The organism is Mesorhizobium sp. M0166 (genome assembly GCF_040322255.1).
Taxonomy (GTDB): Bacteria; Pseudomonadota; Alphaproteobacteria; order Rhizobiales; family Rhizobiaceae; genus Mesorhizobium.
Genome location: NZ_JAMYTD010000033.1, coordinates 1 through 53575, shown reverse-complemented (window position 1 = coordinate 53575; position 53575 = coordinate 1). Strand labels below are relative to the sequence as shown.

General features: G+C 61.0%; 59 protein-coding genes and 3 pseudogenes (1 of these 62 cut by a window edge). 24 read left to right on the top strand and 38 right to left on the bottom strand.

All coding sequences use genetic code 11. The annotated features are described in order from the left end of the window. The 9 genes from trbE to NKJ46_RS26545 form a co-directional block, all read left to right on the top strand. A protein-coding gene (gene trbE / locus NKJ46_RS26585; protein WP_352668809.1) for a conjugal transfer protein TrbE crosses the window boundary here: on the top strand, window positions 1–2366 show its 3' portion. It extends 142 nt beyond the left edge of the window; the window shows 2366 of its 2508 coding nt (coding positions 143–2508); its start codon lies beyond the left edge, outside the window; it ends in the stop codon at window positions 2364–2366. Further along, window positions 2363–3112 carry a P-type conjugative transfer protein TrbJ gene (gene trbJ / locus NKJ46_RS26580; protein WP_352668806.1) on the top strand — a complete coding sequence of 250 codons (750 nt, stop codon included), beginning with the start codon at window positions 2363–2365 and terminating at the stop codon, window positions 3110–3112. Before trbE ends, trbJ begins: the two co-directional genes overlap by 4 nt. Before the next feature lie 11 nt (window positions 3113–3123). Beyond that, entirely contained in the window at window positions 3124–3492 is a 369-nt protein-coding gene (gene trbK-alt, locus NKJ46_RS26575; RefSeq protein ID WP_352668804.1) for a putative entry exclusion protein TrbK-alt, read from the top strand. After that, entirely contained in the window at window positions 3489–4859 is a 1371-nt protein-coding gene (gene trbL, locus NKJ46_RS26570) for a P-type conjugative transfer protein TrbL (RefSeq protein ID WP_352668802.1), read from the top strand. The genes trbK-alt and trbL overlap by 4 nt, the downstream gene beginning before the upstream one ends. After that, window positions 4856–5542 (top strand): conjugal transfer protein TrbF, encoded by a 687-nt coding sequence (trbF, locus tag NKJ46_RS26565; RefSeq protein WP_352668800.1) that lies wholly within the window; start codon window positions 4856–4858, stop codon window positions 5540–5542. The genes trbL and trbF overlap by 4 nt, the downstream gene beginning before the upstream one ends. Continuing rightward, window positions 5539–6603 carry a P-type conjugative transfer protein TrbG gene (trbG, locus tag NKJ46_RS26560; protein ID WP_352668797.1) on the top strand — a complete coding sequence of 355 codons (1065 nt, stop codon included), beginning with the start codon at window positions 5539–5541 and terminating at the stop codon, window positions 6601–6603. Before trbF ends, trbG begins: the two co-directional genes overlap by 4 nt. After that, on the top strand, window positions 6600–7811 hold the full coding sequence (locus NKJ46_RS26555) for a TraB/TrbI/VirB10 family type IV secretion system protein (RefSeq protein ID WP_352668795.1): 1212 nt from the start codon (window positions 6600–6602) through the stop codon (window positions 7809–7811). The genes trbG and NKJ46_RS26555 overlap by 4 nt, the downstream gene beginning before the upstream one ends. Continuing rightward, a complete protein-coding gene (locus NKJ46_RS26550) occupies window positions 7808–8035 on the top strand; it encodes a DUF2274 domain-containing protein (protein ID WP_352668793.1) in 228 nt (75 codons plus the stop codon). The genes NKJ46_RS26555 and NKJ46_RS26550 overlap by 4 nt, the downstream gene beginning before the upstream one ends. Window positions 8036–8432: 397 nt before the next feature. After that, window positions 8433–8951 carry an SMC-Scp complex subunit ScpB gene (locus tag NKJ46_RS26545; protein WP_352668791.1) on the top strand — a complete coding sequence of 173 codons (519 nt, stop codon included), beginning with the start codon at window positions 8433–8435 and terminating at the stop codon, window positions 8949–8951. Window positions 8952–9179: 228 nt separating this feature from the next. Here NKJ46_RS26545 and NKJ46_RS26540 read toward each other — a convergent pair whose 3' ends face one another. Further along, on the bottom strand, window positions 9180–9704 hold the full coding sequence (locus tag NKJ46_RS26540; protein ID WP_352668789.1) for an RES family NAD+ phosphorylase: 525 nt from the start codon (window positions 9702–9704) through the stop codon (window positions 9180–9182). Continuing rightward, window positions 9701–10087 carry a hypothetical protein gene (locus tag NKJ46_RS26535; protein WP_352668787.1) on the bottom strand — a complete coding sequence of 129 codons (387 nt, stop codon included), beginning with the start codon at window positions 10085–10087 and terminating at the stop codon, window positions 9701–9703. The genes NKJ46_RS26540 and NKJ46_RS26535 overlap by 4 nt, the downstream gene beginning before the upstream one ends. A gap of 701 nt (window positions 10088–10788) precedes the next feature. On the opposite strand from NKJ46_RS26535, the pseudogene NKJ46_RS26530 reads away from it, so the two are divergent. Next, a pseudogene (locus tag NKJ46_RS26530) lies at window positions 10789–14177 on the top strand (acyl-[ACP]--phospholipid O-acyltransferase). 749 nt (window positions 14178–14926) lie between these two features. Here NKJ46_RS26530 and NKJ46_RS26525 read toward each other — a convergent pair. Further along, window positions 14927–15844: a hypothetical protein gene (locus tag NKJ46_RS26525; protein ID WP_352668785.1), complete on the bottom strand. Its 918-nt coding sequence runs from the start codon at window positions 15842–15844 to the stop codon at window positions 14927–14929. Between the two features lie 239 nt (window positions 15845–16083). Beyond that, window positions 16084–16293 (bottom strand): annotated as a pseudogene (locus tag NKJ46_RS26520) (hypothetical protein); the annotation flags it as partial. 492 nt (window positions 16294–16785) lie between these two features. On the opposite strand from NKJ46_RS26520, the gene NKJ46_RS26510 reads away from it, so the two are divergent. Then, window positions 16786–17430 carry a hypothetical protein gene (locus tag NKJ46_RS26510; protein ID WP_352668783.1) on the top strand — a complete coding sequence of 215 codons (645 nt, stop codon included), beginning with the start codon at window positions 16786–16788 and terminating at the stop codon, window positions 17428–17430. A 439-nt stretch (window positions 17431–17869) separates the two neighbouring features. Here NKJ46_RS26510 and NKJ46_RS26505 read toward each other — a convergent pair whose 3' ends face one another. Both NKJ46_RS26505 and NKJ46_RS26500 read right to left on the bottom strand, forming a co-directional pair. After that, window positions 17870–18757, bottom strand: a complete 888-nt coding sequence (locus NKJ46_RS26505) for a LysR family transcriptional regulator (protein ID WP_352668780.1) — start codon at window positions 18755–18757, stop codon at window positions 17870–17872. A 245-nt stretch (window positions 18758–19002) separates the two neighbouring features. Next, window positions 19003–19431 (bottom strand): hypothetical protein, encoded by a 429-nt coding sequence (locus NKJ46_RS26500; protein ID WP_352668778.1) that lies wholly within the window; start codon window positions 19429–19431, stop codon window positions 19003–19005. Between NKJ46_RS26500 and NKJ46_RS26495 the strand changes: the two genes are divergently transcribed. Next, window positions 19409–19930 (top strand): helix-turn-helix domain-containing protein, encoded by a 522-nt coding sequence (locus tag NKJ46_RS26495; protein WP_352668776.1) that lies wholly within the window; start codon window positions 19409–19411, stop codon window positions 19928–19930. The two genes, NKJ46_RS26500 and NKJ46_RS26495, sit on opposite strands and share 23 nt — an antisense overlap. A gap of 104 nt (window positions 19931–20034) precedes the next feature. Here the strand turns inward: NKJ46_RS26495 and NKJ46_RS26490 are convergent, their stop codons facing one another. The 3 genes and pseudogenes from NKJ46_RS26490 to NKJ46_RS26480 all read right to left on the bottom strand — a co-directional run. Beyond that, window positions 20035–20982: an IS1595 family transposase gene (locus NKJ46_RS26490; RefSeq protein ID WP_352668826.1), complete on the bottom strand. Its 948-nt coding sequence runs from the start codon at window positions 20980–20982 to the stop codon at window positions 20035–20037. Beyond that, window positions 20885–21163, bottom strand: coding sequence for a hypothetical protein (locus NKJ46_RS26485; protein WP_352668833.1), 279 nt, complete (start codon window positions 21161–21163; stop codon window positions 20885–20887). Before NKJ46_RS26485 ends, NKJ46_RS26490 begins: the two co-directional genes overlap by 98 nt. Before the next feature lie 17 nt (window positions 21164–21180). Then, window positions 21181–21234, bottom strand: a pseudogene (locus tag NKJ46_RS26480) (hypothetical protein); the annotation flags it as partial. A gap of 285 nt (window positions 21235–21519) precedes the next feature. Between NKJ46_RS26480 and NKJ46_RS26475 the strand changes: the two are divergent. Continuing rightward, complete coding sequence (locus tag NKJ46_RS26475) at window positions 21520–22491, top strand: GHMP family kinase ATP-binding protein (protein WP_352668825.1); 972 nt, start codon at window positions 21520–21522, stop codon at window positions 22489–22491. After that, window positions 22488–23534 (top strand): pyridoxal-phosphate dependent enzyme, encoded by a 1047-nt coding sequence (locus NKJ46_RS26470; RefSeq protein WP_352668773.1) that lies wholly within the window; start codon window positions 22488–22490, stop codon window positions 23532–23534. Before NKJ46_RS26475 ends, NKJ46_RS26470 begins: the two co-directional genes overlap by 4 nt. A gap of 46 nt (window positions 23535–23580) precedes the next feature. Here the strand turns inward: NKJ46_RS26470 and NKJ46_RS26465 are convergent, their stop codons facing one another. From NKJ46_RS26465 to NKJ46_RS26440, 6 genes are all read right to left on the bottom strand, one after another. Further along, entirely contained in the window at window positions 23581–24312 is a 732-nt protein-coding gene (locus NKJ46_RS26465) for an amino acid ABC transporter ATP-binding protein (RefSeq protein WP_352668772.1), read from the bottom strand. Continuing rightward, the gene (locus NKJ46_RS26460) at window positions 24309–24965 is read right to left on the bottom strand and encodes an amino acid ABC transporter permease (RefSeq protein ID WP_352668770.1); all 657 of its coding nucleotides are present in this window, start codon (window positions 24963–24965) and stop codon (window positions 24309–24311) included. Before NKJ46_RS26460 ends, NKJ46_RS26465 begins: the two co-directional genes overlap by 4 nt. A gap of 104 nt (window positions 24966–25069) precedes the next feature. Beyond that, the gene (locus NKJ46_RS26455; RefSeq protein WP_352668769.1) at window positions 25070–25816 is read right to left on the bottom strand and encodes a substrate-binding periplasmic protein; all 747 of its coding nucleotides are present in this window, start codon (window positions 25814–25816) and stop codon (window positions 25070–25072) included. 160 nt (window positions 25817–25976) lie between these two features. Beyond that, a complete protein-coding gene (locus NKJ46_RS26450; RefSeq protein WP_352668766.1) occupies window positions 25977–27269 on the bottom strand; it encodes a threonine synthase in 1293 nt (430 codons plus the stop codon). Next, window positions 27266–28459, bottom strand: coding sequence for a M24 family metallopeptidase (locus NKJ46_RS26445; protein ID WP_352668823.1), 1194 nt, complete (start codon window positions 28457–28459; stop codon window positions 27266–27268). Before NKJ46_RS26445 ends, NKJ46_RS26450 begins: the two co-directional genes overlap by 4 nt. After that, window positions 28449–29222: an IclR family transcriptional regulator gene (locus NKJ46_RS26440; RefSeq protein ID WP_352566558.1), complete on the bottom strand. Its 774-nt coding sequence runs from the start codon at window positions 29220–29222 to the stop codon at window positions 28449–28451. Before NKJ46_RS26440 ends, NKJ46_RS26445 begins: the two co-directional genes overlap by 11 nt. Window positions 29223–29368: 146 nt before the next feature. Here NKJ46_RS26440 and NKJ46_RS26435 point away from each other — a divergent pair, with 146 nt between their 5' ends. Further along, window positions 29369–29629: a helix-turn-helix domain-containing protein gene (locus NKJ46_RS26435; RefSeq protein WP_352492898.1), complete on the top strand. Its 261-nt coding sequence runs from the start codon at window positions 29369–29371 to the stop codon at window positions 29627–29629. A 27-nt stretch (window positions 29630–29656) separates the two neighbouring features. Here the strand turns inward: NKJ46_RS26435 and NKJ46_RS26430 are convergent, their stop codons facing one another. Continuing rightward, window positions 29657–29872, bottom strand: a complete 216-nt coding sequence (locus tag NKJ46_RS26430) for a helix-turn-helix domain-containing protein (protein ID WP_292654544.1) — start codon at window positions 29870–29872, stop codon at window positions 29657–29659. Between the two features lie 127 nt (window positions 29873–29999). Here NKJ46_RS26430 and NKJ46_RS26425 point away from each other — a divergent pair, with 127 nt between their 5' ends. Both NKJ46_RS26425 and NKJ46_RS26420 read left to right on the top strand, forming a co-directional pair. Further along, on the top strand, window positions 30000–30749 hold the full coding sequence (locus tag NKJ46_RS26425; RefSeq protein ID WP_352668765.1) for an autoinducer binding domain-containing protein: 750 nt from the start codon (window positions 30000–30002) through the stop codon (window positions 30747–30749). Next, complete coding sequence (locus NKJ46_RS26420; RefSeq protein ID WP_352492896.1) at window positions 30697–31455, top strand: acyl-homoserine-lactone synthase; 759 nt, start codon at window positions 30697–30699, stop codon at window positions 31453–31455. Before NKJ46_RS26425 ends, NKJ46_RS26420 begins: the two co-directional genes overlap by 53 nt. 202 nt (window positions 31456–31657) lie before the next feature. Here NKJ46_RS26420 and NKJ46_RS26415 read toward each other — a convergent pair whose 3' ends face one another. Further along, the gene (locus tag NKJ46_RS26415) at window positions 31658–32131 is read right to left on the bottom strand and encodes an Lrp/AsnC family transcriptional regulator (protein ID WP_352492895.1); all 474 of its coding nucleotides are present in this window, start codon (window positions 32129–32131) and stop codon (window positions 31658–31660) included. Between the two features lie 129 nt (window positions 32132–32260). Here NKJ46_RS26415 and NKJ46_RS26410 point away from each other — a divergent pair, with 129 nt between their 5' ends. Then, window positions 32261–34651 (top strand): thiamine pyrophosphate-binding protein, encoded by a 2391-nt coding sequence (locus tag NKJ46_RS26410; RefSeq protein WP_352668762.1) that lies wholly within the window; start codon window positions 32261–32263, stop codon window positions 34649–34651. A 167-nt stretch (window positions 34652–34818) separates the two neighbouring features. Here NKJ46_RS26410 and NKJ46_RS26405 read toward each other — a convergent pair whose 3' ends face one another. The 11 genes from NKJ46_RS26405 to NKJ46_RS26355 all read right to left on the bottom strand — a co-directional run bounded on the left by NKJ46_RS26405 (window position 34819) and on the right by NKJ46_RS26355 (window position 44405). Continuing rightward, on the bottom strand, window positions 34819–35073 hold the full coding sequence (locus NKJ46_RS26405) for a DUF1344 domain-containing protein (RefSeq protein ID WP_352566564.1): 255 nt from the start codon (window positions 35071–35073) through the stop codon (window positions 34819–34821). A 192-nt stretch (window positions 35074–35265) separates the two neighbouring features. Next, complete coding sequence (locus tag NKJ46_RS26400; protein WP_352668759.1) at window positions 35266–37917, bottom strand: FtsX-like permease family protein; 2652 nt, start codon at window positions 37915–37917, stop codon at window positions 35266–35268. Next, window positions 37914–38594 carry an ABC transporter ATP-binding protein gene (locus tag NKJ46_RS26395; RefSeq protein ID WP_352566568.1) on the bottom strand — a complete coding sequence of 227 codons (681 nt, stop codon included), beginning with the start codon at window positions 38592–38594 and terminating at the stop codon, window positions 37914–37916. Before NKJ46_RS26395 ends, NKJ46_RS26400 begins: the two co-directional genes overlap by 4 nt. Further along, entirely contained in the window at window positions 38587–39249 is a 663-nt protein-coding gene (locus NKJ46_RS26390) for an ABC transporter ATP-binding protein (RefSeq protein ID WP_352566570.1), read from the bottom strand. The genes NKJ46_RS26395 and NKJ46_RS26390 overlap by 8 nt, the downstream gene beginning before the upstream one ends. A gap of 1 nt (window position 39250) precedes the next feature. Continuing rightward, window positions 39251–39856 (bottom strand): hypothetical protein, encoded by a 606-nt coding sequence (locus NKJ46_RS26385; protein WP_352566571.1) that lies wholly within the window; start codon window positions 39854–39856, stop codon window positions 39251–39253. A 121-nt stretch (window positions 39857–39977) separates the two neighbouring features. Beyond that, window positions 39978–41336: a sensor histidine kinase gene (locus NKJ46_RS26380; RefSeq protein ID WP_352566573.1), complete on the bottom strand. Its 1359-nt coding sequence runs from the start codon at window positions 41334–41336 to the stop codon at window positions 39978–39980. Then, window positions 41323–42000: a winged helix-turn-helix domain-containing protein gene (locus NKJ46_RS26375; protein WP_352492887.1), complete on the bottom strand. Its 678-nt coding sequence runs from the start codon at window positions 41998–42000 to the stop codon at window positions 41323–41325. Before NKJ46_RS26375 ends, NKJ46_RS26380 begins: the two co-directional genes overlap by 14 nt. A 158-nt stretch (window positions 42001–42158) precedes the next feature. Further along, window positions 42159–42407, bottom strand: coding sequence for a hypothetical protein (locus NKJ46_RS26370; protein WP_352668756.1), 249 nt, complete (start codon window positions 42405–42407; stop codon window positions 42159–42161). A 290-nt stretch (window positions 42408–42697) separates the two neighbouring features. Then, on the bottom strand, window positions 42698–43207 hold the full coding sequence (locus NKJ46_RS26365) for a cytochrome b (protein WP_352668753.1): 510 nt from the start codon (window positions 43205–43207) through the stop codon (window positions 42698–42700). A gap of 109 nt (window positions 43208–43316) precedes the next feature. Then, window positions 43317–44111: a COG4705 family protein gene (locus NKJ46_RS26360; RefSeq protein WP_352492885.1), complete on the bottom strand. Its 795-nt coding sequence runs from the start codon at window positions 44109–44111 to the stop codon at window positions 43317–43319. Window positions 44112–44147: 36 nt separating this feature from the next. Beyond that, window positions 44148–44405, bottom strand: a complete 258-nt coding sequence (locus tag NKJ46_RS26355; RefSeq protein WP_352566575.1) for a hypothetical protein — start codon at window positions 44403–44405, stop codon at window positions 44148–44150. 240 nt (window positions 44406–44645) lie between these two features. On the opposite strand from NKJ46_RS26355, the gene NKJ46_RS26350 reads away from it, so the two are divergent. Both NKJ46_RS26350 and NKJ46_RS26345 read left to right on the top strand, forming a co-directional pair. Further along, window positions 44646–45278, top strand: a complete 633-nt coding sequence (locus NKJ46_RS26350; RefSeq protein WP_352668750.1) for a methyltransferase family protein — start codon at window positions 44646–44648, stop codon at window positions 45276–45278. A 255-nt stretch (window positions 45279–45533) separates the two neighbouring features. Then, complete coding sequence (locus tag NKJ46_RS26345; RefSeq protein ID WP_352566576.1) at window positions 45534–45785, top strand: response regulator; 252 nt, start codon at window positions 45534–45536, stop codon at window positions 45783–45785. A 4-nt stretch (window positions 45786–45789) separates the two neighbouring features. Here the strand turns inward: NKJ46_RS26345 and NKJ46_RS26340 are convergent, their stop codons facing one another. Continuing rightward, on the bottom strand, window positions 45790–46332 hold the full coding sequence (locus NKJ46_RS26340; RefSeq protein WP_352566578.1) for a phosphatase PAP2 family protein: 543 nt from the start codon (window positions 46330–46332) through the stop codon (window positions 45790–45792). A gap of 39 nt (window positions 46333–46371) precedes the next feature. On the opposite strand from NKJ46_RS26340, the gene NKJ46_RS26335 reads away from it, so the two are divergent. After that, complete coding sequence (locus NKJ46_RS26335; RefSeq protein WP_352566580.1) at window positions 46372–46854, top strand: DUF2127 domain-containing protein; 483 nt, start codon at window positions 46372–46374, stop codon at window positions 46852–46854. Window positions 46855–46864: 10 nt separating this feature from the next. Here NKJ46_RS26335 and NKJ46_RS26330 read toward each other — a convergent pair whose 3' ends face one another. Further along, on the bottom strand, window positions 46865–46996 hold the full coding sequence (locus NKJ46_RS26330) for a phosphatase PAP2 family protein (RefSeq protein WP_352566582.1): 132 nt from the start codon (window positions 46994–46996) through the stop codon (window positions 46865–46867). A 5-nt stretch (window positions 46997–47001) separates the two neighbouring features. Then, window positions 47002–47667, bottom strand: a complete 666-nt coding sequence (locus NKJ46_RS26325; RefSeq protein WP_352566584.1) for a phosphatase PAP2 family protein — start codon at window positions 47665–47667, stop codon at window positions 47002–47004. Between the two features lie 225 nt (window positions 47668–47892). Between NKJ46_RS26325 and NKJ46_RS26320 the strand changes: the two genes are divergently transcribed. The 3 genes from NKJ46_RS26320 (at window position 47893) to NKJ46_RS26310 (ending at window position 50268) form a co-directional block, all read left to right on the top strand. Then, on the top strand, window positions 47893–49074 hold the full coding sequence (locus NKJ46_RS26320) for an acyltransferase family protein (RefSeq protein ID WP_352668748.1): 1182 nt from the start codon (window positions 47893–47895) through the stop codon (window positions 49072–49074). A 210-nt stretch (window positions 49075–49284) separates the two neighbouring features. Next, a complete protein-coding gene (locus tag NKJ46_RS26315; protein ID WP_352492871.1) occupies window positions 49285–49791 on the top strand; it encodes a hypothetical protein in 507 nt (168 codons plus the stop codon). A gap of 288 nt (window positions 49792–50079) precedes the next feature. Next, window positions 50080–50268 (top strand): hypothetical protein, encoded by a 189-nt coding sequence (locus tag NKJ46_RS26310; protein ID WP_352668747.1) that lies wholly within the window; start codon window positions 50080–50082, stop codon window positions 50266–50268. Between the two features lie 3 nt (window positions 50269–50271). On the opposite strand, the gene NKJ46_RS26305 is transcribed toward NKJ46_RS26310, so the two are convergent. From NKJ46_RS26305 to NKJ46_RS26275, 7 genes are all read right to left on the bottom strand, one after another. Continuing rightward, a complete protein-coding gene (locus NKJ46_RS26305; protein ID WP_352566588.1) occupies window positions 50272–50589 on the bottom strand; it encodes a YMGG-like glycine zipper-containing protein in 318 nt (105 codons plus the stop codon). Window positions 50590–50783: 194 nt separating this feature from the next. Continuing rightward, window positions 50784–51185: a type II toxin-antitoxin system HicB family antitoxin gene (locus NKJ46_RS26300; RefSeq protein ID WP_352493300.1), complete on the bottom strand. Its 402-nt coding sequence runs from the start codon at window positions 51183–51185 to the stop codon at window positions 50784–50786. A 4-nt stretch (window positions 51186–51189) separates the two neighbouring features. Next, window positions 51190–51378 (bottom strand): type II toxin-antitoxin system HicA family toxin, encoded by a 189-nt coding sequence (locus tag NKJ46_RS26295; RefSeq protein WP_352566590.1) that lies wholly within the window; start codon window positions 51376–51378, stop codon window positions 51190–51192. A 669-nt stretch (window positions 51379–52047) separates the two neighbouring features. Then, on the bottom strand, window positions 52048–52338 hold the full coding sequence (locus NKJ46_RS26290) for a hypothetical protein (protein WP_352566592.1): 291 nt from the start codon (window positions 52336–52338) through the stop codon (window positions 52048–52050). A gap of 151 nt (window positions 52339–52489) precedes the next feature. After that, window positions 52490–52816: a hypothetical protein gene (locus NKJ46_RS26285; RefSeq protein ID WP_352566594.1), complete on the bottom strand. Its 327-nt coding sequence runs from the start codon at window positions 52814–52816 to the stop codon at window positions 52490–52492. Between the two features lie 162 nt (window positions 52817–52978). Beyond that, window positions 52979–53188, bottom strand: a complete 210-nt coding sequence (locus NKJ46_RS26280) for a hypothetical protein (protein WP_352566596.1) — start codon at window positions 53186–53188, stop codon at window positions 52979–52981. Beyond that, entirely contained in the window at window positions 53163–53378 is a 216-nt protein-coding gene (locus NKJ46_RS26275) for a hypothetical protein (protein ID WP_352493294.1), read from the bottom strand. Before NKJ46_RS26275 ends, NKJ46_RS26280 begins: the two co-directional genes overlap by 26 nt. Between the last annotated feature and the right edge of the window lie 197 nt (window positions 53379–53575).

The following is a 53575-nucleotide window of genomic DNA, read 5'->3' as shown; positions in this document are numbered from 1 at the left end:
ACTCCGCGACGCCGGCGGAGCTCGTCGGCACAACCGCGCGGCTCAACGGCGCGCTGCGCCGGCTCGGCTCCGGCTGGGCAATTTTTGTCGAAGCGCAGCGCAATCCCGCCAGCGGCTACCCGGAGAGCCGGTTCCCGGATTGCGCATCCGCACTTTTCGACATCGAGCGTCGCGAACAGTTCGAAGACTCCGGTGTGCTGTTTGAAAGCAGCTACTTCCTCACCTTCGTGTGGCTGCCTCCGGCCGAGGAAGCGTCGCGAATGGAGAGCTGGCTCTACGAAGGCCGGGAAAAGACCGGTGTCGATCCGTGGGAGCTCCTGAAAAGTTTTGTCGATCGCACCGACCGCGTGCTCAACCTCCTCGAGGGCTTCGTTCCCGAAGCTGACTGGCTCGACGATGAAGAGACGCTGAGTTACCTGCACTCAACCATTTCGACCAAGCGGCATCGCGTTCGTGTGCCAGAAACGCCGATGCATCTCGATAGCCTGCTTGTCAATCAGCCGTTGGCCGGCGGGTTAGAGCCGAGGCTTGCCGATGCGCATTTGCGCACACTCACCATCACCGGGTTCCCGACGATGACCTTCCCGGGGATTCTCGACGACCTTAATCGCCTTGCCTTCCCCTACCGCTGGTCGACGCGGGCGATCATGCTCGACAAGACCGACGCGACCAAGTTGGTGACGAAGATACGCCGTCAGTGGTTCGCGAAACGGAAATCCGTCGCCGCGATCCTCAAGGAGGTGATGACCAACGAGGCGTCCGTCCTCGTCGATACGGATGCCGCCAACAAGGCGGCCGACGCCGACGCGGCGCTCCAGGATCTGGGCTCAGATCAGATCGGCGAAGCCTATGTCACCGCCACCGTGACTGTCTGGGATGCCGACCCCTCGATTGCCGACGAAAAGCTGCGTCAGGTTGAAAAGATCGTTCAGGGCAGGGACTTCACCTGCATCGCCGAAGGCGTCAACGCTGTCGAAGCTTGGCTGGGCGGCATCCCTGGCCACGTCTATGCCAATATTCGCCAGCCCCCGCTTTCGACGCTCAACCTCGCGCACATGATTCCACTGTCCGCGGTCTGGGCAGGTCCGATCGAGGACGACCATTTTGGCGCTCCGCCGCTGTTCTTCGCCAGAACGGAAGGTGCCACGCCGTTCCGGTTCAGCCTGCATGTTGGAGACGTCGGCCACACCCTCGTGGTCGGCCCAACGGGCGCCGGCAAGTCGGTCCTGTTGGCGATGATCGCGCTTCAGTTCCGGCGTTACAAAAACAACCAGGTCTTTGCCTTCGATTTCGGTGGCTCAATCCGCGCGGCCATGCTCGCCATGAATGGTGACTGGCACAATCTCGGAAGCAATACCGCAAGCGGGCAGGGGTCTGACGATCCATTGCCCTTGCTCACTTTGACCGATCTGTCGAACGACGTTGACACCGTGTCGCTACAGCCGCTTGCCCGCATCCATCATACGCCAGAGCGGGCCTGGGCGGCCGACTGGCTTGTCGACATTCTGCTGCGCGAGGGCGTGACCATCACGCCGCAGGTCAAGGAACATCTGTGGTCGGCACTCACATCGCTGGCTTCTGCGCCAGTCCAGGAGAGGACGCTGACTGGCCTGTCCGTGCTGCTGCAGTCCTCGCCGCTGAAACAGGCGCTTGGTCCCTACTGTATCGGTGGTGCCTATGGCCGGCTGCTTGATGCCGAGCATGAGCGTCTCGGCGAGGCCTCCGTCCAGGCGTTCGAAACCGAGGGCCTGATCGGCACCGGTGCTGCTGCCGCGGCGCTTGCCTATCTGTTCCACCGCATCGAGCAGAGGATGGACGGCCGGCCAACACTGCTGCTCATCGACGAGGGCTGGCTGGCGCTCGACGATGGCGGTTTCGCCGACCAGCTGCGCGAATGGCTGAAGACGCTGAGAAAGAAGAACGCCAGCGTGGTCTTCGCCACGCAGTCGCTTTCCGACATCGACGGATCGCCAATCGCGCCGGCAATAGTCGAAAGCTGCCCGACGCGGCTGTTCTTGCCAAACGAACGCGCCATCGAGCCGCAGATCACCGAGATCTATCGACGCTTTGGGCTCAACGATCGCCAGATCGAGATCATCGCCCGAGCGATACCGAAGCGCGACTATTTCTGTCAAAGCCGCCGCGGCAATCGCCTGTTCGAACTGGGTCTCGGTCCGGTCGCGCTGGCGCTCTGCGCCACATCGTCCAAATCGGACCAGGCCGCGATCGATCGGATAATCGCCGAGGCCGGCCGAGACCATTTCCTCGAGGCCTGGCTAGCGGATCGCGGCCTCTCCTGGGCGGCCGACCTCATCCCAAGTCTCACCAACATGATCGAGCAGTCCACCGAGGAGATTTCGTCATGAATTCCATTCTTGCACGCAGCCGTATTGGTCGCATGGCGGCAGCCGGCGCCATCGCGGTCGCCACGGCTCTGTCATCGGTACCAGCATCGGCGCTGATCGTGTTCGATCCCAGGAACTACGCCGAGAACCTGCTTTCGGCATCGCGTGCCCTGGAGCAGATCCATAACCAGATCACCTCCCTGCAAAACGAAGCGCAGATGCTGATCAACCAGGCGAAGAATCTCACTTCCCTGCCGACCTCGCTGCTTGGCCAGATCGAGGGCAATTTTTCCCAGATGAAGAGCTTGCTCGGCGAGGCCGAGAAGCTGGCCTATAGCGTCCAGGATATCGAGAGCCAGTTTGCCTCCACTTACGCGAATTTCGGTTCGGATCTCTCCAGCAAGCAGCTCGTCGAGGGTGCGCATCAACGCTGGCAGACCTCGGTGTCTGCCTTTGAGCATTCACTGAAAACGGGCGCCGTCGCAGTCGACAACATCGCAGGGACACAGGAGCAGACGGGTGCTCTGGTCAGCGCCAGCCAGTCGGCTGTCGGCGTGCTGCAGGCGACGCAGGCCGGCAACCAGCTCCTCGCCGTCCAGGCCAAGCAAGTTGCCGATCTCACCGCGATGCTGGCGGCACAAGGAAGGGCCGAGGCCCTTGAGCAGGCGAGGAGGGCTGCCGCGCAGGAGCAGGCGCGGGAACAGTTCAGCCGTTTCATGACGGGCAGCAGCTACAGCGCCTCATCCGTAAAAATGTTCCACGACTGAGGCGAAGAGGCATGGATCTCAAGATCGCCGCCCGGATGACAGCCGTTCTCGCCCTTGGCGCCGCCATGACCGCCGCCTTCATCGCGCTGCGCGGCGACGGCTCGCAGGACGCGTCCTCCCCGCGTTCGGCACATCCGGGCGGCGAGCCGGCAAGCGTCGAACTTGCCCGATGCCGGGACATCGGCATGGCGGCGATTAGTGACGACGCCTGCAGGAAAGCCTGGGCTGAAGGCCGCCGACGCTTTCTGCGGCCATCTCGTCCCGTAGCGCCAAACGCGGCTCCGACGATCGAAAAGGACCCAGGTCGCCTGCCGCCGCTCCAACCGCCAACACCACCTCGCGCTCAAGACCGGCTCGATCCGGAAATGGTGGTGCCATGAACGACACCGGCGTGATCGATCGCTTCCTCGAGACTTTCACTCGCTACATCGATTCCGGGTTTGGCCTGCTCGGCGGCGAGGTGGCATTCCTGACCTCCACGCTGATCGTCATCGACATCACGTTCGCCGGCCTCTTCTGGGCCTGGGGTGCTGACGAGGACGTGCTGCATCGCCTGGTGAAGAAGACGCTCTATATCGGCTTCTTCGCCTTCATCATCGGCAACTTCAATCGTCTGGCCGGCATCGTCTTCGAGAGCTTTTCCGGGCTCGGCCTGAAGGCTGGAGGTTCGGCACTTTCAGGCTCGGCATTGCTGCAGCCGGGCCGCGTCGCGCAAGTCGGCATCGATGCCGGCAATCCGATCCTCGAGGCCGCCAGCCAGCTGATGGGCTACGTCTCGTTCTTCGAGAATTTCGTCCAGATCGTAGTACTGATGATCGCCTGGGCGATTGTACTGATCGCGTTCTTTCTTCTGGCCGTCCAGATCTTCGTCACGCTGGTCGAATTCAAGCTGACGACGCTGGCCGGGTTTGTGCTGATCCCCTTTGCGCTGTTCAACCGGACCGCCTTCCTTGCCGAAAAAGTGCTTGGCAACATCGTTGCCTCCGGCGTGAAGATACTGGTCCTTGCCGTCATCGTCGGCATCGGCTCGGGCCTTTTCGGCGAGTTCACCCAAGGCTTCGGCGCCGAACAGCCCACAATCACGGATGCGCTGTCGCTTGTGCTCGGCGCTCTGTCGCTGATGGGGCTGTCGATCTTCGGTCCTGGCATTGCGACGGGGCTGGTTTCTGGTGCCCCGCAACTGGGCGCAGGTGCCGCTGTTGGCACGAGCCTCGTCGCTGGCGGCCTTGGCGTGGCTGGCGCTATGGGTGCTCGCGCCGGATTGAGCGACGCAGCAGGCGCACTCAATGCAGGTGCGCGTATGTCGGCAGCAGCCGCACGCGGCGGCGCGCATCTGGCCGGCAGCACTTCGGGCGCCTGGGAGCTTGGCGTAGCGACATCTGGACCAGACGGTGCAGGCTCGGTCGCCGGCGGCATGGCAGGTGTCGCCAGGGCTGGCGCCAGAGCTGCCGTTCGACCGGTGAGGCAGGCCATGTCGCGCGCTGCGTCGGCGCTGTCCGACAGCTATGAGACCGGCCGCTTTGCGGCTTGGACTGCGACGAGTGGAGAGCACTCGTCGGGCACCGCTTCCTCCGGTGACTGGCCGACCACCGAGGCCAGTACCGACTCTCCGCCCGCATGGGCAAAACGCATGAAACGTAGCCAGGCCATGAGCCATGGCGCCAGCATCGCCGCCCATTCGGTCCACTCGAGTGATGATGGCGGCGGCTCGATGAATGTTTCCCTCGATCAGGACGACCGCCGATGACCCCCTTTAGACGCCCTTTCGTTCGTTACGCAAAAACGCCTCAGCCAGAGACGCCATATCAGCGTGCAGCCCAGATTTGGGACGAGCGCATTGGCTCGGCTCGCGTCCAGGCGAAGAATTGGCGGCTGATGGCTTTCGGCTCGCTCGTCCTGGCCGGCGGTTTTGCATCTGCATTGGTCTGGCAATCGACGCGCGGTTCGGTGGTTCCCTGGGTGGTTCAGGTCGACAAGTTTGGCGAGGCGCAGCTTGTCGCCCCGGCTGTTGCCGACTATCGGCCGACCGACCCCCAGATCGCCTGGCATCTGGCCCGCTTCATCGAACAGGTCAGAAGCATTCCGGCCGACCCCGTTATCGTCCGTCAAAATTGGCTGCGCGCCTACGATTACACCACGGATCGTGGCGCCACTTCTCTCAATGATTACGCTCGCTTGAACGACCCTTTTGCCAAAGTGGGCAAACTCCAGATCGCGATCGAGGTTTCCAGCGTCATCCGTGCTTCGCCCGATTCCTTCCGCGTCGCCTGGATCGAGCGCCGCTACGAGAACGGCAACCTGGCCGGCACCGAGCGCTGGACCGCAATCCTCACGATCGTGATCCAACAACCCCGCAACGCCGACCGGCTGAAAGCCAATCCGCTCGGCGTCTATGTCAACGCCATCAGCTGGTCGAAGGAGCTTTCATGATGCGTGCGGCACGTACAAGAAGATCGGCGAGACCGGACACGCGCAATGCGCCCAAGGCACGTATATTTGCCCTGGCACTCCTGTCGGCAACGGCGCTCGCCGGCTGTGCATCGAAGAAATACATTCCGCCGCAGATCGCCTATGACGATGCGGTGCCGGCCGTGCGCAAGGTCGACCTGCCTGGTCCGGTGAAGGTGGTGGAAGTGCCGAAACCGCTTCCGCTGCCGGGTCAGTTGAAACCGGTCGACGCCGCGAAGGTAGAGCCGGAGCCGACCGATCCGAAGCAGCGGATCAGCCAGGCGAACGAGGCAGCTAGAATGCAGCCGGTTCGCGACGGGTTCGTCAATGCCATCCAGCTCTATCCCTGGAGTGAGGGCGCGCTCTACCAGATCTATGCCGCGCCCGGCCAGGTCACCGACATCGCCTTGCAGCCCGGCGAGCAGCTTGTCGGCTCCGGGCCTGTGGCCGCCGGCGACACGGTGCGCTGGATCATTGGCGACACACAAAGCGGGGCAGGGGAGCGCCAACAGGTCCATATTCTTGTGAAGCCGACACGGCCGGATCTCCAGACCAATCTCGTCATCAACAGCGATCGCCGCACCTATCATCTCGAGCTGCGCTCGACCGAAAAGACCTACATGGCCTCGGTCTCCTGGCAGTATCCGCAGGACCAGCTGATTGCGCTGCGGCGGCAGAACGCGCAGGCTTCCGCCGCACAGCCGGTTGCGTCCGGCGTCGACATCCAGAAGTTGAATTTCCGCTACCGCATCGAAGGCGACGCAGCACCCTGGCGACCGCTTCGCGCCTTCGACGACGGTGCAAAAGTCTATATCGAGTTCCCGTCAGGCATAGGGCAGGGCGAAATGCCGCCGCTCTTCGTCATCGGCCCATCGGGGGGCTCCGAACTGGTCAACTACCGTGCTCGCCAGAATTACTATGTCGTGGATCGGCTGTTTGCCGCCGCTGAACTGAGGCTCGGCGACAAAACAAGTGAAAAGCGCGTCCGCATCGTACGCACGGACGGCAAACAAACCTCGCCCAGCACGAGGCTTTTGCGATGAGCGACCCTGCAAACGCACCCAACCAGGACATTCGAGCGGAACTGCGCCTGCGGCCAGAACCGGCGAGCGTCACGCGACTGTCGCGCAAGGTGCTGATAGGCCTTGGTGGAGTTGCCAGCGCTGCGATCCTCGGCACGTTGATTTGGGCGCTCGACACCAGACAGCGTGGGACCGAACAGCCGCCCGAGCTCTTCACCACCGAAAACCGCTCAACGGCCGACGGGCTACAGAAGCTGCCGAAGGACTATGCCGGTGTTCCGCAACTCGGCCCCGCTCTGCCTGGCGATTTGGGCCGGCCGATCTTGCGTGCTCAGGAACGCGACCAGCCGGATGGGGCATCCAATGTCAGTGGACCGCGCACCGATCCGGAGGAGCAGCGCCGACTTGCCGAGATTGAGGCCGCACGCGTGGCGAAGCTTTTCACCGATACGAGCACGAGAGCTGATCCGGTACGACAGGGTGCTGGCAGCAGAGTCACGGAACCGGACACCCAATCTGGTCTGACTCTGCCTCCCCGGACGCCACCGATCGATCCTGGTGCCGCGCAAAACATGCAGGATGGCAAGCTCGCCTTCGTCAATGCCGAGCCAGACCGTCGCACTGTCAGCCCCGATCGGCTCGCCGAGAAGGCCTCGCCCTATGTGGTGCAAGCCGGCACCGTCATTCCGGCTGCCCTTATCACCGGCATCCGCTCCGACCTGCCTGGCGATATCACCGCTCAGGTTACGGAAAATGTCTACGACAGCCCGACAGGATCCCATCTCCTGATCCCGCAGGGTGCGAGGCTGATCGGCCAGTACGACAGCCACGTCGCCTTCGGCCAGTCGCGCGTGCTGCTGGTCTGGAACCGGCTGATCATGCCTGACGGCACTTCAATCGTTCTGGAGCGCCAGCAGGGCGCAGATGCTGAAGGATTTTCCGGGCTTGAAGACGAGGTTGACCATCATTGGGGCCAGATGTTCCGTGCCGCCGCACTCTCGACATTGCTGGGCATTGGGACATCGCTTGGGTCCAGCGACGATGAAAGCGAAATCGCCAAGGCCATCCGCGAAAGCGCGCAGGGTTCGGCCTCCGATATTGGCCAGCAGCTCGTGCGCAATCAGCTCAACGTCCAGCCGACGCTCACCGTGCGGCCCGGTTTCCCGGTTCGCGTCATCGTCAATCACGACCTGGTGCTGGCGCCGTACGGCGCGAAGGATCCATCATGACCAAGCTGAGACTTTCCTCCATTCCCGATGACCGTCCGGTCAAGATCACGGTCGAACTGCCTGCCGCCGTTCATCGCGACCTTGTCGCTTATGCCGATGTGCTTGGCCGTGAAAGCGGCCAGACAATCGCAGATCCGACAAAGCTGATCGCGCCGATGCTGGCACGCTTCATGGCAACGGACAGGGCATTTGGCCGAATGCGTTCTGACACGAAGTCAGCATAATGAAAGCCAGCGATCGGTCTGATGGTAGTCTGCACAGAGAGCCACCCCGCACCTTCTCCAATCACACGCGATCATCGTCTGCTCCCCGTCCGCATGGAGCGGGTCTATCGCGGGGTTGTGTGCCGCGGCTAGTCTAGTGGACGCAGATGAGCGAGACGTCTATGCCGGTCGCCGTCTGCGGGGGGCACACCTTCGCGATCTGGCGCGAATCGTGATCGCAGCGACAAACACAAGGCCGACACTTTTAAGCGGACGTTGAAGAGAGCCCCCCTTGAGCGGGCGGTTTTGCCGGGCCCTGGTTCAAGCGGCGGCGGAGGCGTGCCGCCTGGCCGCCGAGCTGTCCCACCGTGCGCGAGCTCACCGGCCGCGCCTCGTTCCGACTGTTTGGGCTCTAGCGATGGCCGAAGCCTCCGCCCGCCTCAAGGCAAGCGATCAGCCGGCATTGGTGGACATTGAACTGGAGCACCTGCCGGCCGATGTGCGCTGGCGCGAATGGACGCTCTGCGTCGAAGCGGTCGTTTTCGCCGCCAGCGAACACGTGACACGAAAGGTGCTGGCACGCGTCGTCGGCAAAAGCTGCGATCTCGACCTGGTCACCGACGAGATCCGCGCCGAGCTCGCCAAGCGCCGCTACGAACTGGTCGCAGTCGCCGGCCGGCAGCACCGCGCCAAGAAGGTCTTTGGAGATATCACCCACGCTGCCTTTGGCGGCACTGCGAGAGAGGGGTCAAAAGAACTGTCGCAGGCGGAGGCTCTTGTGCTGATGTGCATTGCCTATTTCCAGCCGACCACCCGGGGTGAGTTGTCGAGCTTTTTTCGGCAAGGAGGTGTCGCGCGACCTGATCGGCGTGTGCGCGCGCAGGACCTTATCGCCTCGGGATCGCGCGACCCGCAGCCAGGCGCGCCACAGACCTAGGTGACGACGAAGACTTTCCTGTCGCAGTTCGGGCTCGACACGCTGCGCCAGCTACCGGCTCTCGAGTACGCAGGGCTGCTGTCGAAGGAGAAGCTGCTGGCCGAGGATATACCGATCGGTCTTAGCCGGGGGAAGCGACGGCGAAGAGGGCGAGCCAACGACAGGCGTCGTTGAGGATGAGGCGCTCTGTACTGATCGAAAAACGGGTTGCTTACGACAGCTAGCAACTCAGGGCCACGATGACTGATCGTGCGGCAGCCGGTGATCGGGATCATGGACCGCGACCTTGTCGCCTTCGACCAGGTTGGCTGAAAAGATCACCAAGTTGGTGCCGCCGGCATGGCGCAGCGACGGAAACAGGATACCGCGAAGCCCGGTTGTAATGACCAGGTCCCCAAGCTTCCAGGATGAAGGTATCTTTCTGTCAATGCGAGCGATCTGGCGCCAGCCACAATCCCATTCCTTCCAGTCACTATCCCAGGCATTTGGATCGAACCCCTGCGAAAGATCGGCGACCTCGGAAAGCGTGATTTTGTAGGCGGCAAGAGTGGCCGGCGGGGTGATGCTGGCGCCCTGCTTGTATTCCTCCAACGCTGTCTGAGGGGCGAGGGATAAGTAAAGCGCTTCGACGCCTGGCCGGTTGAAACGACCGCCGTCGATCGCTGCGCCTGCACCGCTGGTGGGCAGGAAGGCCCATTTGGGTGTCAGATAGCGATGGAAGATCTCGTCCGGCCCGACGCGGGTGACCTTCACCCGCGCGCCCCGTTCTCGAGATCTCGGATAAAGGCCAGAACCGCCTCGACCTGGCCGTCCGCGACGAGTTCGGCAGCCGTGCGATGGCCATAGTCGGCAATCGGTTCATTGCGGTACCAAAAGATCGCCTTCTTGATGTCGCCGGTGAGTTCCGTTGCGGCCGAAATCACCTTCACCATCTCGCGCATCCGACCCTGCAGTCGCTCCGATGACGGGTTACGGAGCGTGTTGCGGTGGACGCCGGTTAATTGCGCCAGGTTGGCCACCTTGACGCCCAGCGCCTGCGACAGGCGCTTCGGCGAGATATAAGGCGTTCGCGGCTCCTGCAGACTGTCGACAAAACCTGAGACCACTTTCGATCGTGCGAGCTGTGCCTGGGTCATAACAAATCTCCGACCTCTCTCATACGCACAATATATGCACATTTCTAGGCATAGCAAGTGAACAGAGCTTGGCGCTGTTCCAGCGCACTGCTCGTCCTTCCCCATCCTCGTAGCGGATGCTAGCTAGCGGCAGCAATGCGCCCATCTCGGTCATTAAAGCAGCATTGCACTGCCCTAATGCCGAGCCCGCGCCGGAGGTCGCAGGTGCGCGTGGAGCGGTCGACCCGAACTATGCGCGAGACAGGCTTGATTGTATCTAACCTGAAACAGACCAAGGCCGGCCCAACCTAGACCTAAAACCAAAAGGCACCAAACCTCCAACAGCTACGCTCCCACGGGTTCAAGCGCCTGCACACATTGACCACGCCACTTTCGCAATGGCCGCTTGGATGACGACCGCATCAAATTCATGGGGCAAGGGCTCCCGCCAATGGGTTCGGCCGCGACCAGGCCTCCAAGATCCCTCGATCAGCATCACCAAACCCTGCGAGAGGCGGAAGAGGCAAGCCGGTTCATGAACCGGCCGGAAGTCGCCAAGACCCAAAGCCGCTGATCGATGCGAGCCGCAGTAACGAAGTGTAACCGGGTTCTCGCTACAAGAGCTCAATCCGCGCAAGGCCGCTGATCGAGGATCAACAGTCTACCCAATGGAAGTCGCCGCTATGGAAATCGCCACGAACGGCCATACAAACAGTCATCTGATGACGTCACGGCGGTTTGCGCCTCTCTTCTGGACGCAGTTCCTGTCCGCCTTCAACGACAATTTCCTCAAGAACACGCTGGTGTTCCTTATTCTGTTCACCCTGGCCGCGGACACGGCAGCATCACTGGTCACTCTGGCAGGTGCCGTCTTCATGGCTCCCTTCCTGCTCCTGTCTGCCCTTGGTGGCGAGATCGCCGACCGGTTCGACAAGGCGCTTATCGCCCGTCGGCTGAAATTCACCGAGATTGCCGCAGCTGCTGTCGCAGTCGTCGGGATCGCGCTGTCGTCTATTCCGGTGCTGATGGCGGCGTTGCTGATGTTCGGCATCATCTCGGCACTGTTCGGACCAATCAAGTACGGCATCCTGCCGGACCATCTCGAGCGCAAGGAATTGCCTCGCGCCAATGCCTGGATCGAATCGGCAACCTTCGCCGCCATCCTCGGCGGCACTATCGCCGGAGGCGTCGTTTCGGCCGATGGCATAGGTGTCTCGGTCTTCGGGCCGATGATGATGATCCTCGCCATCGGTTGCTGGTTTGTCAGCCGATACATTCCGTCAACCGGTTCTGCTGCACCCGAACTGGTTATAGACAGGAACATCTTTCGCTCGACGTGGCGACAGGTTAACGGCCTGCGTGCCGACAAGCGGATCTGGCGCGCCGGACTGATGACGTCGTGGTTCTGGCTGATCGGGGCCATCGTCCTTTCGATCCTGCCTACGTTGGTCAAGGATTCGCTCGGTGGCGGAGAAATCGCTGTCACCGCCTATCTAGCGGTGTTCGCCGTCTCAATCGCCATTGGCTCTGCCATAGCTGCATGGATGTCGCAGGGCCGCATCGTGCTCTTGCCAGCCCCGGTTGGCACGACGTTGATGGCACTATTCGGCTTGGACCTGGCCTGGACCATCTGGAGCATGCAGCCCTCGCCCAGGGCCGAAACGCTCGCAACATTCTTCGCGGGACCAAACACGGTCCATGTTGCGATCGACCTTGCCGGCATGGCTATTGCCAGCGCCTTTCTTGTCGTGCCGACCTTCGCCGCCGTGCAAGCCTGGGCGCCCGAAGCCAGCCGCGCTCGCGTGGTCGCCGCGGTGAGCATCGTGAATGCAGGCTTCATGACGGTGGGCGGCATATTCGTCGCCGCGATTCAAGCAGCGGGCGTCTCCACTGGAGGTATCCTTTTCGGTCTCGCCGCTCTCAACGTGGTCGCGGCCTGGCTGATGCTGAAATACCTGCCGACAAACGCCTTCCGCGATTTCGTTTCCATTCTGTTCCGAGCCTTCCATCGGCTGGAGGTGGAGGGGCTGGAGAACCTCAAGGCGGCCGGCCCGGCACCCATCCTGGCGCTCAACCATGTCAGTTTTCTCGACGGTCCGCTGGCTTTGACGCTGACCGATGAGGAGCCGGTGTTTGCCATAGACTACACTATCGCCCAGGCCTGGTGGATGAAGCCGTTCATGAAACTTGCGCGCGCCCTGCCGCTCAATCCGGCCAAGCCGATGTCGACCCGCACGCTTATCAAGGTCGTGCAAGGCGGCGATCCGCTGGTCATCTTCCCCGAGGGCCGGATCACCGTGACCGGCGGCCTGATGAAGGTCTATGACGGTGCCGCTATGGTGGCCGACAAGACCGGCTCGATGGTCGTGCCCGTGCGCATCGACGGGCTGGAGAAGAGCTATTTTTCGCGGCTGACCTCGCAGCATGTTCGCCGCCGGCTGTTCCCGAAGGTCAAGGTGACCATTCTGGAGCCCGTCAAACTTCGAGTAGCGCAGGATCTGAAGGGTCGGAACCGCCGTGCCGCGGCCCGGGCGCTGCCCTCTACCAGGTCATGTCGGATCTCGTCTTCCGCACCCAGGACATCGACAAGACCGTGCTGGAGAGGATCATCCAGACGGCGAACGAACGCGGCATGAAGCAGCTTGCCGTGCAGGACCCGGTCACCGGTTCGCTGAGCTACGGCAAGCTGCTGACAGCCGCCGCCATACTTGGCGAGAAATTCAAGAATCTGTTTGCCGGCCAGCAGACGCTCGGTATCATGCTACCCAACGCTAACGGCGCCTGCGCGACTCTGCTCGGCGTCATGTCGGCCGGCAAGGTTCCGGCGATGATGAACTTCACTGCCGGTGCAGCCAACATCGTCTCCGCTTGCAAAGCCGCCGAGGTGCGCACGGTGCTGACCTCGCGCGCCTTTGTCGAACAAGCGAAACTCGGCGCCGTGATCGAGGAACTCGGCCGATCGGTCGACATCGTTTGGCTCGATGATCTGCGGGCCACCATTGGTCTCAAGGACAAGCTGCTCGCCCTTTTGCGCAAAAGCGCACCCCGGGTCGCCCGCAAGTCCGAAGATCCAGCGGTGATCCTGTTCACCTCAGGTTCCGAAGGCACGCCGAAGGGCGTGGTGCTCACCCACCGCAACATCCTGGCCAATGCCGCGCAGGCGGCCTCGCGTATCGACTTCCATTCGGGCGACAAGGTCTTCAATGTGCTGCCGATCTTCCATTCCTTCGGCATGACGGCGGGCACAGTGCTGCCGCTGATCTCGGGCGTGCCGGTCTATTTCTACCCCTCGCCGTTGCACTACCGGATCGTGCCGGAGTTGGTTTACGCCTCGAACGCAACGATCATCTTCGGCACCGATACGTTTCTTGCCGGCTATGCCCGCACCGCACACCCTTACGACTTCCGCTCAGTGCGCTATTGCTTTGCCGGAGCGGAACCGGTCAAGCCTTCGACCCGCGCCACCTACATGGAAAAGTTTGGCCTGCGCATCCTCGAAGGCTATGGCGTGACCGAAACCGCGCCCGTGATCTCCATCAACACGCCGATGTACAACCGATCCGGCAGTGTCGGCAAAATCATGCCGGGTATGGAGTATCGCCTGGACCCGGTGCCTGGCGTCGAGGATGGCGGACGGCTGTTCGTGCGGGGGCCCAACGTCATGGCAGGCTATCTGCGCACCGAGAAGCCGGGCGTGCTCGAGCCGCTCGAAGACGGCTGGCATGACACCGGCGACGTCGTCGCCGTCGACGACGTCGGCTTCATCACTATTCGCGGCCGCGCCAAGCGCTTTGCCAAGATCGGTGGCGAGATGATCTCGCTGGCCGCCGTCGAGGCGCTGGCGGGTGAATTGTGGAAAGGCTCGCTCTCGGCGGTCGCCGCCCTGCCAGATGCGCGCAAGGGCGAAAAGCTGGTCCTCATTACCGAGGCGGCCAACGCTACGCGTGCCGAATTCCTGGCCTTCGCCAAGGCGAACGGCGCCATGGACCTGATGGTGCCGGCCGAGGTGCGCGTCGTTGCGAAAGTGCCTGTCCTGGGCTCAGGCAAGCTCGATTTCTCCGCTGTGACAAAAATGGTTAGCGGCGAAGACATGAAAACCCAGGCGGCTTGACAATAGCCGACCGAGGAAGTCGGCCCGTTTGCCCAATCACATGCAACGAAGGTCGTCTTGGCTCGAAGATAGGCCTTGGCCGAGGTCGGTTCTGAATTGAAGCCGGCTTATATCTATTACGAAGGGAACGGCAGTTTTGCGCCTGATTGGAGACCTTCATCTCCCATCCTTCGAATGGCAGCAAAGCGCCGCACAGCGGTCAGACGAGCCTGCACGCAAGGGCCGGCTATCTTGTCCAGTCATCTTGAAAGCTGACAGTCCGGTCCCGGCCCCATAGGTCGTTGAACGGTTCTGCAATTCGCGATCGACTGCGGTTCCTGGAAGCTTTTCGAAGTGCATCGCCCCACCAGCCGAACTGCGGGCTCAGGTGAAGAAGGTCGGGATGCACGAATATGATGTTGGGCAAGCTTGATCGACGCATTCGCGCATCGGAATTCAGATAGGGCGCCTTCGCCTGGTTGCCGGGGTGGCCACCGGCCCGCTTCGTCGCCCCGTACCGAGTTTCTTGTAGGAGGACTAACCTGTGCGGCGCGTGAAAGGCGTGGCGCAATGCGCCTTTCAAGGTTGGCGCTGGACCACCTCAACCTCGTCGGGGTCGCCTTCCAGCGTATCGCTGACCGGCTTTGGCTCACCGCCAATCGGCAGGCCGTCGAAGCCCGTACAACCATGCCTCGGAATGCTCGGCCCACTAGTCATCCGCCATCAAATCGACGGGCAGGCCTTACGATCGAACTTGCATAAGCCACCGATCAACGATTGGTCAGGAAAATCGCTTCCTCATCGTCGCGCTGCCTGCCGCCAAGTGCTGCAGCCGCGCTCGCAATGAAGGCCCCGACGACCAGCGACAGCGCGCCAATCAGTGAGAAGGTGGCGCCTGCCTTTCTGGCGGTGTCGGCCGCCTGCTGGGCCTTAACCTTGGCGTCCTGCGCTTTGGCGATTACTGCATCGACACGAGCGGTGGCATCGGCTTCGGACAGACCTGTGCGGGCGGCCACCAGCCGCGACAGATAGGTCTTGTCGTCGGCCGATATTTCGCCTGCTGCGGCACTCGCGATCAGAATGCGCGATGCCTGCGCCGTTGCCGCAGCGTCGCTCTCCGGACTGGCGGCAGCGAGCCTTGCCGGATCGGCCGGGCGGAACAGCGTATCGACGAAATACGACGTGGCGTTGTCAGTCGAGGCGCCACCGGCGTTTGCAGCAGCCCCCGCAGACGCCCCCATTGCCGCACCGGATGCGACAGTCGAAGCAGCCTGGACTCCGGTGCCGATCGCGGCCGAAAGCGCTGTGCCGAGCACGCCGGCGACGAGCAGCGTCGCCAGCGCCCAGGCCAGGAAGCCGTGAGCGGTATCGCGGAAGAAGACTTCATCGGTGTGGATGCCGACCCATTTTGTACGCAGGCGCCCGGCAAGGTAGCCGCCGAGAGCGGAAGATAGCCATTGCACGATGATGAGCCAAACGGCGGTGGAAACGGCGAAAGTGGTGACTGACGCACCCGAACCTGACCATGGCGACACCATGCTCAGCCCAAGCCCGGAGCCGAGCAGCATCAGAATGAAGGTAAGCGTCGACGCAGCAAAGGCGCCGGCGACGATTGGTCCCCAGCTGACGGCGGGGGAAGAGGATTCCGTCGGTGCGGAAACGTCGACAGTCGTTAGGGTGGACGGCATGGAAGCCCCCTACCTTGCAAACAGCATAATCAGAATAATGATCGGAATCGGGACTCCGAGAAGCCAGAGCAAAATGCCACGTCCCATGGATGCCTCCTGCGGCGATTGTGATTAACTACAATGCCTTGAAAGACTTTCCGTTCCGGGTGTTCCTCGGTCATCTTTGTTGCGATGCAGCAGCCGCCATGATGCGCCAGGATGCACTTCGTGCCTTCCGGTTAGGTATTCTGGATCGCGGCTCAGATATCCAGATTGGCAACCGACAGTGCGTTTTCCTGGATGAATTCGCTCCTTGGCTCGGCCTCGTCGCCCATCAGTCGCGAAAACAATGAGTCCGCATCGGTCGCGTCGTTGACCTTGATCTGTAAGAGCGAGCGGACATTCGAGTAGAGTATCGCTTCCCAGAGCTGCTCGGCGTCCATTTCACCAAGGCCCTTGTAGCGCTGCATGGGTCAGGCAGGGGGTGGCGACTCGGCTGCACATTCTGCGCCGGTGAAACAGCGCCGGAGGCAGACCATGGAATTCTCTTGGAATGGACGTGACTCGGTTTGCAGAATGACGGTTGTCCTCAAATGCGGCTAAAGTGACCGAACACAGATCGACGCCCCTTGCCCCGGCGGCTGGCAAGCGAGATAGGCAGTACTGGATCGCCCAACTATCTAGCGGCTAGCCCAACCTCCACCAGCCGGCGGAACGCCTCCGATCTACTGGGAAGATCGGGCTGCTTTCGACGCCATTCGTCAACGCGAGCAAGCAAGTCGCTCGAGAGTCGCAACTCGAAGCGCTCAGTTTTGGTGTCAACAGGGTCAGGCGTGTTTGACAATCGGTCTGTCCGTAATGTACGGTATGTACGTAAATCGTGGTTGCGCTTCGCAGCCGAACGACGTGCGTCAACACGTCGTTCGGCCTAACCACAACCAAAGCTGTCAGGAGCTCGGATCATGGGTGATTCCGACAATAACACGACTTTGTCTTTCGTCACGCGCAAGAGGGTCGTTGCGCGAACGGCAATTGCAATGGTGGGACCACAGCCAACGGAGCCCGCGCGCGAAGACTTGGAAAAGGACGAGCGCGCCGATCCTGCTTTAACGGCGTGGCGCAAGTGGCGGGATGCCCACAACTTGACCGAACGACTTTGCCGAGAGCAACAGCGGCTGGAGCGGACGCTTGCCGAGACTGTTGGCTTTCCGTGTGCGGTGATCCTGCAGTCGAACGGCGATAGGGTGACGCTACATTCACTTAAGGAACTTAGCGAAGTGGTAGGCGCCGAGCCTATCCACGCGGCGGCCCGCACGAAGGCTGAAGCCGACTTTGCGGCCCATCAGGCGCGCTGGGATGCCGCCGACAAGGAAATTGGGTATTCCGCCGCGATGCTTGCTGAACGCGAGGCGGCCGACCAAGCGGAGGAGTTGCTCAAGGTATTGTCCGAAACGCCTGCCACTACCGTTGCCGGTGTGGCAGCCAAGCTTGATGCAGTGCTCAAGGAAGGTCAGTCGTCTGAGGGCGATGCGGAGTTTCCCTGGCCCCAAATCCGCTCGGCGTTCGAGGATATTGGTCGGATCAGCCGGCAGACAGAGCAGAGTTGAAGGCCCGAACCGTTTCGAGAAGTTAGCAACTCCCCCATCATCCGGAAGTTTGGCGGGTTTCGCACGATCTATCGCGAAAAACTCTCCATCGGAGAGCGACAAACGCAAATTCGAAAGGCATCGGCCGAGCCAAAAGCCACCGAGACAATGCTCGATGCGTTGCCGGCGAAGCTCGAAACGGAATTTGCCTTGAGCGCATTGCTGCCAATTGTGCGGGACGAAGGATCCGTTTATCTCCTTGACCCCAAGTCGGGCCATCACCTTTCCCGGCAAGGGACGAACGGCTTTAGTTGCCTCGTCGATCGCACCGCTTGGGAAATCGCGGACTTTCGCAAAGCCGGATCGACTGCACCGATGCTGAAACGAGAGCGTTCGTTCGCCAGGCCCCAACGCACGCCGAAACCGGTCGACTGTTCGGGTCATGCCGGTCGGATGACCGTCAGCACGAATACCGATCGCGCAGGAATGAGATGAAGGTCGGCAGGGCAGGGTTGGCGTTGTCGGGGCGCCAGCGGGCCAAACTGGATATCTGGATTGGTTTGCCGCCGATCCGCAGCTTGCGACAGACCGCATCCTGAGGAACACTGTCGGCATCTCGATCGTGGATCAGTGCGACTCCAAGCCCGTTTCCGACAAGGCGCAAAAGGATGCCCGCACTGACGTGATGTTCGACGATTGGAGGAAGCTCCACGCCGCGTCCAACAGCGTCGGCGAGCTGAAATGCTTCGCCCCTGCGCACCAGCAACGTCTCCTGGTGCAACTCGTGCCACTCGATCAGGGAACGGCTGGCGAGGGAATGATTTGAGGCAAGAACGACAGCCAGAGTGTCTTTCCACAGCGTCAATTCGAACGCGCCGCCGGTAAACCGGGAGGAGGAGGTCACGACCACGTCGACCTGGGTGGCACCCAGAGCAGCCTCAGGCGAAGGGTAAGGACTCTCCGTCAAGCTGACGGTCACATTGGGATGAGATTGCCCGAACTCGATGATTGCATCCAAGGCTCGCCCGGCGAGGATGATCCCGTTGGAGCCGATGGAAAGTTTTTGTTGGTCATCTTTGGTGCCGGACCTGGCCAGAGTGAGCGTGTTGTCGAGCTCGAGCAGCACGGAGCGCAGACGCTCCAGGAAGCGTTCGCCGGCCGGGGTTGGGCCGACGCCGCGAGCATGGCGATGGAATATCCTCGTACCTACCGCGAATTCCAGGTCGCGGATGCGCCGGCTGAGCGCGGTGTGATCGATCCCTGTGCGTCGGGAGGCGCGAAGAAAGCTGCCCTCCTCCGCGACCACAAGTGCATAATTGAGGGTCGCAAGTTGGATGGAACTCCGCATCACTGCTCAAAGTCAAGTTGGCGACAAGACGCGTTTGAGCGCTTTTGGCCGCTGCGGGCTATCGCCAAATCTCAGTATTGACACAGGGTGAGCAGTCCAACCCTCCTTACAAGAACAATGATGAAGACACGGTCCATGGCGCACTGGTTTCGGAACGGTTGTCCGCATGGCCAACCGCGCTCTGGGAGTGTTGCTGTATCTAGTCCAGTATTTGACGTACCAATTGGACCGCTTATCCCGTTCGCTCAGGTGGCCACAATATATGGTGCGGCATCTGTCCCCTTCTCCCGGTCGATTAGCGTAGACTGGGCCAAGGTGGCACGATTCGGACGTTGCCAGCACCCCGCCAAGCGGGGATCGGTTAGGCCTTGACGCTCGCCAGCACCCGACATACTTGCTATAAGCAACTTGCGTAGAGATCGCGTGTGCAGCCCGATGACATCGAACTCATTCTGGACACTGACATTTCGGAGGACCCATGCCTCCTCTTTGATGTCGTCACGCCCGATGGCGTGCTTCAGCTCTTGGGGGACGTGGACATGGGCAGCAACCATCTGGTGGTCCGTGACCTCCATATTGGGGGCGATGCCCAGGTCCAGTGGGGTTGGTCCAAATTGCGCAAGCTCGGTCGAATGATCGCGGAGAAGCTTAATGTCGACTACATCGAAGTTCATGGAGCGGTTCGGACAACGGGTGCGAACCCGGGACGTCGTCCGGGTGTCGTCAGGCTCTCCCGTCCGGCTGAGCCTCAGCTTTCTACACGGCGCGAATACTCCTGAGGCTGCTCGGGCTCTCGTCAGAAGACAGCTGCCGCTGAGGACGGCCCACGCGGTCCTCACGGCGATGGTTGATCAAGGCAAGGCATTCGTGACGGTTCCTTGCGTCGACGACCTTCGGGCACTGAAGGATGAACTCTCGTCCGCAGGAGTGATCGCGAAGGTTCATGCGCCGCGGCCGATAAGCGTTCGCGAAGTCCGGGATCGCACGAAGCTGTCCCAGGAGGCGTTCTCCGTGAGGTATGGCCTCGATCTGGCAACGCTTCGAAACTGGGAGCAAGGTCGCTCGGAACCGGATGCGGCGGCGAATACGCTCCTATGGACCATTGCCCGGAACCCAAGGGCAGTCGAAGAATCCCTCGACATGGAGGACGAAGTGGCTGCCCCGTCGCCCTAGCCAGGGGCCGTCGGAACAGCCACTCCAGCGCGCGGCTACTCGGCCGCCAACGCGATAGCGGGCCGCCGGACGGGAGGCAACGCCAGTATCCGCTCCGGCCCGCTCTAGCGCCTTCCCGTCAGCCGTTCCTCGCCTGGCCGCCGCAGCGCCAGCACTGGCCCCTCCGCCTTCCGGCGCGTGCAATGGCGCCGCTCATCGAACTCTCGCACGCCGTCGAAATCCCATTGGAAGCCGCCATTCGCGTCAGGATCCTCCTCCTTGAGGCGACCCACCCACCAGGTGAGTTCCTCCAGTACCTTCATCCTGTGGACGCGGTAGTAGCTCGCGAGATCCTCCACGATTATCCGTTTGTTCGGGTGGCACATCTTGAGGATTTCGCCGATGTGCTCTTTCTTCCACTGCGTCGTATCGCCGACGATGCCGCGGTAGGTGACGGGCTCGAGTCGCTGGCCTATCCCGAGCATCGTGTCCATTGCGCTGTGAAAATGGCGCCGCCGGTTCCAGCGGAAAGCGAACTCGCCGAGGTAGGCGTCGAGTTGCTTTTTCCCGGAAGCCATGGAATGTGCCAGCGCCCAGCGCTTCAGGTTCGCAAAAACGACGTGAATCCACTTGAAAACGATGCGGGCAGGCATGGTCCTATTGCTTAGATTGCCCCTCCTGAGACGACGGCCGGGCACCTTGTCGTACGAGGCAAGGGAGTCCGTCTGCAACGCCGCTCCGGGAAGGGTGTTCGCTACCACGAACGGAACGATGCTTTGAGCCGCCCGGCCCGCGATGCGCGCGAGCCTGATGCGTCCGACGCCATGGTTGCCGACTGTCTCGACCGCTCCAGCGATCCATATCTGGTTGGCTGTGCTGCTCCCGCCACCCCTCTCCAGCGCGTCCTCCTTGCGCCGATACGGGATGGCGGACTCGTCCACGTCGACAGCTCCGGAAAGCGGTGTCGGTTGGGGTTCACCATTGCCGCCTGAGCTTGTGGAGCACCAGCCAGGCGGTTTTGTAGGAGAAGCCCAGCTTAGGCTGGAGCTGCAGCGCCGAAATGGAGTTGGAATGCGTCGCCATCAGGTACGCAGCCAGGAACCACTTGCGCAGCGGCAGGTGCGTGCCCTGCATAACCGTCCCGGCGATCACCGAGGTCTGCTTGCGGCATCCAGGCCTCTCCCCTTTGCCCGCGCATTCGAAAAGCCACGGCCGCCCCTCGAGGCATGTTTTCCTGGAACGCAGCGTGGGCATGCGAAGCCGCCCGGCCAGCGCTTTTTGAAGAGGTAATTGGCGCATTCGTAATCGTCGCGGAAAGTCTCCACGAACTTCTCGATCGACGGTGGCTTGTCGTTCTTCCACCGGTCGGAAACAGCGCCTCGCCATGCCGACGCCAATAGGGCAGGCGAGGCGATCCGTCAGCAACAATCGCTAGATTTGGTTAGCACCTGAGCGAACGGGGTAAGCGGTCCAATTGATGGGGCGATCTTGTCGGTATCTTTGCATGATGCGCCGCCAGTGGCGCTACCAAGATTTGGCGAGTGACAGCATGGATCAGTCATACGCATCATCTGCCAAAGTCCAGGTGAGGAGATGACGCGGTGACAAAGATGGGGATGCCGAGATCCGGCCATCGGACAAATTCGAGCAACATCAACAACGAGACTATCAGGCTGCCTCTGGCGGTAGGAGTCGGACGAGCGCACGCCCATCATGGGGAATTCCTCCAAGGCGTCTTTGAGGGGGAAAACGGAAGGCTTTGTCGCGGACTCGTAACCCTGCCGCTCCCTTCGCAAGAGTCGCTAGCGACTTTCTGGCCGCATGAACAAATTGGGATTCGACCGCGGCCTGCAAACCGGACCAAAGCGGCACGCGCCGCGGCCCTCACGCTGCAGCATATCGGAGTAGCTGGAGGAGGTGGAGAACTTACGATCGAAAGCCCTATTATGATCGGGCACGGCTATGGCTCCTCGACCGCAGACGTCATTGCTGCAATTCGTGCGGTGGCAGCTGCAGCAGGCCTCACGCTGCGCCAGTCAACAATTGCGCGACTGGCGGTGGCCGCGGAAGGCGCAAGCGACGCCATTGCCTACGGCGACCAACCTATCCTCTTCGCCCACCGGGAGGGCCGTACGATCGAACACTTCGGTGGCGAGTTCCCGCCCCTTCTCTTGGTGGGTTTCAGGGACGGCAGTGCCCGGCCGATCGATACGCTAAGCATGCCGCGGGCACGCTATGATGGTGAGGAAATCGGGCTGTTCCGTGTTCTGCGGGGACTGGCGCTCCGCTCCATCCGGCAACAAGATCCCCGCCTGCTTGGACGTGTCGCAACCATCAGCGCCAGTATCAGCCAGAGGCACCTGCCGAAGGCATCCTTCAACACCGTTTTGGATATAGCACGGGCGCATGGCGCGTGCGGTGTGCAGGTGGCCCACAGTGGCACGTTGATCGGCATTCTTCTGGATGCCAACGCACCCAGGGCGGCCATGCGTGCTGCTGAGCTCGCTAGGGAGGTGAGCGGCGCAGGCCTCCAGGACGTCCACACGTTTGCCCTTAATGCCGAAACGGGGCTAATCCAGTGAGCGCGGCGCCAGACTATTTACGCGCCTACGAGACGCCGCGTTTTGCCCAACTCGCACCCAACCTCAACGCCGCCTGCTTTTCCCTCATGAAGCTGATCCCCGCCCGGTTCATGGTCGATCAGGCGGAAGCGTCAGGGCGCCTCAGGCGGGAAGGTCACATCATCGAAACGACGTCGGGCACATTCGGCCTCGCCATCGCTATGCTGGCCGCGGTTCGTGGCTATGCGCTGACACTTGTCACGGCCTCCAGCCTCATCGACCTGAAACTCAGGCGGCGTCTGGAACAACTTGGTGCCAAAGTCATGGCCATCGACGATCCTCAGGGAGACGGCAATCAGCGCGGTCGGCTCGAGTATCTTCACCAGACCCTGCAAGATAGTCCGGGCACGTATTGGCCTCGGCAATACGACAGTCCGGAAAACCGCCTTGCCTACGCGCGTCTCGCCGACCTCGTTGTGCGATCATTCGGCCGTATCGATTGCCTCGTCGGCTGCGTGGGCACTGGGGGATCGCTTTGTGGAACCGGAGGCTTTCTTCGTGAGCTCTTTCCTGATCTCAGGATGATTGCTGTCGATACCCACAGAAGCATGCTCTTTGGCCAGCCTGTCGGACGTCGCATGCTGCGCGGGCTCGGCAACAGCGTTTTGCCGGACAATGTTCGTCATGAGATGATCGACGACATTCATTGGGTGGGCGCATTGCCGGCTTACGCTATGGCGCACGGACTGTTTCGCGATCACGGGCTGTTCATGGGTCCGACCAGCGGCGCCGCAGCCTTGGTCGCCGCCTGGTTCGCCAGGCAAAATCCGGAAGCCTCCACCGTCGTGATAATGCCAGATGAAGGGCATCGTCATTCCGATACAGTCTACAACCCCGACTGGCTCGCCGGTTTGAAGGATTGGCCAATCCCCATTCCTCTTGAACCAACTGTTCTCACGCAAATTCGTCCGGCTGAAGAGACGGCATGGACGAGATTCCCTTGGAACCGCAGAACTTTAAACGCCGTCCTCGCGGCGGCGGACGGCCTGCCCCCTACGCTGTGACAGGTCCGAATTCAGGCTAGGCGACAAAGCCAACATCGGCCAGCAGTTACACAGGGTGCATGACCCGGTGAAGAAAATCCCTAGTGCGTTCGTGTTTCGGATGTCGAAGTAGCTCCTTGGCCGGGCCTTGCTCAACGATCCGGCCGCCGTCGAGAAAGAGGACGCTATCGGAGACCTCGCGGGCGAACTGAATTTCGTGCGTAACCACGAGCATGGTCATGTTCTCGTCTGCGAGCGCGCGCATGACCTGCAGGACCTCGCCGACTGTTTCCGGGTCGAGTGCTGAGGTGGGCTCGTCGAAAAGAATGGCCTGTGGGCGCATCGCCAGGGCGCGGGCGATGGCTACGCGCTGCTGTTGGCCGCCCGACAATGACGCGGGATAGGCATTCGTCTTGTCGGTCAGGCCGACGCGATTGAGCAATGCCATGGCGCGCTCGCGAGCCTGGTTCCTGTTTTCCTTCAGCACGTAGAGCGGCCCTTCCATGACGTTTTCCAGCGCTGTGCGATGCGGAAACAGGTTGAAGCGTTGGAAGACCATGGAAACACGGGTGCAGATGGCGTGAACCTGCGGCGAGGCGGCATCCACCACGGTGCCGTCGATGCTGATGCGACCGCGCTGATAGGTCTCAAGTCCGTTCACACATCGTAGAAGCGTCGATTTGCCGGAACCCGAGGGCCCGATCAAACATACGACCTGCCCCTTGGCGATCTCGGCGTTGATTCCCTTGAGGACTTCATGGGCGCCGAAGGACTTGTGCACGTCATCGAAGGTGATCATCCCGTCGCCCCAAGATAGCTCTCGACTCTGCGCATAAGCAGGTTCAGCGGAACCGTCAGGCACAGGTAAAGCAGTGCCACCAAGGTAAAAACTGTCATGTTGTCGAAAGTGGACGACGCAAGCATCTTACCCTGCATGGTCAACTCCTGAACCGAAATCACCGACACAAGCGAGGAGTCCTTCAGCAGCATGATCATGTTGTTGGCGTAAGGCGGCAGGATGATCTTGACCGCCTGCGGCAGCACGACGCGGCGCATCATCATCGGACGCTTCATCCCGATCGATTTTGCCGCTTCGACCTGACCCTTGTGGACCGCCTCGATGCCCGCGCGGAAGGTTTCCCCGAGATAGCAGGAGTGAGCCAGGCCCAGCCCGATCGTGCCGGCCTGGAGCGCGGTCAGGTTGATGCCGATCTCGGGCGCGACAAAGTAGATATAAAAGAGAACCACCAGCAGTGGTATGCCGCGCACGAAGTCGACAAGCAGCTGCGTCGGCACGGCGAGACAGCGTATCCCCGATGTCCTGAACAGCGCCCATACAAGGCCGAGCGCCGTCGCCAGACACAGCGCAAGAACGGTTATCATGACGGTCAGCCAAACGCCTTGAAGAAGAAGCGGTAGATATTCCCTTGCGTGCGCGATGAAATTGGTCATGGCCGGCTTCCTCTTGGCACGTTCCCGGCCGTCAGGGCCGGTCATTGCGATGCGATCCTATGGTCCTGCCAGCCGGTGCTTGTTTCGAGCTCGAGGGGATGGCTTCAGAGGCCATATTTGGAAAAAATTCGGCTGAATTCGCCGCTTTCCTTCAGCTTGGCGATGGAGGCATTCACCTTTTCGAGAAGCAGTGGATTTTCCTTGGCAACCGCCAACGCGACTTCGCCTTTTTTCATCGGCCGATAGCCGTCGACGAGGCGAACACCCAGGTCGGGGTTTTTTGAAAGCTGATAAGCGACGATCGGGGCGTCACCAAAGCCGGCCTTGATGCGGCCCAGGACTACATCACGCATCATGTCAGCGATTGAGTCGTAGAGCTTGACTTGACCGAAGACGCCAAGCGCTTCCAGAGCATCGGCGTAGGTCGAGCCGATCTGCGCCCCGACGGTCTCACCTCTCAGCTCTTCGATCGTGTAGTTCTTGCTGTCGCCGGCAGCAACAAACATCGCCTCGCCATAGGCGTAAATCGGCGTGCTGAAATTGATCACCTGCTTGCGCTTGTCGGTTATGAACATGCTGGCGGAAATCAGATTGATCTTGTCGGTCGTCAATGCCGGGATCAGGGCTGGAAAAGCGTTTACCTGGAAGTCGGCCGTCGTGCCAAGGTTTGCGGCAATCGCGCTTGCCAGATCGACCATCGCGCCAGTCGGCTTTCGGGTTGCGGTATCGACAAACGTGAACGGCACCCCGGTTGGCGTGACGCCGACCCTGAGGGTTTCCTCAGCCATCGCCTGAGTTGCGATTGCGACGCCGAGGGCTGCGAGCCAGCCGATGAGAGTTTTGCCAAGCATGAAAATTCCCCTTTCATTATTGAATCGAGGTTCCGCTCGCCAAGCGAGTTGAATTTGCCTCTCGTGGATAGCTTTTGGAAGTCGCAATACCGTCCGGTGGCGGACGGGATCATCAGTCGATCAGAAGTCGCATCCGTCCATGATCGCCTCTATCTCCTCTTCAGGACATCCTGGTCGCGCGTTGTTCATGAGAGGACGTGAAATAGTCACGGTCCCCGGCAAGGTGTTCCCAGGCTTCTGCAACTGACCGAAACGATTGTTGTGCGTGGGCCGGGCCGGTCGAACGATCCAAGTCCTTGAGGCCGCTCGCTGTCACAATGGCAACGACTCTGTCCGACTGCGCGATCGTGCCCTCCCGTCTCAGGGATTCAATAGCCGCAAATGGCGTCACCGAGGCAAGCTCGGCAAAAACCCCCTCGGTGCCCGCAAGCTGCCGCTGCATGGCTATCAGGCCGAAATTGCCGACCGGCATCGCCATGCCACCAGATTCGCGCAGCGCGTTGAGCGCCTGAAACGTGCTTCGTGTGGTGCCGATCGAGATGGCCAGCGTGTCGAAGCCCGCGGGAACCTCGGCAACCAGATCGGCATTGCCGGCAAGCGCTTTGGCCAAAGATCCGTGCACTTCCGCCGCCACGAGTCTCGGCAACCGATCGATCCTGCCTTGGCTAAGAAGGTCCTTGAATCCCGCCCAGAGCCCGGCTAGCGCGTCGCCATAGCAAACAGGCAAGGCGCACCAGTCCGGCACGGCTCCGTGCATCTGTTCGACGATCTCGTAAGCCAGGGTCTTGTAGCCCTCGATCCCGACAGGATGGCTGCCCACCACGGGGCTGTGAAACGGCGACGTCGCAAACCATCCGAGGCGCTCGGTACCAGCGGCAAGTAATGGCCAGCGATGGGATTTGTCGGCCAGGGATACGACGCTGGCGCCGTATTTGCGGATCTGCGCCAACATTGCGCCGGCGGTGCCTGAGAATGTCACAACGACGCATTTCAGGCCCGCCCGTGCAGCATAGGCGGCAAGTGAGGCCCCGGCGTTGCCCGACGAAGCAGTCGCCACGACGCGTGCACCACTCAAACGTGCCATGGACACCGCCACGGTCGAGAAGCGGTCCTTGTGGGACCACGTGGGGTTCGCGCCCTCGTCCTTGATAAGAAGCTTGGGCACTCCGAGCTGCTTTCCCAGCCTCTCGGCGCTCAGCAGCGGCGTCAGACCCTCGCCCAGCGAGATTGCATCGCTGAGCCCGCAAGGAAGCATGTCGGCATAGCGCCACAGCGAGGGGAGCGCGCCAGCCCCTGCGGAAGCGGCCGATGTCGCTCCGGACGGATCGTAGACGACCTTAAGATTGGCTGGCGCTTCACCACAGCATATCAGGCAGCCGCGTGAGTCGATTTTGGTATCGCTCGGGAACAAGGCGCCGCATCGAATACAGGAAAAACCTGCCGCGCGGCTCATGACGGCACCCGGGTGATTGCATTGTGCGTCTCTGTCAGCCGCTCCACTCCGCCCTGGCGAACAACCACCATGTCCTCCACCTGGAGTCCCCAGCGGCCGATTTCGTAGTAAGGGGTCTCCACGCACAGCACCATTCCTTCTTCCAGGACGTCGGTACTCCCCGCCGAAAGCGTCGGCGCATCGTAACCATCAAGGCCGATGCCGTGGCCGACGTGATCGCGCTCGTAGTGGGCAATTCCTTCGCGCTGAACCACACGCACGACCGCCTCGAAAAGCTGTGCTGCCGGCATGCCGGGCCGGATGATATCGCAGGCATGCTGAACGCCGCGCAGCAGCGCCTGCTGAAGCCGATGCGCCTGCGGCGGCGGCTCGCCCAGCGTGGCGATGCGGGCAATGTCGGCGCGGTAGTGCCGAAACCGGCCACCGACGTCGAAGCGGATGATTTCTCCAGCGCGCAACTTGCGGTCCGACGGCTGGACGTTCATGAGTGCGCTGCGCTCGCCAAAGCCGATGCATCCCAGTACGGGCAGGGCGCCTTCCTCAACCGTCCTGACGTGAAAAGCGCGCGCCAGATCTGCTTCGGTGGCGCCTTCCTGAGCGACTGCGAGTGCTGCTTGAATGGAGCGTTCGGCAATCTGGGCAACTTGGCCGAGCCGTTCGATCTCATCTGCCGTCTTTACGGCACGAACCTCGCGAAGCAACGCGGTGGCTGGTAGGAACGACGCATTGAGAAAATGGGCTCTGAGGGCTTCCAGGTATCCTGGCGCGAGCCCCGCCTCGTCTATGCCGATCCGCCCGCGGCCGAGCTGGGCTTCTTCCAGTGCCGCGATCAGAGCCGTAATGGCATCGCGATGCCTCGGCAGCTCGCGAAGCTGGAGGTGCCGTTCACTGGCGCGGTCCATGGCGGTCGAGGAACCCACATCGGCGTAAAAGTCGCCATAGCGCCGCACCTTGCTTACCCAGACGTCCTGATCGGCAACGAGGTCGAGAGTGCTGGTGCTGGCGATGATTTCAGGCGTGCCCTTGTCAGGAGCCGGCCACACCACATAGGCCTGCGGGCCACGACGGATCCATTGCGGCAGAGCCCAGAAGCCGCTCATATAGGTCACGTTTTCCGGCGTCGTCGCTATAAGGGCATCAAGCCCGGCTGCCGACATGCGTTGTTTCAGGCGGGCCTCGTTAAGCAGCATGGTGGGAATCCCGAGCCTGTTTTGCCTCCGGAAAGCCGAGGCCCGCTGAGATGCGCGCCGCAGCCCCAATTACTGCCTCTCCCACCTCGGCGATCTCCACATGCGGCCCAACAGACCGGGGGTAGGCCACGCTTATCGCCGCGGTGATCATGCCCGATGCATCGCGAAGCGGCGCGCCGACCGCGATCAGCCCGGTAAAGTTCTCGTCCAGGGAGGTTGTGTAACCGATAGACTCGCACGCTCTGATCTGAGCCACGAGCTTGTGCGGATCAGTGACGGTGCGTACGGCAACCCGCTCGAGCGGACCCCGTCCGATAATCTCGATGACCGCTTCGCCGCTCAGCTCCATCAGGAGTGCCTTGCCCAAGGCGGTGGAGTGCAAGGGGAACGTTTCGCCGGGTGACGAGCGAATGACGACCGGACTCTTGCTTTGCACGGTCAGGAGATAAATACCGCGATTGCCTCGCCTGATGCCCAGGAACGCGTTGAAGCAACCCTCGGCGGCCAGCGCCTGCAGTTCGATTTCAGCCAAGCCGACGAGGCGATCTCTGCCCAGGACCTTCCGCGCCAGCGCCAGGACGGAATGCCCGAGCCGGTAGCGCCGCGAGTCTGGCGACTGCTCGACATAGCCCTGCTCTGCCAGGGTGTTGAGAATTCGCTGCACGGCGGGAGCACTCTGCTCAAGCCGGCGGGCGAGCTCGCGCACCCCGACCGCTTCGTCCGCGTCCTTGAGCACGTTGAGAACCGCAAGGCCGCGTTTCAACGAAAGATTTCCTGTCACCGGCGTTCCTTATTTCGGAATGGCGTTCCGCAATATGATGAGAAAAGCAGCAATGGCGGCGCCTGTCAATGAAGAATGTTCACTATAGTGTGTCGTCCTAAAGTGTACGCAGCGACGACCATGCCCTCATGGACCTACGGGTGGTTGTCGGTTTGAACGTACAGAGGATCCGGCGCGCACAAGCCCTCTCTCAAGAGGAACTGTCGTTCCGTTCAGGGTTCACGCGCGCCTATCTGAGTGGTCTCGAAGCCGGCCGGCGCAATCCCACAATTCTGTCGCTTGCAAAGCTTGCCACCGCATTAAGCGTTGACATCGAGGATTTGACCAAACGGCCAGGCAAAGACGCCCCAGCCCTGACGCCGCGTACGCGACGCAGCAGAAAATCCTGACGCTCCCGCCGCCTGCTGGCCGGTGGATCACGGCGCGTTGCGACGGATGAGCTGCTCCACGTCAACTTGCAACGCCAACGCCAGTACCTCCAAGGTATCGACGGTCGGTGAGTTCTCCTCCCGCTCCAGCTTGCCGACATAGTTGCGATCAAGGCCGGCAAGGTCCGCGAGCTGCTCCTGGGACAAGCCGGTACCTTGGCGAAGCAACCTTAGATTGCGAGCAAAAACCGACCTCAGCCTCATGCGGCGAGGCAGTCAGAATGCGCCCTTTAGTGCCACCTACTATAGTAGTCAAACGTCATGCCGCAGGTTGCGGTCGGGTCCAACTTATTTATTCTTTCTTTGTCTCAGTACATTGAAGGGGCGTGAAATGTCGGCGGTTCATGGGAGCGTCTTACAGCACCAGCTAACGCAAATCTTTGAAGCAACCGCGCTGATTGATCGTGCAAGCAGCGTCGCCGAAATCATTCGGCAACTGCGCAAGAGCATCGAACGTCACGGCTATGCAGCCTGTCTCGTCACCGAATTGCCACGCCAGGACACCGGATCACTGGATGGACACATCCTTGTTAACGGTTGGCCGGGGGAATGGTACAGCCACTACATGGCTGCCGGACACTATCGCCATGACCCTTGCGTTGCTTTGTGCCGTAGTGCGATTGGGCCGTTCCTTTGGAGGGACGTCCATCAGGGCCTGACGAACGGCAATGCCAGGAAGGTGATGGATGAGGCAAAAGAGTTTGGGCTTTGGGACGGGATCTGCATTCCAATCCAAGCCTCATTCGGCGATCCGGCCTGTGTAACGGTTGCCGGACGCGAAATTGATTTGGCGCCGACGGTGCGCTGCACCGTTCATGCCCTTGCGCGCCATGCCTACTCGGCTGCCGAACGACTCGTTGGCAGCTCGCTCAGGCGGCCGAGACAAAAGCTTTCCCAACGGGAGCGTGAAATCCTGCAGTGGGTCGCTGGCGGGAAGACCGCATGGGAGGTTTCCCGAATACTTGGAATTTCGGAAAACACCGTGACGACCCACCTGCGCAACATCAAGCAGAAGCTCAGCACCGCCAATGTCGTGCACGCCATCGTCGAGGCTTATCGCAGGCGCGAAATCGAACTTTAATCCATCCTCAGATCTAGGTATTTCATGGGCAATCGTCACGTGGTCGGATGGGGTTCCATCTCGAGGAACCGCAATGATTCAGGTCCACGTCGTCGACGCGTCAAACAGCTTTGCCTATCGAGGCGATCTCGACAGTTACTTCCGTCTGCGACACGAAATCTATGTCGATGAACGTGGCTGGCACGAGCTGAGGCGCCCCGACAGTCGCGAGATCGACCCCTTTGATACACCAGAAGCGATTCATCTGCTCGGCATCCAGCCGGGAAGGGGTGTCGTTGCCGGATCCCGGCTGGTGCCCAGCCTAAGACCGCATCTGATGAGCGAAATCTTTCCGCAACTTGCCGAGGGTGGCGTGCCGCGCCGACCCGATATCTTTGAGTGGACCAGGTTTTTCGTGGCCCGGGATTTTCGCGACCCCGGCCGACCCTGTCAGGCCGCCGGCGTGATCTACTGCGGGATTCTGGAATTCTGCATTCAAAGAGGCATAAGCAATCTGACCATTGTCTGCGAGGACTACTGGTTCGACCGCTTGGCATCGATCGGCTGGTGTCCAAGGCAGCTTGGATCTTCATTCAAATGCGATGACATGACCATCATCGGCGTCATGGTCGACGTCGGCCCGTCTGCCTTGGCCGCGACGCGACAATTCTACCGCATAACCGACCCAGTGCTTTGGGCCGAAACGGCACTCAAGCGGCTGGCCTGACCGCGGGCCGTCCGTTTTTGGGCGTCACGCCTCGAACGAACATGCTGCCTCGCAGACAAGTTCGCGCACGCCAGCGATGGCGTATCCGCCCGTCAGCCAAAAAAACCAATCGCAAAACCGGCCGCTGCAGTCACCACCGGGCGAAATCGTGCTGTTCGAACCGGGGAACCTAAGCGATTGACTTGCCAACGTTTAGAAAAAATCATGTCTCGACCGGCAGCCGGTTCGACCGCTTGATCTGCGCAAGCGCGAAGCTGGACTCGATCGAGGAGACGCCATCGAGCCGCGTCAGCTTTTCCTTCAGGAAGCGCTCATAGGCGTGCAAATCGCGCACCACCACACGCAGCAGATAATCGCGCTGGCCAGTCATCAGATAGCAATCGACCACCTCCGGCCAGCGTGCGATCGCCGCATTGAACCGCTTCAGCTCGTTCTCGCGCTGGCGCTCCAGCTTGATCGAGGCGAACACCGAGATCGGCAGGTCGACCATGTCCTGGTCGATCAGGGCGGCATAGCCGGTGATGACCCCCATGTCCTCCATTAGCCGGACCCGGCGGGCGCAGGGCGAGGCCGAAAGACCGACCCGATCGGCAAGCTGCTGAGCCGTCATCCGGCCATCGACCTGCAGCGCGGCAATGATCTTTCGGTCGATATCGTCCAGTCGGCGTTTTGGCATGGATAGTTACTCCATTGGTCGATATTGCCGAAACCAGCTAACGCAAGTGCCAATCTCCTGCAAGTTTAGCGACAATCGGTTTTTGCTCAGCCCTATGATTGCGACGATCGCAACCGGGAGTCTTGCAGCATGGACAAACAAAAACTGGAGGCACTTTCGGCGCTGGAGAAGAAGGTGCTCTGGCTGTCGACTTGGATGATCCATAACGCCAATCACCTGCGCGAAAACACCGACGGCCTGAAGGTTGGCGGACACCAGGCGTCCTCGGCTTCGCTGGTGACGATCATGACCGCGCTGTATTTCTTGGTGCTGAGGCCGGACGACCGAATCGCGGTGAAGCCGCACGCCTCGCCGGTGTTCCACGCCATCCAGTATCTTCTGGGCAATCAGACGAGGGAGAAGCTCGAAGGATTTCGCGCCTTCGGTGGCGCGCAAAGCTATCCGTCGCGGACCAAGGATGTCGATGACGTCGATTTCTCCACCGGCTCGGTAGGTCTCGGCGTCGCGCAGACGCTGTTTGCCTCCCTTGTGCAGGATTATCTCAGCGCTCGCGACGAAAGCATGCCCGAGGGCCGCATGGTGGCGCTGCTCGGCGATGCCGAGATGGACGAAGGCAACATCTTCGAGGCGCTGCTCGAAGGCTGGAAACATGGCCTGCGCAACTGCTGGTGGATCGTTGACTACAATCGCCAGAGCCTCGATGCCGTTGTGCGCGAAGGCCTTTGGGAACGCTTCGAAAACTTCTTCAGGAATTTCGGCTGGGATGTGGTCATCCTGAAATACGGCAAGCTGCTCGAAGCCGCTTTTGCCCAGCCGGGCGGCGAGGCGTTGAAGGCCTGGATCGACGGCTGCCCGAACCAGCTCTATTCGGCGCTGACCTTTCAAGGCGGCGGCGCCTGGCGCAAGCGGCTGTTTGCCGATATCGGCGAAAAGCCGGGCCTGAAATCACTTCTCGACCGGCGATCCGATGCTGAAGTCGCCGCACTGATGACAAATCTCGCTGGCCACGACCTGCAGTGCCTGATCGAAGCTTTCGAGAGGGCGCGCGGCCACGACCGGCCGACCTGCTTCATCGCCTATACGATAAAAGGTTTCGGCCTGCCGCTCGCTGGCCACAAAGACAATCATGCCGGGCTGATGACCAAGGATCAGATGGCCGTCTTTCGCGCCTCGATGTCGATCGGTGAGGGGCGGGAGTGGGATGCCTTCGAAGGCTTGGATATTGGCAAGGTTGATCTTCGACGTTTCCTCGATGCGGTACCTTTTGCCGCGAAAGGCCGACGCCGCCGGCACGCCCAACGCATCCTGGTCCCCGATCGCCTCGGCCCGGAAGCCAAGGGCAGCGTCTCCACCCAGATCGGATTCGGCAGGATCCTGGACGAGATTGCACGGACGGGCGGGCCGCTTGCCGACGCTATCGTCACGACATCGCCCGACGTCACTGTTTCGACCAATCTCGGACCCTGGGTCAACCGGCGCGGCCTGTTCGCGCGAAGCTCGCTTGCCGACACTTTCCGCAGCGAACGCATAGCCTCGGCGCAGAAATGGGAATTCGGCCCATCCGGCCAGCACATCGAACTCGGCATTGCCGAGAACAATCTGTTCATCCTGCTGTCGGCGCTAGGGCTGTCGCATTCGGTTTTCGGCAAACGGCTGTTGCCGATCGGCACGCTCTACGATCCGTTCATCCAGCGCGGTCTCGATGCGCTCAACTATGCCTGCTACCAGGATGCGCGCTTTCTCCTTGCAGCCACCCCGTCGGGCGTCACGCTGGCGCCGGAGGGTGGCGCGCATCAGTCGATCGCCACCCAGTTGATCGGCATGGCGCAGGACGGGCTTGCGGCTTACGAGCCGGCATTCGTCGATGAGTTGAGCGTCATAACGCGTTTTGCACTGGATTACCTGCAGCGCGACGGCGACGTCGTCCAGTCGGAGCGCACCTGGCTGCGCGACGAGACCGGCGGCTCGGTCTATCTGCGGCTCTCGACGCGCCCCATTGATCAGATCATTCGAACCATGACGCAGGACCTTGAGCAGGACATTGTCGACGGCGGCTATTGGCTGCGGCCCCCGGGTCCGAATGCGGAGGTGATCGTCGCCTATACAGGCGCCGTCGCGCCGGAAGCCATCGAGGCGGTCGGCATGATGGCGGAGGATCGTCGCGACGTCGGTCTTTTGGCAGTGACTTCGGCCGATCGGTTGAACGCAGGCTGGACGGCGGCAAGCCGCGCACGCGAACGCGGCCTTGTTCATGCCAGAAGCCATGTCGAACGGCTGTTCGAGGAGCTTCCAGCCCATTGTGCGATCGTCACGGTCGCCGACGGCCATCCGGCCGCGCTCGGCTGGCTGGGCTCGGTATACGGCCATCGCACGCGAAGTCTCGGCGTCGAGCACTTTGGCCAGTCCGGGACAATCGGTGATCTTTACCGGCACTTCGGAATCGACGCCAATTCCATAGCGACAGCCGCCGACCGGATTGCTGGTGGGCGCCCCATCCGCTATCTGCGCGCGCTGGATTGACGGAAGACATTCACGGCTGCTGCAGACCGGAAGGCGAATGTCCGCCGTGTGCATTCCGAGATGTGCCGCGCGGTACCCCAGGACCGTGCCGACTGGAATTTGCTGGCTGCCGGCAAGGAATCGGGCTGGCGGGCCAGCCCGATTGTAGGCATTTCGTCTGACACCTGTTACTTGGCCTGGTGAATACTGGAAACCACTAGTTTGCCGGCCTTGGCCGAATAGGTAACGACGACCTTTTCACCGACCTTGAGTGTCTCGGCCTCAATCCCTTCCGGCAAGATGAACGTCTTGCCGTCGGACAGAGTGATCGAATCGCCACTCTTATCGACACTCGCGATGGTGCCGGTGACCGCCTTGGCGAAGGCACCGCTCGAAGATGCGAGGGCCAGTACCATTGCGGTTGCGATGACTGATTTTTTCATTTGGTTTTCCCGGTTGGTTTCGTTGCGATGCCGAAAGGGCTGTTGGCGCCAGAGCGGCAACGGTGACGATCCGGAGCGGTAGGGCTTGCCGGATCATTTCCCTCAGCGAGAGAAGATGGGATCGAGCCTATGCGGCAGAGTTTTCGGTAAGATGGCCGGGACTTTACAAATGGGTAAGTCCGGCGCGGATTGTCATAGATCCCGCAGGTGCTCAGCGTCCTGTCCGGACGAGGGCCTGGCCGACCGGATCGCGGCGACGACCGAAGCGGCGACAAGGCCGAGCACGACCCCCAGATAAGCCCAGGGAACCGAGAGCCTCTCCGGCGGGGGGTCGAACACGCCGGTCAACAGCTTCACCAGCATCCACCCCGTCAGCAAGCCCGACAGAAGCCCGAATGCGAAACCACCGACGAGGATCAGGAGGCCTTCGCTCCACAGAAAGGTCGCCAATTGCCGAGGCTTGGCGCCGATGGCGCTCAGTATCGCGAAGGGCCGGCGGCGCTCGACGAAGCCCAGCGCCAGCATCAGCCCGCCGGCGGCCGCGGCCATGACGACGGAAAACGCCAGTTCGATCGTCGTCAGTCCGCCAAGATCGACCGCGGTCAGGCTCGAGCCGATGAGATGGGCAGCCTGGCCAATGTCGGCGACCTTCAGCGACGGATCGAAGGTGAGTGCCGAAGAAGCCTGCCGCGCCAGTGCTGCAGGATCGGCCTTGGCCCGCATCAGGACGTACTCGGATGTATCCGACCCGGTCATGCGGGCCACGTAGGCGGCGTTCGCAACGAGGAAGGAGTCCTTCGGTGCTGTCGGAAATTCGCGCGCGACGCCGATGAACTTGAAGGCGACGGGATGGTACTGGTGATCCCTTGCATCGATGAGCCGCAGATTGATCGTATCGCCTTGCTGAAGCTGGAAGTCCTGCACGGTCTCTTCCGAGACCAGGACACCGTCGGGCGTGGCGGCGAGCTGGTCGAGCATGCCGGCCGCGCCGGCGCCGCTGAAATAGGCGTCGGAAAGCTTCGTTGCCCGTTCGATACGCCATGGGTCGATGCCGTAGAGATCCTGCAGGTCGGCGCCGACATAGGCGAAACGATGCTGCATGGGTTCTGCCGCGGCCGCCTCGGGCAGCGCCGCCAGCGCCGCCAGATACGGTCCGGCCGGTCTGTCCGATGTGCCGAAGACGGTGACGTCGGACCCGTTGGTCAGTTCGGCATCGATGCGTGCCTGGGCATTGTAGGTGGTGTTGAAGATCGCGGTCGACGTGGCGAAGGAGATGGCCAGCGCTGTCATCGCGATGCCGATGGTCAGGCGCCCCGATTGCCGCGACAACGCGGCTGACACGACAGCCGCAAGAGGCCCGGCGACCGGCGCAATGATCGCTCGAAGACCCCTGCCGTTGCGCGCGATAATGGCGCCCGACAGCCGCACGGTCAGCAGCGCCATGCCCAGCCAGAACAGCGCCGGCGCGATGAACGCCTTGTAGTCCACGGAGATCGCGGCGACGCCTTCGGGCGCAAGAACGATCTGGTATCCGGTGCTCGCCGACTGCGACAAGAAAAGCCCTGCGGCCGCGAGCAAAATGATGTCGAGCCACAGGCGCCGCCAAAGCGGCGTCCACGCCCTGCTGACGGTACGCCGCGCGGCACTGACAGTCGCCCAGCGCGCGTCACGCCAGGCGGGAAACAGAAAGGCGATGAAACCGACAAGCAACCCGAACAAGGCTACAAGAAGCAATGTCGGACCGCTCATGCTCGCCGTCACGTGCAGGCCTGGAGCGATGCGGCCGAAGAGCAACGCCGCGGCGATGCCGAGCGCGGTTCCGCCGACTGCGGCGATTGCGGCCTCGGCAGCGGACAGGGACAGGATTGTTCTCGTCGTCGCGCCGCGGACGCGAAGCAGCGCCTGCTCCGTGCGCCGGCGCACCGCACCGGACGAAGTGACCGCAAAGGTGAGGGCAATGGCCAGCGCGATGCCGGGCAGGCCGAGAAACAGGAACAGGACGGACGCATAAAGCGCATCCTCCCGAACCGCCCCGAGACGGGAGCCGAGATTGTCGGCGACCAGAGCCTGACCGACGACCCGTTCCTCAAGATTCCTATGCGCGCCGGTGACAAAGGTATAGGCGCTGACCGGGTCCGGCGGCAGCGCCTCATGGGCGAGCCGCACGTGCCATTGCAGCCGGGCGGTGTCGGGCCGCATTTTCTGCTGCGGGTCGAAGAGTTGCTGCCAATCTTGCTGTGGCAGCACGAGCACGTTGTCGGGCGGCGCCTGCGGAGCAGCCTGGGGCGGCAGGCCGACCGCCTGGAACAGCGAATCCGCGTCGGGAAGATCGATCACGCCGGCGACCTTGACCTCTGCCGGCGGCAGGCCGATCCGCTTGATCGAGACTGTATCGCCCGGCCCGACATGAAGATTGGCCGCCGCCTGCTGGGCAATGAGCACGCCGTCGATGGCGCCGGAAAGCGGCCGGACTTCCGCCGGAAAGGTTTTCGAATAGCCATTGTCGAAAGCAATGACCTGGCCCGATCCGGTGGTCTGCGTCGTGCCGCCGGTCTGCGATTCGAACCCGGCAACATCCGCATAGCGGAGCTGATGAACGGCCTTGACCGGCGCGTCGGCCAGCGCCTTGCCGATCAGGTCAGGATCGGCACCGGAAATCACCTGAACCTGCCAGTCGATCGGCACGGCCGATATGGCGCGCTCCGTCATCGAGGTGCTGGCGTTGGCGAGAAAAAGCGCCATCGCCGCGAGAAGCGCCACGGTCAGCGCGACGCCTGCCATGGCACCGGCGACGCGCAGGAAACGGCGGGCGAGAACGCCGCGAACCCACAAGAGGAGCATCATGCCGCCTTGTTTCTCGGCCGACCTGCGATCAGCCGGCCGTGGTCCATCGTCCACCGTGTCGCCATCCGGGCGGCCACGGCTTCGTCATGCGTTGCCACAACCAAGGCTATGTCTGTCCCGTTCAGGCGATCCAGCACTGCGTCGAAGAAGAACTGCGCCGTGATGCTGTCGAGCTGCCCGGTCGGCTCGTCGGCAAGCACGAGTTTTGGCCCTATGGCTAAAGCGCGCGCCATGGCTATTCGTTGCGACTGCCCACCGGACAATTCCTCTGGCAGTTTGTCGCCAAGCTCGCCGAGGCCAAACGATTCCAGCAGTGCTGCCGCGGTTTCGTCCGCGGCGGCGCCTTTGCCGGCCAGGATCATGGGCAAGGCGACATTCTGAGCTGCGGTGAGCGCTGGGAACAGGCTGGGCGACTGGAACACAAATCCGATCAGACGCGGCCGCAGTTCCTCGAACGGACCAAGCCCCGGCCATTCGATGGTGCCGGCCGTCGGTCTGTCCAGCCCGCCAAGAATATGCAGCAGCGTTGTCTTGCCGCTGCCGGAAGGCCCGACCAGGGCAATGCGCGCGCCTGTCGCGATCTCGCAGTCGACGTCGAGCAGCACCGTGATCCGGCCGGCGTTTCCATCATGAAAGTCCCGGCCAAGGCCTTTGCCGACAACGAGCGTCTCACTCACTGTCGATCCTCCCGTCTTTCAACCTGATGATCCGGTCGGCTCTTTGCGCCAGCGCCTTGCTGTGGGTTGCGAGCAGCGTCGCCAGTCCGGCTTCGCGTCTCGCCTCGAACTGCCCGATCAGCCCGGATTCGGTGTCACGGTCGACCTCCGCGGTCGGCTCGTCGGCAACCAGGATCGGCGGGTCCGCGGCCAGCGCCACAGCAAGGCCCGCGCGCGCCGTCTCGCCGCCCGAGAGCTCGGTTGGAAATGCCTGCGCGCGATGCGAGAGGCCGACGCTTTCCAGCAAGGCGCCAATTCGCTTCTGGTCCAGCTTTCCCGCCAGAAGCATCTGCAAACGCAGGTTCTGTTCGACGCTCAGGTGGCCAAACAGGTTGCCGGACTGCAGCAGGATGCCGAAATTGGCGGCGCGAACGCGTGCACGCTCGGCCTCCGGTCGCCGGGTCAGGCGCAGGCCGGCCACCTCGACATGGCCACCATCCGGCTCGTCCAGCCCGGTCACGCAGAACAACAAGGTGGATTTGCCGCTGCCGGACGGTCCCGTCAGGGCGACGATCTCGCCAGCCGACACATGGATGCTGATGCCACGCAATGCGGCTGTCTCGTCGTCGCCGATGTGGAAGAACCGATAGAGTTCATGCGCGTCCAGCGCGTGCATTTCATTTCCACCGGAACGAGTTGGACATCAACTGCCACTGGTCGACATTGTCCGCGCCCTTTGGCGCGTAGAGTTCGAGCGTGATCAGCTTGCCGTCCTTGAAATAGAGGTACCGCTCGTTCTCCAGGCGGACCTGCTTGTTGGTCACCGCATTTGGTTCGGAGTTGGACGTATAGACAATGCGGATTGCCGGGCCCGCCGCCAGCTTGACCTGCTTGACCGCCGTCACCCGGACGGCTCGACCGGTGGATTGGAGCTTCGGAACATAATCCGCCTTGGCGCTTTCGACGGTCGGTGCGGCGTCCGCCTTTGCCGCGGAAACAACGACGCCGTCGAGCTTGTCGACGAAGCTTGCGCCGTCGGCATTGTCCGTGCGCGCCCACCCCTCCGGCACCTTCATGGTGAACCCTTGCGGTGAGGCATAGTCGATGAAGACTTGCGTATCGGGAATATCGCCGGGAGGGTTCTTTTCCGCGGGGACGACTTTCTCGGCCGCCAACGCCGGCAGATTTCCGAAATCTGGAACGAGCGCGCCGGCAGCGCCCAGACATGCCGCAACGGTAAGGATCGGCAGAATCCGGCTGATTTTTCGATGAGCGGACATCATTTGAGCGGCCTTTCGAGCTGAACGGCGAATTCACTCACTATCGCGCGTCAAGCTTACAGGCATGTCGCCTGGTTCATACGGATTGGTAAGCTTGGAGGGCGGTGCCTAGCCAGCCGACGATTTAGCAGCGGGGGAAACTGACCACCACCGCGAGGCCGGGATGGCGGTCTTCGAGGGTAATGGATGCGCCGTGCAGATCGGCAATGGCGCGCACCAGGCTAAGCCCAAGGCCGCTGCCGGGCGTCGTGCGGCTGTTGTCCAGCCGGTAGAGCCGTTGGAACACTTTTTCGCGCTCCTCGGTTGGAATCCCCGGGCCGTCATCGCCGACTTTTACAAGAATGCGGTCATCCCTAGGGATCACTGACAATTCGATCGCCGTGCCTGCCGGGCAATGCCGCAAGGCGTTCTCCACCAGATTGGCGAACATCTGCGTCAACAATTCCCGATCGCCGTGGATCTGGCATTGTGTGCCTTGAAGGATTTTTGCCGTCAGCGACTTTCCGTCATCCTCAGCAACGTCCGCATAGATTTCGGCAATGCTCTCGACTACGCCATTGACGTCCAGATCGATGAAGCGCGCCTTGCGCGCTCCAGCCTCGATCTGGGCGATGCGCAGCAAGGCATCGAACGTCTCATTGATCTGGAGCCCTTCCGCCCGCGCGTCCGCCAAATCATCGGAAACCTCCTCGCCCAGAGCGGTCTTGTCGGCGGCGGCTTCCAAAATCATCTGCAGGCGGTTCAGCGGCGTCTTCAAATCATGCGCGATGTTGGCGCTGACCTGCTTCATGCCTTCGACCAGGGCCGACAGCCGGTCGAGCGCGGCGTTGACCTGGGCGGAAACCCCGTCGATATCGTCGCCGTTGCCAACCAGGGGAATGCGGGCGTCAAGCCGCCCATGCGACACGTCGACCATGGTGGCAGCGATACCGTCGAGGCGGCGCTGGACACGGGATGCCAGCAAGGCGCCGCCGGCCACTGCCAGACCGGTGATGATGAGGGTTCCCCAGCCAAAGCTCATCAGCACGATGGTTTCCAACTCATCGGTCTCGGACAGGTTGAAGGCGACCGTCAGATTGTTTCCGCCAACCGAACCGGACCAGGCCCGGTAGACGGTGCCGGCCGGCACGCCGGGCATAGTGGCGTCAAACATCGAGAAGCCGTCGGGAAGGTCCCCCGCGGTAAAGTTGCCGGCAAGATGATTGCCGGCCGGACCGGTCAGCGAGAACAGCTGCTCTTTCTTGGCTGAGAGCGCGGCATGGCTGTCGACCGTCGCAACCAGATCCTCCAGATCGCTTTCGGCATAAGTCGCCGCCACCACCGAATAGGTCTCCTTGATGGAATCATCGAGCCGCTCGGCAAGGTCGGCGCTCATCAGCTGATAAACGATGGCGCCCGACAGGATAAAGGCAAGCACGAATAAGAAGGCGAAGGTCAGGGCAAGCCGAAAAGGCGTACTGCGTAGCAGATTAAACCGGCGCATGCAGGCTGTAGCCGGTGTTGCGGACAGTATGGATAAGCTGCGTTTCGAACGGCTTGTCGATCTTGGTTCTCAGCCTGCTGATATGGGTCTCGACGACGCTGGTCTTGGGATCGAAATGGAAATCCCAGACGCGCTCCAGCAACATGGTCCGGGTGATGACGCGGCCTTCGCCACGCATCAGCACTTCGAGCAGCCTGAATTCCCGCGGTTGCAGGTCGATCGCCTGACCCTGCCTAGTGACCCGGTGCAAGAGCAGATCCATTTCAAGATCGGCGACGCGCAAGGCGGTCTTCTGTTCGTGTGCCGCCGGCCGGCGGCCAAGGGCGTTGACGCGGGCGAGCAACTCGGAAAAGGCGAATGGCTTGACGAGGTAGTCGTCGCCGCCGGCCTCGAGGCCCTCGACCCGGTCGTCGACGCCACCGACCGAGGTCAAAAAGATCGCCGGCGTTCGAACCCCGGCGGCACGCACCGCCTTGATCATCGACAGGCCGTCCAGACCGGGGATCATCCGATCCGCGATGATCACGTCATAGGCGTCGCGTGTCGCGGCAAACAGCGCGTCATGGCCATTGGGCAGCAGATCGCAAACATGCCCGGCTTCGCTCAGTCCCTTGACTACGTATTCGGCAGTCCGTGGGTCATCCTCAACAAGGAGAAGTCGCATCTCTGTTCCGGTCTGTTGCCGAGGCTTTGTCCGCGGTGCATGCTAGCGCCGGCAGCTGCCCGCTCCTAGAATACCTATTCCTGGAATATAGGATCATCAGCCGAAAAACCCCAGCAGCGAGTTCCTGGCTTCGAAAGTCTGATCCATTTCATAGGTCCTCAGAACCGGAATGGCGATATGGCCGCACCGGATAGAAAGCCGCGCCGCGGATTTTCCTCGCCGGCCGTTGCTATCGCGGCCAAATAGAGCGCCGCCAGTCCGCCTGCTATCGGAGCCGGCCTGGCAATGGATGAGGACAGGTTTCGGGCCGACTTCATCAGTGCAATCAAGGCGAGCGACTGGTGCTGCGCCAGGTCCCTGCGAGCCGACTCGATATGCCTGATGCCGAGATCCTTCGCCGCCGGCACCGCTGCGTCAGATCATGACCGACCAGGCGCTTTACCGCGCAGATTGATGATCGTGGCGATGTGGTACTCGTCGTGGTAGGCCCTCATCTCGTCCACCGACGGCCGGGCCGATCGATGGCTTCACCGGCAACGATTGCGTGAAAATTGTCATTAAGGTGGGACGCCCCCAGGGCGCAATCCAACTGGGAAGGCAATCACGGAAATCGAAGCTGTCACCCAGGCTTTGATTGCGAACTTGTCATTGGCTGCCTTTCCGTCACGGCTTGATGCCTTCGAATTTGGTTCGAAGGTCATCTGGCCGCATCGCGTGCGGGGACAAGCATCTTGCGCAGCACGGCGTCTTTCAGAATAAAATGATGGAAGAGTGCCGCACCGGCATGAATGCAGATGAGGACCATGAACACCGGCTTTGCCCAGGCATGGATATCGCCTATCCAGCCCCAGACATGAAAGGCCAGAAGCCCGGAAACAGGAACAGCGACGAGAAGGCCGTAGAACAGCGCATGCGTTGCGCGTGAGGCGAAAGCGATCCATTTCGGCATTGTCGATTGCGGCTTGGGCGCACCGATGAAGAGGCGCACGGCCAGTCGCACGAACACCAGCAACAGAAGCGCCAGGCCGACCCAGTAATGGGCGGATTCCATGGTCTGCTCGTAGGACGACAGTTGCCGTCCGTCCGCTGCCGCATCGACGTATGTTGTCATGCTTTCCCCGAACAGGAGTTGGAACAGGACAAGCGCCGCTATCGTCCAATGCAGGCTAATCTGAAGGCTGCTGTAGCCGGATCTCTTGGAGTTCATTTTCTGTCCATGAGGTGAGCGCTGTAGCTGCCGATGCGACCCAGGCAGGAATCCGTTGACGTATTGCCGCGTTCTCGCCGCGTGCGACGGGCGTGCAGATGCTCGATTCCTAATCGGATTCGAGCAGGATCTTGTCAGCCTCGTGGGCATGCTTCTTCAGGCTCATATAGAGAACAAGGGTGACGATGCAGCAAAGGAAGAGCATGCTGGTCAAGGTGGTGCCGAAACCTAGGCCGCCATATTCGAAGGGTTGCGAGAGCAGGTCGCCGAACGAGGCGCCAAGCGGTCGCGTCAGGATATACGCGAGCCAGAAGGCGAGGATGCCGCCCAGCTTCAGCACGTAATAGGCAAATGCGATGAGCGCGATGACGCCGGCAAACAACAGGCCCGTGGTGAGGTAGCCCATATCGAAGCTCTCGGCTACCAGGTCGCCCGCCGCAGTGCCTAGCGAGAAGGTGAAGAGGATCGCCAACCAATAGAAGACCTCGCGTTTCGTCGTGACAATCGTATGGATCGACAGTGTCCTTTCGCTGGCAAACCAGACAGCGAAGGTCGCGGCGAGCACGATGGTGAAGCAAATCGTGGTTGTTTCTAGGCGCACGCCGAAATTGTCGACGAGATTGTCGGTGACCAGCGTGCCGACCACGCTTATCAACACTACCGCCAGCCAGTAGGCCCAGGGCACGTAGCGTTTCTGCGCGAATTGCAGGACAAGCGCGACAACTAGGATGGCGGTCATGATCAGCGAGGTGACGGTCAGGCCAAGACCGAGATTGACGGCCAGATAGTCGGCCGCCGTCTCGCCCATGGTCACCGCCAACAGCTTGATCAGCCAGAAATCGACAGTGACATCCGGAACCCGGTTAACAGCAGGCGCGACACGTTGGGCGGCTGGCGAGAACATTGCTGTATCCTGTCGTTTGATGAGACGTAGGGTGGACTACTTGCCCAAGATTTTCATTGCCTGAGCGAAGAAGTCGTCGGCGCGCTTGTCGTCGTCGGCATTGCAGCGCTCGATGCCCTTGGTCTCCAGCTCGGAAACCTTGGTCTTGTCCGTATCGCCAAGTTTCGCTTCAGCCTCTGCGGCGCGCAGGGTCTTGAGCGTTCCTTCGCAAGGCGCTGGTCCTGCGGAGGCTGATGACATCGGACTGGCGATGGCAACTGCACCGAGCGCGAGGGCGAGAACCAGTTTGTTCATATAACATTTTCCTGTGTGGCGCCGGTCTTTCCGGCAATGTCGGTCAAGCTCCGGCAACTCGACCGGGAGCAGGGACCATAGGGAGGCGAGTTCGCCGGCATCTGTCCGGTGGCTTACAATTTTGTAAGAATAAGAGGAAACCCTGTTGATTGCCTCGCCATCAGCCGGCGGAAAGGGTAGTTGGTTACGCGCAACGACATTTCGGCCCATCCATAGACTTGCCAGAGCTGGGGGAAACCAATGACCTACGCCTCTCTCAAGCCGTCACCGAAGGCATTCGACCAGCACAAGCGTCTGATCGTTGTCCAGGTGGTGGCAGTCCTGGCCATAGCGCTGCTGTTGTTTGCCAAGCCGTTCCTGCGCGAAGGGTCGAGCGAGCACGAGTTCATCGAACTGCTCGGCTGCGTACTCATCCTCGTCTGCGTCGGTGGCCGTCTGTGGAGCATTCTCTATGTCGGCGGCAAAAAGAACGAAGAGTTGATTTCCGCGGGGCCGTTTTCCATGACGCAGAACCCGCTGTATTTCTTCTCGACGATCGGCGCGGTGGGCCTCGGGTTGATGTATGGATCCATCGTCGCAGCCTTGGCATTGGGCCTAGCCAGTTTCATCGTTTTCCGGGTGACGGCGCGCAAGGAGGCCGAATTCCTGCTCGGAAAGTTCGGCCCCGCCTACACGGCGTATGCAGAGCGGACGCCGCGCTTCTGGCCGAACCCGCTGCTGTTTGCCGACCAGCCCGAGCGGCAGTTTTCAACAGGTGCGCTGAGGCGGACATTTTATGACGGGCTTTATTTCCTCGCCATCTTCCCCGCGATCGAGACGATCGAGTATTTCAGGGCCGGCGGCTTTCTGCTCACGTTTTTCACGCTCTATTGATCAATGCATAAGTCTGCTGTCATTCGCCCACGCTAACCGCTATCAGCTGGACATAAGAGCACCGACTAAATTTTTGGCACATCGCGCAATGCAGAGCGGAATTTACGACATCGAATGGTCATTTACCGGGAAGGGCACTAAGCGGGACGGCGGTCCGCGGAAAACCCATCTCCCAACATTGGCCAAAGCATTTTTGCCGGACCATGATGTAAGCACTCTTTCGCGATGTGGCTATCGTGCGCTGAGACGGATTAAATGCGTATCTTACTTGCGGAAGACAATCGCGAATTGTCGACATGGCTGGCGCGCCTGCTGCGGCGCGACAATTACGTGATCGATTGCGTCTTTCGCGGCGATGATGCCGATGCCGCCCTAGCAAGCCAGGACTACGCCTTGGTGATCCTCGACCTGGCGTTGCCGCATCTCGACGGCATCGAGGTGCTGCGGCGGCTGCGAGGCCGCGGCACCACGACGCCGGTCATCATTCTCACCATTGTTGGCACATAAGGAGCTAGAGAATTCTTGTCACCAGATTGTCCAGCCGGGAGTTCTCGCGGTAAGCCAATCGCACCACAACGGCACCTAAGACGCCCGTGATGGCGCCCCCGATCACGTCGGTGACATAGTGGGTGCCGATATAAATTCTCGACCAGCAAATCAGGAATGCCATGATCATGAATGCCAGCGCCCGCCGAGGCAGAGCTTGCATCGCAAAGGCCGCAACGATTGCAACGCTCGCAGTCCCGTGATCGGAGGGGAATGACCAATCTGTGCTCGGCGCAATTAACAGATGCGTCACGCCGGCATCGTAGGGCCGTATCCGGTGCACGAACAGAAGAATGAACTGGTTGATCGCTAGACCGAGCAAGAACGCCAGACCGGCCGACAAGGCCGCGTGACGAACATGGTAGCGGTCGGCCTTCGCCCACCATTGCACAACCACAGCCAACACCATGAGCGGAACGCCGATTTGTGAGGCGCCAGTCATTGCTTTATCCAGAACCGGGTGAAGCCCAGCTGCAGCGTTGATCCAGTGAGTGAGACTTGCATCCATTCTTTGTTGCTTCCGTTATTGTCGATCGCGAGGTGAATTGTGAAAGCAGTCGACGAACGCCGGATTCATCAGATTTTTGAAGTCAGCGTCTGGCTCAAGGGTGCGCACGCCCTGATCGAATGCCTTGGCGGTGTCCTGCTTTATCTCGCTACCACAGACACCATTGCCTCGTGGGTCAATGCTTTCACCCAAGAGGAGTTGATCGAAGATCCGAACGATTTCATAGCTGGCTATCTGTCGCAGATGGCAAGCCATTTTTCGATCGCCAGCAAGGAGTTCTACGCCTTCTACCTGCTCAGCCACGGCCTGATAAAGCTGCTCTTGGTTATAGGCCTTTTGCGAGGCAAGCTGTGGGCGTATCCGGCCTCCCTCGTCGCGCTCGGCGCATTCATGGTCTACCAAGTCTACCGCTATTCCTACACCCATTCACCGGGCCTGCTCGTACTGACCGTCTTCGATGCGGTCGTCATGGTGCTGATCTGGCACGAATGGGGCATAATGCGGCGGCACAAGCCAGCATAGCGACGGATTATCAGCCTCGGCCCTGTTCAATGCGCCGGACCGCAGACCAGCACAGAATGGCCCAAGCGGAGCCGACACACCAACCTGCAAGAACGTCGGTGGGGTAGTGGACGCCGAGATAGACCCGGCTCAATCCGACCATAACCGTCAGAAACACCGCAAGCGAAACGAAATACGCTTTGACGCGGGGATCGGGGTTCGCCTTGTGGCCAGCAACGCTCCAAGGGTCAGGAAACTGACGGCGGAAAGCATGGCGTGCCCGCTCGGAAAGCTCGCTGTAAAGACCCTTGTCGTGTGTATGACATCGGGCCTCGGGCGATCGAAGGCGATCTTCAGTAGCGTGCTGATGGCCTCTCCGCCAGCCACGGCGGCCGCGACCAGCACGGCGTAACTCCGCTTTCCCGTAATCACTAGATAGCCCACTGCGGTGACCGACACGAGGAACGCAAAGCTGCCGAGAGACGTAACGTCGCGCCGTCCCATTTCCTCCAGCCAAGGCGGACCAATAGGGTTGGTTGGATCATCGGCGTTGCGAAACGCCATGAGCACGGCCCGATCGAAACCGCTCGTGTCTACCTCAATAACTTCTTCTGCCAGAAGGCCAAAGCCGAGGACAAGGCCACCGGCCACAAGCACAGGGGCGATCAACCACATGGCGAGTACGAGGCGGCCTGTTCCGTGGCCCTCGCCATCGACAAGGTTCTGCTGCTTTCCTGCCGCTCCAGCTACCCGCTGAAAGCAGACAGGGAATTGATCATTGATGCGGATCAAATGCTGACCGGGACGATTGCCTTCCAGCAGGGCAATTGGCATCCAGCATCCAGCTCACGTCCGATCGATGCTTAGGCGCGGCACGTCGTTCAAGAGCAGCTCGGATTAACTCGTTCTGTAACCGAGCCTAATCGCCAATGTTAGATGATGGCAGCCAACCCCACACGCAAATCATGGGCTTGCATGTTTTCCGTAACAACCAAGCGCAAATCGTGTTCCCTCCGCACGGTTGACATTCCTCCGTCAGCCGCCATGCTGCATTGCAACATGGCCATCGAAAAGTTCGGCATGACGGAAGCATCGCGCATCGAGTGCCTTGACGGGCTTCGGGCGCTCGCCGCGATCTGGGTGCTGATCGGGCACTGCCTGCTGTTGACCGGCTGGCAGATTCCCATCCTCGGCGAACCGGATCTCGGCGTCGATCTGTTCATCATGCTGTCCGGCTTCCTAATGGTGTTCCATTACCAGCTGCGCCAGGACAAGGAGCCCTGGCAAAGGCCGGAAACCTGGCTGAAGTTCTGGACCCGCCGCTATTTCAGGATAGCGCCGCTGTTCTACGTCATGCTGTTCGCTGCCCTGGCGCTTGGCCCTTATCTCTACCAATCCAGGATGGTCATCGACGAGTTCCTGCTGCGGTCGCCGCAGGCGCCCGAGCGTTATCTCGACAGCGGCCTGAAGAATATCGGCGCCCATCTGCTGTTCCTGTTCGGCCTGGTGCCGAATTTCGCCTATCGCACACCGCTGCCGGACTGGAGCCTGGGGCTGGAGATGCAGTTCTACGCACTATTCCCGGCGGTCATGCTGCTGGTGCGCAGGCTTGACTGGATATGGAGCGCCATCCTTGTCGCCGCGATCGGCAGCGCGATCGTGTTCTTGATGGGACAATTATCGGTGCATTTTCCGATGCCGTCGTTCCTGCCGCTGAAGATGCAGATTTTCCTGTGCGGGATGCTGCTGGCGGGCGTCGTCCATCAAAGGCACAAGCGGCCTTTCGTGCATCTGGCATTGGCCATGGCTCTGGCCGCGCTGCCCTTCGGCGGCGGCTACGGGCTTGGCAAGTTTTTGATGCGCGAAGCGCTCGTCGTGGGTTTCTTTGCCCTGGTTCTCTACCGGATGCTGCCGGGAATGATGGGCATCGTGGCCAGAAAGATCGCCATGACGCTCGCCAACAGGTTCTTTCATTTGATGGGTGAGCTTTCCTTCAGCATCTATCTGATCCATCTGCTGGTTCTCCAGCCGGTGGCGGCTCTGGTCATCACCCAGTTCGGCAACGAATTGTCGGCGCCGGTGCGCTTTGCGATTGTTGTTGCCGTCGTCTTGCCGGTGGTCTGCCTGCTGTCCTGGATCACCTACACGCTGATCGAAGTGCCCGGCCAGAAGATGGGCCGTTTCGTCGTGCAGCGCTTTGGGCGGAGCCCGGCGCTCGAGGCGGTCAAGCCCGGCCCATGACCAGCCGCCAGACGGGTTCGAGCTGCACCAGCCCCCTGTTATTGGGGCTGCGGGCGACGTCAATCATGCGGGCCTTGTGGGTCAAGGGATGGGCCATCTTGATGGCGAGCGCCGCCACCAGCACTTCGCTGAACCGCGCGTCCCAATCGTTGGGCTCGGCGAATTCGCCACCGATGCCGAACTGGCACTGGCGGCAAAATGAGACCGCACGTGTCGAGCCTCAAGCACATGGCGTTCATCGCGCTGAAGACCACCGGGCATGATCGGGCGAGGGGCGATCGTCGGACGCCGCGCCCTTTCGGGACGCCAGGTCGGCTACTGTGGCGAATCCCAAGTTCACCCGCTGCGCTGCGCCGGAGTGATGTGAATTTTGGCGTTCGCTACGACATTCATGTTGCCCTTTGGCCAATCGACGGCACCAAACAGTTACAGGAAAGGACGATGCTGCCTGCCTCGGCAAGGGAGGTAACTATGAATATGAAGTACAAAACAGTTCAGGAAGTGCTCCGAAAAGCGGGCATCGTCATGAGCAAGAAAGGGGAGGTTCATCGCGTAAACTTCTTCAGCGGTCTGGAAGACACCGCCTACTACACGCCAAGCCTTCGGGATGCCCTGGACAAGGGCTTGGCTATGGCGGGAGGTGCCGGAAAGATGAAACCAACCGCCTTTGCCAAGTCAGCCCAAACAGGGATCTCGACCAGCGCACGCATCGGCTGACCCTATCCAGGCAAGACATCGCCGCGTTGCGCGGCGGTGTTGTGAAACTGCAATAGCCCAAACATTGCCGTCTTCCTTGCTCGAATGGGAAAAAGACGGCTTACGAAGCGTCTGCCGCGCCATTTCCTGACGGGCGGTTGGCGTCGTGACGGCGCATGCACGAGACGTGCAACGTTCCGCCCAGGCCAAAAATCACAAGAAATCCGCAGCCGCCTTGAAGCGGCTTTTTGCCGTGGAGGCACCATGCCCCGTTTTCCCCGACCAACCACACAGCCGGAGGCCTGAGCCATGGCCATCACCCCGCTCGACATCGCCAACATGGCGCTCGCCGTGCTCGACGAGGCGCCGATCGACAGCCTCGACCAGAGAGAGATTTGCCGACAGGCAGGTGAGGGCGGTGCGAGCATTTCAGAACTGCACTGCCCTCACCCCAATGTTGGGGCGTTGTCCCGTAATAGTGACGTGGAGAAGCGTTAACGGTCAATAATCGCCGTTGTAGTACCGGTCGTCGCAGGGGGCGGTGTAGATGCGGCCGCTCGTGCGGTCCTGATAGCGGCAAAGCTGTTCGCTGCGGGGTTGCGGGGTGGTGGCGTTGCCGACGACGGCGCCCAGCAAGGCGCCGGCTCCGGCACCGATGACCGTGCTCTTGGTGTTGCCGCCGATCGCCTGGCCGGCAAGCGCGCCGGCGCCGGCGCCGAGCAGCGCACCGGTGCTGGTTCTCTGCTGTGCTTCGGTCTGCGCGCAGCCCGCCAGCGCGGCGGTTACGAGCATGGCGGCAATCGCTTTGGACATGGTCATCGTCTGGAACTCCCTTGAAGCCTATGAACTAATACGCAGGCCGATTTTGCCAAGTACGGTGGCATTTGCGGCGGAACATAGGCACCGTGCCTCACGAAATGAGACATGGTTGTTTTTGTCTGACAACTCCGGTTTGGAAAGAAACGTAACCGAACAAGACCACAGAGCCTCATCCCAAGTCGACTTTCGCAGCGTTACGCTGCCTCGATCTGCATCACCTTTTTTGCCGCAGCGGTCAGAAATCCCGATCGGCTGTAGCCGTGGCGCACCGCATATTGGTCGATCTGGTCGAGGACATCTTCGGGAATGGTGACATTGACACGCACGACCTTCGCCGCTTCGGCCTTCAAGGGAACTAGAATGGCGACTCCGCTCAGATTGTCCTTGTCCGACATCACGTCCTCGAGGGACGACGGTTCGGGAATGGCCTCGCCGTCCTCGACCAAGCCCTCGACATGAAAGGCCAGTGCTTCCTCGGCCATGGCGCGGGCGTCGTCCAGGCTGAAGCCGGCTGTGACCAGCCCCGGAAAATCAGGAAAGGAGACGCCGAAGTCGCTGTCCGGTTCCTTGTGGATCAGTCCGATGTAATTGCGCATTTCTCTACCTCAGCTTCACGCCGGATTGTTTTTCGATGCTCTTGAGAGTGCCGATCGGGATGTCGCGCTTGGGGTGCGGTACTGTTACTCGGCCCGGCTTGGCATTGTGCTTGAACTGGGCCTGACTTCCTTTTCGAGCCACTTCGTACCAGCCATCCGCCAACAGCCTGTGAATGACATCGGCGCTCTTCATGTTGTGTATAGATACACATAGCCGATCCAAATGTCCATGAGAATTGCCGCAGGTTACATGCCGCAGTCCTCAAGCTGAACCGTTCCTCAAATCCTCAAAAACGGAGAAACCAAAACCAAATGAGCCGAGGCCTTCCCCGGACGCTTTCGCGTGCCGCCGCAGAGAAGCCAGCCTCGCCCCACCCAAGGCAGGGCTGATAGCCGGAACGACCGGACAAGGCGGCGCCTACCGAACCGTCTTCTCCTTCAATGCCATGCCGGTGCCGTTAGTTGTTGGGGAACTGGGGCGACAGTGCTTGAGGCCGCCCAATGGCGTTCCGTCGGACCAGAATGCCATAGGGTTTCGTCCACCAGATAGCCGACGGGGGCCGCAGCCATGGCCTGAAGTCGTCGGGGGTGTGTGCTGCGATGCAGGCTCGCGTTGTGCTTCGAGCGTGCTGGGAATCATCGAGCCGGTGTTCCTGAAATGGGCATACAGACTGCCGGTCGATATGTGGTACCGGCTTTGCGGCATATTGAACCGTTTGTAGAGTTTCTCCACCGGGCCGTTGGCGCCAAAGCCCGTTTATACCGATGAAAGTGCCAGTGGCGCATTCTTGTCGAGCATGACCTTGGCGGTCATCAGACCGTCGCTTCGCTTTTATGAGTTCCGCAGCCTAGCTGAGGGTAGTTACGCGCTCCCGTCCGTCTCGCTTTCCTCATCGATCGTCCGAACCGGCAAATAGGCATTGGTTTCCAGCCATTCTCGCAAAATGATCTGAATAAGGTCTGGCCTGCCGATTTTCATCTCGGCTGCTACGGAATCGAGTGCATCTGCGGTCGCGGGCTCCAGCGGCACACCACCGACGTTTCGAAGCATCAAAGCAGCGCGACGCAGGAGGATCTGCAAATCCGCGCGGGAGATGTCGCCTATGCGCTGAGCTGCGTGTTCGAGATCTTCAGTAACAGACTGGCGTGTCATTGGTGTCACCCGGTGCATGGCATCCGGCCTTCGCTCTGCTGCCCAACTGGACCGTGATTGGCCAAGGGTGCAGTTATCGTGGGTCGAAGGCAGTAAACAATCATTTTCCGTCCTTTTTGCAGAGGACAACTGGCCTTCGGTACGTCGTCCTTCATTTGCTGTTGCCGGGCCGGATGCATTGGGCTCGTCCGATGGCCAGAGCTACAGGGTCGCTTCGACTGAGTGAGCCTATTGCAGCGGTGCCGACTATGGGCACCATCGACGGCTCGTCATCTTGTACTTTCCCGGTTTTTAACTCAGCGATTTCCTCGTCACGCTTGGCAATGCGGCTTTCCAGATTGGCGAGACGCTCGGTCAACAAATAGCGGCCGACCGCAAATCCGCCTCCTCCTAAAAGAACCGCAAAACTGGCAAAGGCGGCCGGGTTGGCCAGCATCAGCGCGGAGTTGGCTTCCAAAAAGCTGATAAGATCCTGCATGGTCAACTTGACCCCGTCATGCCGCAAACAAGCGAGCTGTCGTCACCGGCTGGCCCGGGTTGGCATATTTGTCGCGAATCCTCCGGGCTCGAATATCCTGAGTCACTCGCCGTCATCACCATACCCGTCGTGCGACATGGCGGCCGTTCCGATATCCATGGCTCATCCCAAGATTGGCGGCGTGTCGTCGTAACCCAGCGCTACCAATCCTGGGTGCCGGTGAGCGAGGGCCAGAATTTGAGTCTCAAGCTCGCAGTTATACGCCATGAGCGCCTTTACAGTCTCAAGGGGGCTTTCGTATCGGGCGATGAGCTTGACCGCTTCAGAATGGAGTTCAGCTTTGGCTTCAGCGTCGAGGCGAATAATGCCCATTGTCGTTCCTCCTAATGTTTGCCCGACGCGGAGCCGAGAGTTCATCAAGCCGTTCATGCAAGTGTCCATTCAGCACGATCATCTCCTTCAATGCCTTCACCGCATCGCCCTTGTGCAATGCAATGAACTTGTCGGCGATGGCCTGAAGGGCCGCCTCCTGGCGGCTGTCCAGCGTCACGATGTGGTCCATGGCGATGCCTCCAATCGTTTCTGTTCAATTGAACAAAACGGGAACAAAAATGTCAAGAGCGAATTGACTCGACGAGGAATATGTTCCTATTTTGACGGCGTGTTGGGCGGGTGCTGACGTTGCCCCCAGTTTCTATCCAGTTTTGAGTTCGTTTCCGGCGTGGGTTGTGCCCTGCTGGGCCGGTGAAGCGACGGGCG

What these genes read in the sequence shown, in the direction of transcription:
- trbJ (WP_352668806.1), top strand. Translation starts at nt 2,363, where the DNA reads ATGAATTCCATTCTTGCACGCAGCCGTATTGGTCGCATGGCGGCAGCC.
- trbK-alt (WP_352668804.1), top strand. Translation starts at nt 3,124, where the DNA reads ATGGATCTCAAGATCGCCGCCCGGATGACAGCCGTTCTCGCCCTTGGC.
- trbL (WP_352668802.1), top strand. Translation starts at nt 3,489, where the DNA reads ATGAACGACACCGGCGTGATCGATCGCTTCCTCGAGACTTTCACTCGC.
- trbF (WP_352668800.1), top strand. Translation starts at nt 4,856, where the DNA reads ATGACCCCCTTTAGACGCCCTTTCGTTCGTTACGCAAAAACGCCTCAG.
- trbG (WP_352668797.1), top strand. Translation starts at nt 5,539, where the DNA reads ATGATGCGTGCGGCACGTACAAGAAGATCGGCGAGACCGGACACGCGC.
- NKJ46_RS26555 (WP_352668795.1), top strand. Translation starts at nt 6,600, where the DNA reads ATGAGCGACCCTGCAAACGCACCCAACCAGGACATTCGAGCGGAACTG.
- NKJ46_RS26550 (WP_352668793.1), top strand. Translation starts at nt 7,808, where the DNA reads ATGACCAAGCTGAGACTTTCCTCCATTCCCGATGACCGTCCGGTCAAG.
- NKJ46_RS26545 (WP_352668791.1), top strand. Translation starts at nt 8,433, where the DNA reads ATGGCCGAAGCCTCCGCCCGCCTCAAGGCAAGCGATCAGCCGGCATTG.
- NKJ46_RS26535 (WP_352668787.1), bottom strand. Translation starts at nt 10,087, where the DNA reads ATGACCCAGGCACAGCTCGCACGATCGAAAGTGGTCTCAGGTTTTGTC.
- NKJ46_RS26525 (WP_352668785.1), bottom strand. Translation starts at nt 15,844, where the DNA reads ATGCCGTCCACCCTAACGACTGTCGACGTTTCCGCACCGACGGAATCC.
- NKJ46_RS26510 (WP_352668783.1), top strand. Translation starts at nt 16,786, where the DNA reads ATGGGTGATTCCGACAATAACACGACTTTGTCTTTCGTCACGCGCAAG.
- NKJ46_RS26505 (WP_352668780.1), bottom strand. Translation starts at nt 18,757, where the DNA reads ATGCGGAGTTCCATCCAACTTGCGACCCTCAATTATGCACTTGTGGTC.
- NKJ46_RS26495 (WP_352668776.1), top strand. Translation starts at nt 19,409, where the DNA reads ATGTCGACTACATCGAAGTTCATGGAGCGGTTCGGACAACGGGTGCGA.
- NKJ46_RS26500 (WP_352668778.1), bottom strand. Translation starts at nt 19,431, where the DNA reads ATGAACTTCGATGTAGTCGACATTAAGCTTCTCCGCGATCATTCGACC.
- NKJ46_RS26485 (WP_352668833.1), bottom strand. Translation starts at nt 21,163, where the DNA reads ATGCCCACGCTGCGTTCCAGGAAAACATGCCTCGAGGGGCGGCCGTGG.
- NKJ46_RS26475 (WP_352668825.1), top strand. Translation starts at nt 21,520, where the DNA reads ATGGGGATGCCGAGATCCGGCCATCGGACAAATTCGAGCAACATCAAC.
- NKJ46_RS26465 (WP_352668772.1), bottom strand. Translation starts at nt 24,312, where the DNA reads ATGATCACCTTCGATGACGTGCACAAGTCCTTCGGCGCCCATGAAGTC.
- NKJ46_RS26460 (WP_352668770.1), bottom strand. Translation starts at nt 24,965, where the DNA reads ATGACCAATTTCATCGCGCACGCAAGGGAATATCTACCGCTTCTTCTT.
- NKJ46_RS26455 (WP_352668769.1), bottom strand. Translation starts at nt 25,816, where the DNA reads ATGCTTGGCAAAACTCTCATCGGCTGGCTCGCAGCCCTCGGCGTCGCA.
- NKJ46_RS26450 (WP_352668766.1), bottom strand. Translation starts at nt 27,269, where the DNA reads ATGAGCCGCGCGGCAGGTTTTTCCTGTATTCGATGCGGCGCCTTGTTC.
- NKJ46_RS26445 (WP_352668823.1), bottom strand. Translation starts at nt 28,459, where the DNA reads ATGCTGCTTAACGAGGCCCGCCTGAAACAACGCATGTCGGCAGCCGGG.
- NKJ46_RS26435 (WP_352492898.1), top strand. Translation starts at nt 29,369, where the DNA reads ATGGACCTACGGGTGGTTGTCGGTTTGAACGTACAGAGGATCCGGCGC.
- NKJ46_RS26430 (WP_292654544.1), bottom strand. Translation starts at nt 29,872, where the DNA reads ATGAGGCTGAGGTCGGTTTTTGCTCGCAATCTAAGGTTGCTTCGCCAA.
- NKJ46_RS26425 (WP_352668765.1), top strand. Translation starts at nt 30,000, where the DNA reads ATGTCGGCGGTTCATGGGAGCGTCTTACAGCACCAGCTAACGCAAATC.
- NKJ46_RS26420 (WP_352492896.1), top strand. Translation starts at nt 30,697, where the DNA reads ATGTCGTGCACGCCATCGTCGAGGCTTATCGCAGGCGCGAAATCGAAC.
- NKJ46_RS26415 (WP_352492895.1), bottom strand. Translation starts at nt 32,131, where the DNA reads ATGCCAAAACGCCGACTGGACGATATCGACCGAAAGATCATTGCCGCG.
- NKJ46_RS26410 (WP_352668762.1), top strand. Translation starts at nt 32,261, where the DNA reads ATGGACAAACAAAAACTGGAGGCACTTTCGGCGCTGGAGAAGAAGGTG.
- NKJ46_RS26405 (WP_352566564.1), bottom strand. Translation starts at nt 35,073, where the DNA reads ATGAAAAAATCAGTCATCGCAACCGCAATGGTACTGGCCCTCGCATCT.
- NKJ46_RS26400 (WP_352668759.1), bottom strand. Translation starts at nt 37,917, where the DNA reads ATGATGCTCCTCTTGTGGGTTCGCGGCGTTCTCGCCCGCCGTTTCCTG.
- NKJ46_RS26390 (WP_352566570.1), bottom strand. Translation starts at nt 39,249, where the DNA reads ATGCACGCGCTGGACGCGCATGAACTCTATCGGTTCTTCCACATCGGC.
- NKJ46_RS26385 (WP_352566571.1), bottom strand. Translation starts at nt 39,856, where the DNA reads ATGATGTCCGCTCATCGAAAAATCAGCCGGATTCTGCCGATCCTTACC.
- NKJ46_RS26380 (WP_352566573.1), bottom strand. Translation starts at nt 41,336, where the DNA reads ATGCGCCGGTTTAATCTGCTACGCAGTACGCCTTTTCGGCTTGCCCTG.
- NKJ46_RS26375 (WP_352492887.1), bottom strand. Translation starts at nt 42,000, where the DNA reads ATGCGACTTCTCCTTGTTGAGGATGACCCACGGACTGCCGAATACGTA.
- NKJ46_RS26365 (WP_352668753.1), bottom strand. Translation starts at nt 43,207, where the DNA reads ATGAACTCCAAGAGATCCGGCTACAGCAGCCTTCAGATTAGCCTGCAT.
- NKJ46_RS26360 (WP_352492885.1), bottom strand. Translation starts at nt 44,111, where the DNA reads ATGTTCTCGCCAGCCGCCCAACGTGTCGCGCCTGCTGTTAACCGGGTT.
- NKJ46_RS26355 (WP_352566575.1), bottom strand. Translation starts at nt 44,405, where the DNA reads ATGAACAAACTGGTTCTCGCCCTCGCGCTCGGTGCAGTTGCCATCGCC.
- NKJ46_RS26350 (WP_352668750.1), top strand. Translation starts at nt 44,646, where the DNA reads ATGACCTACGCCTCTCTCAAGCCGTCACCGAAGGCATTCGACCAGCAC.
- NKJ46_RS26345 (WP_352566576.1), top strand. Translation starts at nt 45,534, where the DNA reads ATGCGTATCTTACTTGCGGAAGACAATCGCGAATTGTCGACATGGCTG.
- NKJ46_RS26340 (WP_352566578.1), bottom strand. Translation starts at nt 46,332, where the DNA reads ATGGATGCAAGTCTCACTCACTGGATCAACGCTGCAGCTGGGCTTCAC.
- NKJ46_RS26330 (WP_352566582.1), bottom strand. Translation starts at nt 46,996, where the DNA reads ATGGTCGGATTGAGCCGGGTCTATCTCGGCGTCCACTACCCCACCGAC.
- NKJ46_RS26325 (WP_352566584.1), bottom strand. Translation starts at nt 47,667, where the DNA reads ATGCCAATTGCCCTGCTGGAAGGCAATCGTCCCGGTCAGCATTTGATC.
- NKJ46_RS26320 (WP_352668748.1), top strand. Translation starts at nt 47,893, where the DNA reads ATGGCCATCGAAAAGTTCGGCATGACGGAAGCATCGCGCATCGAGTGC.
- NKJ46_RS26310 (WP_352668747.1), top strand. Translation starts at nt 50,080, where the DNA reads ATGGCCATCACCCCGCTCGACATCGCCAACATGGCGCTCGCCGTGCTC.
- NKJ46_RS26305 (WP_352566588.1), bottom strand. Translation starts at nt 50,589, where the DNA reads ATGACCATGTCCAAAGCGATTGCCGCCATGCTCGTAACCGCCGCGCTG.
- NKJ46_RS26300 (WP_352493300.1), bottom strand. Translation starts at nt 51,185, where the DNA reads ATGCGCAATTACATCGGACTGATCCACAAGGAACCGGACAGCGACTTC.
- NKJ46_RS26295 (WP_352566590.1), bottom strand. Translation starts at nt 51,378, where the DNA reads ATGAAGAGCGCCGATGTCATTCACAGGCTGTTGGCGGATGGCTGGTAC.
- NKJ46_RS26290 (WP_352566592.1), bottom strand. Translation starts at nt 52,338, where the DNA reads ATGACACGCCAGTCTGTTACTGAAGATCTCGAACACGCAGCTCAGCGC.
- NKJ46_RS26285 (WP_352566594.1), bottom strand. Translation starts at nt 52,816, where the DNA reads ATGCAGGATCTTATCAGCTTTTTGGAAGCCAACTCCGCGCTGATGCTG.
- NKJ46_RS26280 (WP_352566596.1), bottom strand. Translation starts at nt 53,188, where the DNA reads ATGGGCATTATTCGCCTCGACGCTGAAGCCAAAGCTGAACTCCATTCT.
- NKJ46_RS26275 (WP_352493294.1), bottom strand. Translation starts at nt 53,378, where the DNA reads ATGGACCACATCGTGACGCTGGACAGCCGCCAGGAGGCGGCCCTTCAG.